Annotated in this window: 53 protein-coding genes, 1 tRNA gene and 1 riboswitch (1 of these 55 running past the window's edge); of the genes, 31 read left to right on the top strand and 23 right to left on the bottom strand. The window is 45.5% G+C overall.

Features of this window, described 5'->3' with window-relative positions; translation table 11 throughout:
• A protein-coding gene (gene adhE / locus VCHENC03_RS05635) for a bifunctional acetaldehyde-CoA/alcohol dehydrogenase (protein ID WP_005439701.1) crosses the window boundary here: on the top strand, window positions 1–1,599 show its 3' portion. Its footprint begins 1,101 nt before the window's first position; only the last 1,599 of its 2,700 coding nucleotides appear in the window; its start codon lies beyond the left edge, outside the window; it ends in the stop codon at window positions 1,597–1,599.
• Between the two features lie 147 nt (window positions 1,600–1,746).
• On the opposite strand, the gene VCHENC03_RS05640 is transcribed toward adhE, so the two are convergent.
• The 3 genes from VCHENC03_RS05640 to sodB all read right to left on the bottom strand — a co-directional run bounded on the left by VCHENC03_RS05640 (window position 1,747) and on the right by sodB (window position 3,869).
• Window positions 1,747–2,490, bottom strand: coding sequence for an SDR family oxidoreductase (locus tag VCHENC03_RS05640; RefSeq protein WP_020196362.1), 744 nt, complete (start codon window positions 2,488–2,490; stop codon window positions 1,747–1,749).
• 134 nt (window positions 2,491–2,624) lie between these two features.
• Entirely contained in the window at window positions 2,625–3,128 is a 504-nt protein-coding gene (locus tag VCHENC03_RS05645) for a VC2046/SO_2500 family protein (protein WP_005439698.1), read from the bottom strand.
• Between the two features lie 156 nt (window positions 3,129–3,284).
• Complete coding sequence (gene sodB, locus VCHENC03_RS05650; RefSeq protein WP_005439697.1) at window positions 3,285–3,869, bottom strand: superoxide dismutase [Fe]; 585 nt, start codon at window positions 3,867–3,869, stop codon at window positions 3,285–3,287.
• Window positions 3,870–4,111: 242 nt separating this feature from the next.
• Between sodB and VCHENC03_RS05655 the strand changes: the two genes are divergently transcribed.
• On the top strand, window positions 4,112–4,447 hold the full coding sequence (locus VCHENC03_RS05655) for a Grx4 family monothiol glutaredoxin (protein ID WP_009707292.1): 336 nt from the start codon (window positions 4,112–4,114) through the stop codon (window positions 4,445–4,447).
• Window positions 4,448–4,522: 75 nt separating this feature from the next.
• Complete coding sequence (locus tag VCHENC03_RS05660; RefSeq protein WP_009707291.1) at window positions 4,523–5,152, top strand: DsbA family protein; 630 nt, start codon at window positions 4,523–4,525, stop codon at window positions 5,150–5,152.
• An 88-nt stretch (window positions 5,153–5,240) separates the two neighbouring features.
• Here VCHENC03_RS05660 and VCHENC03_RS05665 read toward each other — a convergent pair whose 3' ends face one another.
• Entirely contained in the window at window positions 5,241–6,566 is a 1,326-nt protein-coding gene (locus tag VCHENC03_RS05665; protein ID WP_005444668.1) for a Na+/H+ antiporter family protein, read from the bottom strand.
• 28 nt (window positions 6,567–6,594) lie between these two features.
• The gene (rnt, locus tag VCHENC03_RS05670) at window positions 6,595–7,239 is read right to left on the bottom strand and encodes a ribonuclease T (RefSeq protein ID WP_005439693.1); all 645 of its coding nucleotides are present in this window, start codon (window positions 7,237–7,239) and stop codon (window positions 6,595–6,597) included.
• Window positions 7,240–7,546: 307 nt separating this feature from the next.
• Between rnt and motY the strand changes: the two genes are divergently transcribed.
• Window positions 7,547–8,428 (top strand): flagellar protein MotY, encoded by an 882-nt coding sequence (gene motY / locus VCHENC03_RS05675; protein ID WP_009707290.1) that lies wholly within the window; start codon window positions 7,547–7,549, stop codon window positions 8,426–8,428.
• A gap of 103 nt (window positions 8,429–8,531) precedes the next feature.
• On the opposite strand, the gene VCHENC03_RS05680 is transcribed toward motY, so the two are convergent.
• The 11 genes from VCHENC03_RS05680 to VCHENC03_RS05730 all read right to left on the bottom strand — a co-directional run bounded on the left by VCHENC03_RS05680 (window position 8,532) and on the right by VCHENC03_RS05730 (window position 19,755).
• Window positions 8,532–8,966 (bottom strand): DUF2753 domain-containing protein, encoded by a 435-nt coding sequence (locus tag VCHENC03_RS05680; protein WP_009707289.1) that lies wholly within the window; start codon window positions 8,964–8,966, stop codon window positions 8,532–8,534.
• A 150-nt stretch (window positions 8,967–9,116) separates the two neighbouring features.
• Window positions 9,117–9,533, bottom strand: coding sequence for a lactoylglutathione lyase (gloA, locus tag VCHENC03_RS05685; protein WP_009707288.1), 417 nt, complete (start codon window positions 9,531–9,533; stop codon window positions 9,117–9,119).
• A 31-nt stretch (window positions 9,534–9,564) separates the two neighbouring features.
• Window positions 9,565–10,206, bottom strand: a complete 642-nt coding sequence (gene nth, locus VCHENC03_RS05690) for an endonuclease III (RefSeq protein WP_005439684.1) — start codon at window positions 10,204–10,206, stop codon at window positions 9,565–9,567.
• Between the two features lie 79 nt (window positions 10,207–10,285).
• Window positions 10,286–10,978, bottom strand: a complete 693-nt coding sequence (locus tag VCHENC03_RS05695; RefSeq protein ID WP_005439683.1) for an electron transport complex subunit E — start codon at window positions 10,976–10,978, stop codon at window positions 10,286–10,288.
• On the bottom strand, window positions 10,971–11,609 hold the full coding sequence (gene rsxG / locus VCHENC03_RS05700; protein ID WP_005536427.1) for an electron transport complex subunit RsxG: 639 nt from the start codon (window positions 11,607–11,609) through the stop codon (window positions 10,971–10,973). The genes VCHENC03_RS05695 and rsxG overlap by 8 nt, the downstream gene beginning before the upstream one ends.
• Before the next feature lie 7 nt (window positions 11,610–11,616).
• Window positions 11,617–12,663 carry an electron transport complex subunit RsxD gene (gene rsxD, locus VCHENC03_RS05705; protein ID WP_009707287.1) on the bottom strand — a complete coding sequence of 349 codons (1,047 nt, stop codon included), beginning with the start codon at window positions 12,661–12,663 and terminating at the stop codon, window positions 11,617–11,619.
• A complete protein-coding gene (gene rsxC / locus VCHENC03_RS05710; protein WP_009707286.1) occupies window positions 12,663–15,512 on the bottom strand; it encodes an electron transport complex subunit RsxC in 2,850 nt (949 codons plus the stop codon). The genes rsxD and rsxC overlap by 1 nt, the downstream gene beginning before the upstream one ends.
• A gap of 8 nt (window positions 15,513–15,520) precedes the next feature.
• On the bottom strand, window positions 15,521–16,114 hold the full coding sequence (rsxB, locus tag VCHENC03_RS05715; RefSeq protein ID WP_005439677.1) for an electron transport complex subunit RsxB: 594 nt from the start codon (window positions 16,112–16,114) through the stop codon (window positions 15,521–15,523).
• A 3-nt stretch (window positions 16,115–16,117) separates the two neighbouring features.
• Window positions 16,118–16,696: an electron transport complex subunit RsxA gene (rsxA, locus tag VCHENC03_RS05720; protein ID WP_005425202.1), complete on the bottom strand. Its 579-nt coding sequence runs from the start codon at window positions 16,694–16,696 to the stop codon at window positions 16,118–16,120.
• 312 nt (window positions 16,697–17,008) lie between these two features.
• Window positions 17,009–19,306: a formate C-acetyltransferase gene (pflB, locus tag VCHENC03_RS05725; RefSeq protein WP_009707284.1), complete on the bottom strand. Its 2,298-nt coding sequence runs from the start codon at window positions 19,304–19,306 to the stop codon at window positions 17,009–17,011.
• A gap of 373 nt (window positions 19,307–19,679) precedes the next feature.
• Window positions 19,680–19,755: transfer RNA gene (locus VCHENC03_RS05730), tRNA-Asn, on the bottom strand.
• A gap of 560 nt (window positions 19,756–20,315) precedes the next feature.
• Here VCHENC03_RS05730 and uvrB point away from each other — a divergent pair.
• The 3 genes from uvrB to luxU all read left to right on the top strand — a co-directional run bounded on the left by uvrB (window position 20,316) and on the right by luxU (window position 24,417).
• A complete protein-coding gene (uvrB, locus tag VCHENC03_RS05735) occupies window positions 20,316–22,346 on the top strand; it encodes an excinuclease ABC subunit UvrB (protein WP_005439672.1) in 2,031 nt (676 codons plus the stop codon).
• Window positions 22,347–22,672: 326 nt separating this feature from the next.
• Complete coding sequence (gene luxO, locus VCHENC03_RS05740; protein ID WP_005439670.1) at window positions 22,673–24,076, top strand: quorum-sensing sigma-54 dependent transcriptional regulator LuxO; 1,404 nt, start codon at window positions 22,673–22,675, stop codon at window positions 24,074–24,076.
• Window positions 24,073–24,417 (top strand): quorum-sensing phosphorelay protein LuxU, encoded by a 345-nt coding sequence (gene luxU, locus VCHENC03_RS05745; protein WP_009707282.1) that lies wholly within the window; start codon window positions 24,073–24,075, stop codon window positions 24,415–24,417. Before luxO ends, luxU begins: the two co-directional genes overlap by 4 nt.
• Before the next feature lie 97 nt (window positions 24,418–24,514).
• Here luxU and VCHENC03_RS05750 read toward each other — a convergent pair whose 3' ends face one another.
• Window positions 24,515–25,408: a YvcK family protein gene (locus tag VCHENC03_RS05750; protein ID WP_005439666.1), complete on the bottom strand. Its 894-nt coding sequence runs from the start codon at window positions 25,406–25,408 to the stop codon at window positions 24,515–24,517.
• Window positions 25,409–25,583: 175 nt separating this feature from the next.
• Window positions 25,584–25,717, top strand: a riboswitch (molybdenum cofactor riboswitch).
• Here VCHENC03_RS05750 and moaA point away from each other — a divergent pair.
• The 13 genes from moaA to VCHENC03_RS05815 all read left to right on the top strand — a co-directional run bounded on the left by moaA (window position 25,706) and on the right by VCHENC03_RS05815 (window position 37,974).
• A complete protein-coding gene (moaA, locus tag VCHENC03_RS05755) occupies window positions 25,706–26,695 on the top strand; it encodes a GTP 3',8-cyclase MoaA (RefSeq protein ID WP_009707281.1) in 990 nt (329 codons plus the stop codon). Its footprint overlaps the riboswitch before it by 12 nt.
• Before the next feature lie 101 nt (window positions 26,696–26,796).
• Window positions 26,797–27,309: a molybdenum cofactor biosynthesis protein B gene (moaB, locus tag VCHENC03_RS05760; protein ID WP_005433210.1), complete on the top strand. Its 513-nt coding sequence runs from the start codon at window positions 26,797–26,799 to the stop codon at window positions 27,307–27,309.
• Window positions 27,310–27,335: 26 nt separating this feature from the next.
• Entirely contained in the window at window positions 27,336–27,812 is a 477-nt protein-coding gene (moaC, locus tag VCHENC03_RS05765; RefSeq protein WP_005439664.1) for a cyclic pyranopterin monophosphate synthase MoaC, read from the top strand.
• Window positions 27,812–28,069 (top strand): molybdopterin synthase sulfur carrier subunit, encoded by a 258-nt coding sequence (gene moaD, locus VCHENC03_RS05770; RefSeq protein WP_009707280.1) that lies wholly within the window; start codon window positions 27,812–27,814, stop codon window positions 28,067–28,069. The genes moaC and moaD overlap by 1 nt, the downstream gene beginning before the upstream one ends.
• Before the next feature lies 1 nt (window position 28,070).
• Window positions 28,071–28,526: a molybdopterin synthase catalytic subunit MoaE gene (gene moaE, locus VCHENC03_RS05775; protein WP_009707279.1), complete on the top strand. Its 456-nt coding sequence runs from the start codon at window positions 28,071–28,073 to the stop codon at window positions 28,524–28,526.
• 561 nt (window positions 28,527–29,087) lie between these two features.
• Window positions 29,088–30,719 (top strand): ABC transporter substrate-binding protein, encoded by a 1,632-nt coding sequence (locus VCHENC03_RS05780; RefSeq protein ID WP_009707278.1) that lies wholly within the window; start codon window positions 29,088–29,090, stop codon window positions 30,717–30,719.
• A 108-nt stretch (window positions 30,720–30,827) separates the two neighbouring features.
• Entirely contained in the window at window positions 30,828–31,748 is a 921-nt protein-coding gene (oppB, locus tag VCHENC03_RS05785; protein WP_005433208.1) for an oligopeptide ABC transporter permease OppB, read from the top strand.
• A 15-nt stretch (window positions 31,749–31,763) separates the two neighbouring features.
• Window positions 31,764–32,666 carry an oligopeptide ABC transporter permease OppC gene (gene oppC / locus VCHENC03_RS05790; RefSeq protein ID WP_009707276.1) on the top strand — a complete coding sequence of 301 codons (903 nt, stop codon included), beginning with the start codon at window positions 31,764–31,766 and terminating at the stop codon, window positions 32,664–32,666.
• Window positions 32,667–32,696: 30 nt separating this feature from the next.
• The gene (locus VCHENC03_RS05795; RefSeq protein ID WP_009707275.1) at window positions 32,697–33,668 is read left to right on the top strand and encodes an ABC transporter ATP-binding protein; all 972 of its coding nucleotides are present in this window, start codon (window positions 32,697–32,699) and stop codon (window positions 33,666–33,668) included.
• Window positions 33,665–34,657: a murein tripeptide/oligopeptide ABC transporter ATP binding protein OppF gene (gene oppF / locus VCHENC03_RS05800; RefSeq protein WP_005439644.1), complete on the top strand. Its 993-nt coding sequence runs from the start codon at window positions 33,665–33,667 to the stop codon at window positions 34,655–34,657. Before VCHENC03_RS05795 ends, oppF begins: the two co-directional genes overlap by 4 nt.
• Window positions 34,658–34,841: 184 nt before the next feature.
• On the top strand, window positions 34,842–35,786 hold the full coding sequence (locus VCHENC03_RS05805) for a glutathione S-transferase family protein (RefSeq protein ID WP_009707274.1): 945 nt from the start codon (window positions 34,842–34,844) through the stop codon (window positions 35,784–35,786).
• Window positions 35,787–35,921: 135 nt separating this feature from the next.
• On the top strand, window positions 35,922–37,193 hold the full coding sequence (locus VCHENC03_RS05810) for an MgtC/SapB family protein (protein WP_009707273.1): 1,272 nt from the start codon (window positions 35,922–35,924) through the stop codon (window positions 37,191–37,193).
• A gap of 160 nt (window positions 37,194–37,353) precedes the next feature.
• The gene (locus tag VCHENC03_RS05815) at window positions 37,354–37,974 is read left to right on the top strand and encodes a hypothetical protein (protein ID WP_020196378.1); all 621 of its coding nucleotides are present in this window, start codon (window positions 37,354–37,356) and stop codon (window positions 37,972–37,974) included.
• 60 nt (window positions 37,975–38,034) lie between these two features.
• Here the strand turns inward: VCHENC03_RS05815 and pta are convergent, their stop codons facing one another.
• Entirely contained in the window at window positions 38,035–40,200 is a 2,166-nt protein-coding gene (gene pta, locus VCHENC03_RS05820) for a phosphate acetyltransferase (RefSeq protein WP_005439640.1), read from the bottom strand.
• A 138-nt stretch (window positions 40,201–40,338) separates the two neighbouring features.
• Window positions 40,339–41,535 (bottom strand): acetate kinase, encoded by a 1,197-nt coding sequence (locus VCHENC03_RS05825; protein WP_005439639.1) that lies wholly within the window; start codon window positions 41,533–41,535, stop codon window positions 40,339–40,341.
• 345 nt (window positions 41,536–41,880) lie between these two features.
• Here VCHENC03_RS05825 and yfbV point away from each other — a divergent pair, with 345 nt between their 5' ends.
• The 6 genes from yfbV to VCHENC03_RS05855 all read left to right on the top strand — a co-directional run bounded on the left by yfbV (window position 41,881) and on the right by VCHENC03_RS05855 (window position 48,940).
• Complete coding sequence (gene yfbV / locus VCHENC03_RS05830; protein ID WP_005439638.1) at window positions 41,881–42,333, top strand: terminus macrodomain insulation protein YfbV; 453 nt, start codon at window positions 41,881–41,883, stop codon at window positions 42,331–42,333.
• A gap of 316 nt (window positions 42,334–42,649) precedes the next feature.
• Window positions 42,650–43,615 carry an ABC transporter substrate-binding protein gene (locus tag VCHENC03_RS05835; RefSeq protein WP_009707271.1) on the top strand — a complete coding sequence of 322 codons (966 nt, stop codon included), beginning with the start codon at window positions 42,650–42,652 and terminating at the stop codon, window positions 43,613–43,615.
• A 55-nt stretch (window positions 43,616–43,670) separates the two neighbouring features.
• Window positions 43,671–44,606, top strand: coding sequence for an ABC transporter permease (locus VCHENC03_RS05840; protein ID WP_009707270.1), 936 nt, complete (start codon window positions 43,671–43,673; stop codon window positions 44,604–44,606).
• Entirely contained in the window at window positions 44,603–45,397 is a 795-nt protein-coding gene (locus tag VCHENC03_RS05845) for an ABC transporter ATP-binding protein (protein ID WP_009707269.1), read from the top strand. The genes VCHENC03_RS05840 and VCHENC03_RS05845 overlap by 4 nt, the downstream gene beginning before the upstream one ends.
• Window positions 45,398–45,538: 141 nt before the next feature.
• Window positions 45,539–47,365: a maltodextrin glucosidase gene (malZ, locus tag VCHENC03_RS05850; RefSeq protein ID WP_009707268.1), complete on the top strand. Its 1,827-nt coding sequence runs from the start codon at window positions 45,539–45,541 to the stop codon at window positions 47,363–47,365.
• A 114-nt stretch (window positions 47,366–47,479) separates the two neighbouring features.
• The gene (locus VCHENC03_RS05855) at window positions 47,480–48,940 is read left to right on the top strand and encodes a GGDEF domain-containing protein (protein ID WP_009707267.1); all 1,461 of its coding nucleotides are present in this window, start codon (window positions 47,480–47,482) and stop codon (window positions 48,938–48,940) included.
• 65 nt (window positions 48,941–49,005) lie between these two features.
• Here VCHENC03_RS05855 and dusC read toward each other — a convergent pair whose 3' ends face one another.
• Window positions 49,006–49,965, bottom strand: a complete 960-nt coding sequence (gene dusC, locus VCHENC03_RS05860) for a tRNA dihydrouridine(16) synthase DusC (RefSeq protein WP_009707266.1) — start codon at window positions 49,963–49,965, stop codon at window positions 49,006–49,008.
• Window positions 49,966–50,121: 156 nt separating this feature from the next.
• Here dusC and VCHENC03_RS05865 point away from each other — a divergent pair, with 156 nt between their 5' ends.
• Window positions 50,122–50,730: an SEC-C metal-binding domain-containing protein gene (locus VCHENC03_RS05865; RefSeq protein ID WP_009707264.1), complete on the top strand. Its 609-nt coding sequence runs from the start codon at window positions 50,122–50,124 to the stop codon at window positions 50,728–50,730.
• Window positions 50,731–50,813: 83 nt separating this feature from the next.
• Here VCHENC03_RS05865 and dsbB read toward each other — a convergent pair whose 3' ends face one another.
• A complete protein-coding gene (dsbB, locus tag VCHENC03_RS0126160; protein WP_032802976.1) occupies window positions 50,814–51,350 on the bottom strand; it encodes a disulfide bond formation protein DsbB in 537 nt (178 codons plus the stop codon).
• Between the two features lie 86 nt (window positions 51,351–51,436).
• A complete protein-coding gene (gene nhaB, locus VCHENC03_RS05870) occupies window positions 51,437–53,023 on the bottom strand; it encodes a Na(+)/H(+) antiporter NhaB (protein WP_009707262.1) in 1,587 nt (528 codons plus the stop codon).
• 639 nt (window positions 53,024–53,662) lie between these two features.
• On the opposite strand from nhaB, the gene fadR reads away from it, so the two are divergent.
• Entirely contained in the window at window positions 53,663–54,502 is an 840-nt protein-coding gene (gene fadR / locus VCHENC03_RS05875; protein WP_009707261.1) for a fatty acid metabolism transcriptional regulator FadR, read from the top strand.
• A gap of 85 nt (window positions 54,503–54,587) precedes the next feature.
• On the opposite strand, the gene VCHENC03_RS05880 is transcribed toward fadR, so the two are convergent.
• The gene (locus VCHENC03_RS05880) at window positions 54,588–55,394 is read right to left on the bottom strand and encodes a hypothetical protein (RefSeq protein ID WP_009707260.1); all 807 of its coding nucleotides are present in this window, start codon (window positions 55,392–55,394) and stop codon (window positions 54,588–54,590) included.
• A 344-nt stretch (window positions 55,395–55,738) separates the two neighbouring features.
• Here VCHENC03_RS05880 and VCHENC03_RS05885 point away from each other — a divergent pair, with 344 nt between their 5' ends.
• The 3 genes from VCHENC03_RS05885 to VCHENC03_RS28050 all read left to right on the top strand — a co-directional run bounded on the left by VCHENC03_RS05885 (window position 55,739) and on the right by VCHENC03_RS28050 (window position 57,592).
• Window positions 55,739–56,812 (top strand): hypothetical protein, encoded by a 1,074-nt coding sequence (locus VCHENC03_RS05885; RefSeq protein WP_009707259.1) that lies wholly within the window; start codon window positions 55,739–55,741, stop codon window positions 56,810–56,812.
• Between the two features lie 10 nt (window positions 56,813–56,822).
• Window positions 56,823–57,176: a hypothetical protein gene (locus VCHENC03_RS05890; protein ID WP_009707258.1), complete on the top strand. Its 354-nt coding sequence runs from the start codon at window positions 56,823–56,825 to the stop codon at window positions 57,174–57,176.
• 230 nt (window positions 57,177–57,406) lie between these two features.
• The gene (locus tag VCHENC03_RS28050; protein ID WP_009707257.1) at window positions 57,407–57,592 is read left to right on the top strand and encodes a hypothetical protein; all 186 of its coding nucleotides are present in this window, start codon (window positions 57,407–57,409) and stop codon (window positions 57,590–57,592) included.
• Window positions 57,593–57,671: the final 79 nt, after the last annotated feature.

Below are 57,671 nucleotides of genomic sequence, written 5' to 3'. Positions count from 1 at the left end.
CACACATCTGGTCTTTACACTAACCAAGACGTTAACGCAGACCGCATCCGTTACTTCGGTGACAAGATGAAGACTGCACGTATCCTTGTAAACATCCCGACTACTCACGGTGGTATCGGTGACCTTTACAACTTCAACGTAGCACCTTCTCTAACTCTAGGTTGTGGTTCTTGGGGTGGTAACTCTATCTCTGAGAACGTAGGTCCTAAGCACCTTATCAACAAGAAAACTGTAGCTAAGCGAGCTGAAAACATGTTGTGGCACAAACTACCTAAGTCTATCTACTTCCGTCGTGGTAGCCTTCCAATCGCAATGAGCGACCTAGAAGGTAAGAAACGCGCATTCCTAGTAACTGACCGTTTCCTATTCAACAACGGTTACGCTGACGAAGTAGTTAAACTTCTTAAAGAGCAAGGCATCGAAGTTCAAACATTCTTCGACGTAGAAGCGGATCCAACACTATCTGTTGTTGAGAAAGGTGCAGAAGCAATGAAGAGCTTCCAACCTGACGTAATCCTAGCTCTAGGTGGTGGTTCACCAATGGATGCTGCGAAGATCATGTGGGTAATGTACGAGCACCCAGAAACTCACTTCGCTGAACTAGCAATGCGCTTTATGGACATCCGTAAACGTATCTACAAGTTCCCTAAAATGGGTAAGAAAGCTGAGCTTGTATGTATCACTACAACTTCAGGTACTGGTTCAGAAGTTACGCCATTCGCGGTTGTTACAGACGACAAGACTGGTGCTAAGTACCCACTAGCTGACTACGAAATTACGCCAAACATGGCTATCGTTGACGCTAACCTAGTAATGAACATGCCTAAGTCTCTAACAGCATTCGGTGGTTACGATGCAGTAACTCACGCTCTAGAAGCTTACGTATCTGTTCTTGCGAACGAGTACTCAGACGGTCAAGCTCTACAAGCACTTAAGATGCTTAAAGAGTACCTACCTTCAAGCTACGCGAACGGTGCAAACGACCCAATCGCTCGTGAGAAAGTACACAACGCGGCAACTATCGCTGGTATCGCGTTTGCTAACGCATTCCTAGGTGTTTGTCACTCTATGGCGCACAAGATTGGTGCTGAGTTCCACCTACCTCACGGTCTAGCGAACGCACTACTAATCTCGAACGTTGTACGTTACAACGCGAACGACAACCCAACTAAACAAACTGCGTTCTCTCAATACGACCGTCCACAAGCACGTCGTCGTTACGCTGAAGTTGCTGACCACCTAGGCCTAAGCCAAGAAGGTGACCGTACTGCTCAGAAGATTGAACGTCTACTAGCATGGTTGGACGAGCTGAAAGGCGACCTAGACATCCCAATGTCTATCCAAGCTGCAGGTGTTTCTGAAGCTGACTTCGTAGCGAAACTAGACGAGCTAGCTGTTGAAGCGTTCGATGACCAGTGTACAGGTGCTAACCCACGTTACCCTCTAATCACAGAGCTGAAAGAAGTACTAATGGCTTCTTACTACGGTAAAGCATTCGTTGAAGGTGAAACTTTCGAAGGTACTACTGTAATCAAGAAGAAAGCAGACCAAGTAGCTAAGCCAGCAGCGAAAGCAAAGAAAGAAAAAACTAACGCATAAGTAAAACGTTAGTTGTGAGATAGGTTTTCGCTAGCACGAAACCTACAATCGGGAAAAAGCAAAGCCCCAGTCGAGAGACTGGGGCTTTTTTTTATTTCTTAATTTGTCCGCTTTATGGACGAAAGGTGGTCTTAGGTCGAGGGAGGATTAGACTTCGGTAGTGACCACGCGGCCGCTGAAGTACTCATTAGCAACAATGTAAGCTGTGTTTCTAACTAACTCGTCTTGGATCTGTGCCCAGTGCCTTTCGTCTAGATCTTCACTGGTGTGATTAACTGAAGGAATCACACCACCAACGCGAATATTGAATGGTGTCAGTTCTTTTGCCCAACTATGAGTAAAGCCGGATACCAAAGCCGCCATGCTTTCTACGCCCGTCAGATCCTCATGATTATCATGTGAGATAACGTTGACGATAACGCCCTTCTTTTCTCTGGAGCGGAAGCGCTCTGCACTCACTTGTCCGTAGGTATAGAGGAACCGTGCCGCCGAGGAGAGGTGGTCGATGTAGGTGCTCATTGGCTCTGGCGCCATTAAGCTCGGCATTGGTGAGCTCGTCCAGCAATTTACGATAACGTCTGGCGTTGCCCCTAGCTGTGATTCGATTTGGTCAAACAACAGATTGATGGATGTGGTGTTGTCACTGCACACATTCATCGCATAGACCTTGTCGGAGAAGGCACTGATTTGTTCGTAGCTTGCCTTTAAGGCACTAGGGTTCTGATCACAGAGCACCAACGTCGCACCAAGGTGGGCGAAGTGGTTAGAGCAAGTCCTGCCTAAGACAGAGCCTGCAGACGTGACGAGAATGATTGATTCTTTGATATCCATAGCACCTTCACTGTAATTTCTTGTGTTAAAGAATACATCAGTGGTTTGTGCTAATAGCATGGACGAATTTATTTGAGCTCAGTGTGAAAAGCTTCAAACTAACGCTTTCGAGCAACAACAATTGTTTTGGAATTTGTAAGGCGTCACATTTCTGACGTGTCGAGAATGTAAGCCGTTGGAGAAAAAGCTGATCTCTAAGCTTGCGTTTGAATTTGGTACTGACGTTGAGCCGTCACGAGTTGATTGTACAACCCAGCTTCAGGAATCAATTGCTTGTTGCGCTCACCCAAGCTACGGCGTTCATGACCAGATAGGTTGTGGTAAACCTCTTCTGGTAGATTGAAAGTATCTTCAGGAAGGTAAGTCAGCGCATCTGGTTTTAAGTAGTGGCTCAGTTTTGCGGAGGGCAGTCCTGCATCATGGAACTGTTTTGCTTGCTCAGCTGCAAGTTCGTAGCTGCTGCTATCAGAACGAAGTGCTTGAGGTTGAGATAACCCGAACTGTTGGCGAAGAATGTCATCACTCGTGAGTACTTCTTGGACTTCTTCAACCGGAACAACATCACGAACATCATTCGAGAACATAGACAGAATCAGTGAGAAATCAGCGCGACGACCTTCGTGTACGGCATGGTTAATACCATTACCGAACTGAAGTTCGTTGATGATTGCTGCTTTGTCTAAAGTATGGATTTGCATGATGTTCCTCGCTTGATGCACTTTTAACGGCAACAACGGAAAGAACTTTAGGAAAAAGAGGGGATTAATTGAATAAACTGGTTTTAGGAGCAATAAAAAAGCCCGCAATAGTGCGAGCTTTTAAATATGACTAAATTGAACTTAGGGGGAAGTAAATTACTTCGCTAGGTTCTCTGCTACGAAGTCCCAGTTTACAAGAGCCCAGAAGCCGTTCATGTAATCAGGACGTACGTTGCGGTAATCGATGTAGTAAGCGTGTTCCCATAGGTCAACAGTTAGAAGTGGAGTAGTACCTTCTTCTGTTAGAGGAGTCGCTGCGTTAGACGTGTTAACGATCTCTAGAGAACCGTCAGCTTTCTTAACTAGCCAAGTCCATGAAGAACCGAAGTTGTTGATTGCTGAATCAGTGAATTTTGCTTTGAATTCTTCGAAAGAACCGAACGCTGCGTTGATCGCGTCAGCAACTGCACCTGTTGGTTCGCCGCCTGCGTTTGGCGCTAGACAGTGCCAGTAGAACGTGTGGTTCCAGATCTGTGCTGCGTTGTTGAATACGCCACCAGTTGAAGTCTTGATGATCTCTTCTAGTGTTTTGCCTTCAAACTCAGTACCAGGGATAAGACCGTTTAGCTTAACAACGTAAGTGTTGTGGTGCTTACCGTGGTGGAAATCTAGAGTCTCTGCAGAGATATGTGGTTCTAGTGCGTCTTTCGCGTAAGGTAGAGCTGGTAGTTCAAATGCCATTGCTCAATTCTCCATAGATATGAAAGGGTTACCTTTCGATTGCTTCCAGTGTTTTTATTTATATGTAGTCTTTACGACTGACTTGAAAAGTATTTTAGCAAGTTTTTACTTTATTAAAACCCCGATATGAAAATATTTTAAGATAAAACCAATAAAGACTTACTAATTATATGGTTTTTATTCTGTGTTTATTGAGTAAAATGTGGCAATAATTAAAGTTCACATCCATGAATGAGGAAGCGATGGAAACTATCGATAAAATCAAACAGCAGATCTCTGAAAACACAATCTTGCTGTACATGAAAGGATCACCGAAACTGCCTAGCTGTGGTTTCTCTTCTCAAGCAGCACAAGCGCTAATGGCATGTGGCGAGAAGTTCGCTTACGTAGACATTCTACAAAACCCAGACATTCGTGCTGAACTACCTAAATACGCTCAATGGCCTACATTCCCACAACTATGGGTTGAAGGCGAACTGATCGGTGGTTGTGACATCATTTTGGAAATGTTCCAGAAAGGTGAGCTTCAGCCTCTGATCAAAGAAGCGGCAGCACGCGTTGAAGGTGACGCTGAGTAATTCGTAAATACTCACATTTGGCGATAGAATACAAAGGAGCCGCATTGGCTCCTTTTTCTTTTTTAGGTTAGTGGAATGAACTTGAAGCTTTACTACGTACATGATCCTATGTGCAGCTGGTGTTGGGGCTACAAACCAACCATCGAAAAATTGAAGCAGCAACTGCCGGGTGTGATTCAGTTTGAGTATGTTGTGGGTGGGCTCGCGCCAGATACTAATCTGCCTATGCCACCGGAAATGCAGCAGAAAATTGAGCAAATTTGGAAGCAAATCGAAGGTCAGCTTGGTACCAAGTTTAACTACGATTTCTGGACGTTGTGCACACCAGTACGTAGCACTTACCAATCTTGCCGTGCCGTTATCGCTGCAGGCTTCCAAGATTCTTATGAACAGATGCTAGAGGCGATTCAACACGCTTACTATTTACGTGCGATGCCGCCTCATGAAGAAGCAACCCATCTGCAACTTGCTAGAGAGATTGGTTTAAACGTTCAGCAGTTCAAGAACGATATGGATGGCACTTTGCTGGAAGGTGTTTTCCAAGACCAGTTAAGCCTTGCTAAGAGTCTTGGTGTCAATTCTTACCCGAGTTTGGTACTGCAAATTAACGACGCTTACTTCCCGATTGAAGTGGATTATGTGTCTACAGAAAACACGTTGAAGTTTATTCGCGAGCGCATCATCGACAACATGCCAGTGCAATAATCCGAAACCGGTTTTCAAAGCCAAAACAACAAAAAGCCGCTCAATGAGCGGCTTTTTCGTAACGAATTGTATCTATTCAATGACGCGATTACAGCACCATTGCAGCAATCCAACCGAAGATGATCAGAGGGATGTTGTAGTGGATAAATGTCGGTACTACGGTTTCCCAAATGTGCTCGTGCTGACCATCGGCGTTTAGACCCGATGTTGGACCTAACGTTGAGTCAGAAGCAGGAGAGCCCGCGTCACCTAGAGCTGCTGCTGTACCTACTAGTGCGATTGTCGCCATCGGTGAGAAACCAAATGCTAGCGAAAGCGGCACATAGATAGTTGCAAGGATTGGAATCGTAGAGAACGATGAGCCGATGCCCATTGTTACCAACAGACCAACGATAAGCATTAGTAGTGCTGCAAGAGGCTTGTTGTCACCGATGCTGGTTGATAGCGATTGTACAAGCGTCTCAACACCGCCAGTTTGCTTCATTACTGCAGCGAAACCTGCCGCCGCAATCATGATGAAGCCAATCATTGCCATCATGTGTACACCTTTAGTGAACACGTCGTGCGTCTCTTTCCATGCGATAACACCACCGAAAGTGAACACCATGAAGCCAGCTAGTGCACCGATGATCATTGAGCCCGTATATAGCTGTACGCTTAGCGCAGCAAGAATACCTAAGCCTGCAACCACGATATGCTTTTTGTTTAGCTTCTCTTCAGATTCTTGAACAACGGTCAGTTCAGTCTCTTTGTATTCACGAGGTTTACGGTAGCTAAAGAAGATCGCAGTTAGAAGACCAAACAACATACCTGCGCCCGGCAACAGCATTGCTGTCGGTACTTGGCTTGCCACAACGTCTGTTAGACCATTGTCATGCAAGTTCTTCAATAGGATGTTGTTTAGGAAGATGCCACCAAAACCGATTGGTAGAACCATGTATGGCGTGATCAAACCAAAGGTAAGCACACAAGCAACCAAACGACGGTCCAGCTTCAGCTTAGCGAATACGCCCAAAAGAGGTGGAATCAAAATTGGAATGAAGGCGATATGTACCGGAATCACGTTTTGAGATGACATGGTAACAAGTACAAGAGCAACCAATACTGCGTATTTTAGACCTGTAGTCGACGCAGAGCTCTCTTTACCATTTAGGCGTTTGATAACGCTTTTTGCCAGAAGGTCAGTGATGCCAGAACGAGAAATCGCAACAGCGAAAGTACCTAGCATTGCGTAGCTAAGCGCGATAGTCGCACCACCACCCAGACCACTTTCGAATGCAGCAACCGTATCCCCAAGGCTCATGCCTGCAACAAGGCCACCAACGATGGCACTAAACGTGAGGGCAACCACCACGTTTACGCGCATCAATGCTAACACGAGCATGACGCACACAGATATAACGACAGGATTCATACTTTTCCTAATATGTTGTGTTTATTTATTATTCTTCGTCGACAAGCGGCCAACCGCCTAGGGCCTTCCATTTGTTGACGATGCCACAGAATAACTCTGCAGTTTGTTGTGTATCGTAAAGGGCAGAGTGTGCCTCACGATTGTCGAATTCCATCCCTGCAGCTTTACATGCTTTAGCGAGAACAGTTTGACCATAAGCAAGCCCACTTAATGTTGCGGTATCAAAAGTGGCAAATGGATGGAAAGGGACTCTTTTTAGTTTGCAGCGCTCGTTAGCTGCATTAACAAAACTTAAGTCGAAAGCAGCGTTGTGTGCCACCATGATGGCCCGTGAACAATCGGCCGCTTTTTGCTCTTTACGGATCAGCTTGTAGATTTCTTTGAGTGCTTCTTGTTCTGAAACTGCTCCACGTAAAGGGCTGAATGGGTCACGAATACCATTGAATTCAAGGGCTTCTTTTTCTAAGTTCGCGCCTTCGAAAGGTTCGATATGAAAATGAATGGTCGAGGCAGGATGCAAATCGCCATTTTCATCCATGCTAAGGGTAACGGCGCAGATTTCTAAAAGTGCATCAGTTTGAGCATTGAAACCTGCGGTCTCAACATCAACTACCACTGGAAAATAACCACGAAAACGTTTTTTCAGGGTCAGAGCTTCATTTTCTATTGTCATGTTGGCTTATATTTGTGTGACGAAGGCTGCATTATTGCAGATTCTACCGATGAGAAAAACCGCAATTTCGGAGAAATGTAGAATTCTATTCCTCCGTTAACCAGTAAGGGTTATAACCAAAAACAAGGTAGTCGGTCACCTGTTATTCTCGCGATGTTATTTACCATTTTATGCACTTGCCAAAGTGGGGGTTAACTCCTTATAACCCCTTAAAAATTCCATGTTGGCGGGATTTTTGCATTGTTCTGCATGTTTTCAATTGATTCATGTAAGCGGCAATAGACTGCCGTTTGAGAGAAGTACTTAGATGAATAAATGGCTAGTAACCAGTGGTATCGTGATGTCTTTGCTTAGCGCGAACAGTTTTGCGTCGATGGGGAAGCGTTATGTTGCTACACCGCAGCAATCACAATGGGAAATGGTGATGAACACGCCATTAGAATGCCAACTTGTGCATCCTATCCCTGGATTTGGTGACGCGGTATTTTCGTCTCGTGCGAGTAAAAAGATAAACTTGGATTTTGAGCTAAAGATGCGTCGTCCTATGGGTGAAACGCGTAATGTTAGTTTGATTTCTATGCCACCACCTTGGCGTCCGGGTGAGAATGCCGATCGTATTACCAACCTGAAGTTCTTTAAGCAGTTTGATGGTTATGTTGGCGGGCAAACTGCTTGGGGCATTCTGTCTGAGCTAGAAAAAGGGCGCTACCCAACGTTTAGCTACCAAGATTGGCAGAGCCGTGATCAACGCATTGAAGTCGCGTTGTCCTCGGTATTGTTCCAAAGCAAATACAATGCTTTTAGTAACTGTATTGCTAACTTGTTGAAGTACAGTTTTGAAGATATCGCCTTCACGATTCTTCACTATGAACGCCAAGGCGATCAGTTAACTAAAGCCTCGAAGAAACGTTTGTCGCAAATTGCTGATTATGTTCGTCATAATCAAGATATCGATTTGGTGCTGGTGGCGACTTACACCGATTCAACGGATGGTAAGAGCGCAAGTCAAAGCTTATCGGAGCGACGTGCTGAATCATTACGTACTTACTTTGAGTCGCTAGGGCTATCTGGAGATCGCATTCAAGTGCAAGGTTACGGCAAGCGTCGTCCAATTGCAGACAATGGCTCACCAATTGGTAAAGATAAAAACCGTCGTGTAGTAATTTCACTGGGACGTACTCAGGTCTAACTGAAGTTAACCAATAAAAACGCCAGAGTTTGACTCTGGCGTTTTTGTATCCGTTTGACGTTGTTTATTTTGTTCGTTGCCGCTTAGCTTTGTGTCATGTGTTTTAGTTTAGGCGGAACTTAGCGATGATTTCACAATTGGTCGCGGTATCGATTTTCTCGACTTGTTTTGCGATTGCTGAGTTGGGGTGGCGCTTCATGAAATCAATCAGTGCTTTTGTGCAACAGCCAATGGAATCAATAAAGCTTGCACAATCTTTGTTTGGGCATTGAGGAATCTGAGTGAGTACTTTTTCTGAAGCCAGTTGAAGGTATTTGAGTTCATATTCGGTATCACCAGCCCAACGCCAGAATTGGGCGAGGTTATGGCATGAAATCACCGAAATCAATAATCTCTCGTCGGCTTCTATTTCCACGCATTCGCTAATATCTTCACTCAGGCTAAGGGCTTGCTGGTAATGAAGAATGCTGCGAACAGGGTCATCTAGTTGAAGTGCAGTATCGGCTAGAAGTGTGTGTTTTTCCCATTCACTGATCATTATCGTGTCCCACATATCGATGTTGTGGACAAATCTAAACGATAATTATTATCACGTAAAGTAATTTGTTGATAAAAGAAAGGCAGGTCTCAGACCTGCCTGCAAAAACATCGCGTGTTTCAATATAGCGTGTTTCAATAAAAGAGCTAGTTAGCCTTCTAGACCTGCTGACGCTTGTTTGTTTTGAATCAACTCAATCATGTAGCCATCAGGGTCTTTCACGAAAGCGATGTGTGTTGTACCGCCTTTTACTGGACCGGCTTCACGAGTGACATTGCCACCTGCTGCTTTGATTTCATCGCAAGTTGAGTAGATATCGTCTACGCCAATTGCGATATGGCCAAATGCAGAGCCTAAGTCGTACTCGGTTGTACCCCAGTTGTAAGTCAGCTCGATGACGGCACCTTGAGACTCATCACCGTAGCCTAGGAATGCCAGCGTGTACTCGTACTCTTTGTTTTCATTGGTACGAAGTAGCTGCATGCCCATTACTTCAGTGTAGAACTTGATAGATTTGTCTAGATCACCCACGCGTAGCATGGTGTGAAGAATTCGACCGTTTGACATTATTTGCTCCTAGCGATTGTTTCAGACGGGTTTATTCGTCTGGGTACACTTTTTCTTTATATTCACATAGATCTTCAATGATGCAGCTACCACAGCGCGGCTTTCTTGCCACACATGTGTAACGACCATGAAGGATCAGCCAGTGGTGTACATCAAGCTTAAACTCTTTTGGCACCACTTTTAGCAGTTTTTCTTCTACGTCGTCGACGGTTTTACCCATCGCAAACTTTGTACGGTTAGAAACACGATAGATGTGCGTGTCCACTGCAATAGTTGGCCAACCGAAGGCGGTATTCAGTACTACGTTAGCGGTTTTACGACCTACACCCGGCAGAGCTTCTAGTGCTGCACGATCTTCTGGTACTTCGCCGTTGTGCTTCTCTAGTAAGATCTTACAAGTCTTGATGGTGTTTTCGGCTTTTGAATTAAACAGACCGATGGTTTTGATGTATTCCTTTAAACCATCGACACCCAAATCAAGAATGCCTTGTGGCGTGTTCGCAACAGGGTAGAGCTTGTCTGTTGCTTTGTTTACGCTTACGTCCGTCGCCTGCGCAGAAAGCAGTACGGCGATAAGGAGTTCAAACGGTGTGCTCCAATTGAGCTCCGTCTGAGGGTTGGGATTGTTTTCTCGGAGTCGTTCGAGAATTTCAATTCTTTTGACTTTGTTCATTGCTGACTTCCAAACCCGTCTTTGCGGTTTATGAAAAAGGCCCTACGAGTGGTAGAGCCTTGATTTTAGAATTCTTATATTATGCGTTAGTTACGCGGGCGCGCTCAATGGCTGGTTTTTCTTCTTTCGGTTGACGTTCCTGAATTGAGCTGTCGATAACGTTTTTCAACGCAATCAAAAGCCCTACGCCGATAAACGCACCTGGCGGCAACAATGCCAGTAAGAAGCTGCTATCGAAGTGGAAAACTTGAATACGCAGTGCCGCAGCCCAGTCACCCAATAATAGGTCTGCACCATCGAACAAGGTGCCGTTACCGATAAGTTCACGCATAGCGCCAAGTACAACCAATACGGTTGTCATACCAAGCCCCATCCAGAAACCATCCAATGCTGCTGGCAATGGATCATTCTTCGAGGCGTAAGCTTCCGCACGGCCGATGATAATACAGTTGGTTACGATCAGTGGGATGAAGATGCCCAGAGATAGATACAATCCGTAGGCATAAGCGTTCATCAAGAGTTGAACACAAGTTACCAAGGCTGCGATGATCATAACGAAAACCGGAATACGGATTTCTTTTGGTACGTAGTTACGAATCAGTGAAACTGTCAGGTTAGAACCGACAAGCACCAACAACGTCGCAATACCCAAACCAAGGGCGTTGGTAATGGTCGAAGAAACCGCAAGTAGAGGACACAAACCCAGAAGTTGTACTAGGGCAGGGTTGTTGCTCCACATGCCGTTTTTCATTAGCAGTTTATTTTCACTCATGGTTGCCTCCTGCGCAGTCTAGGGGCTGATTCAGAATCTCATCACGAGACTTATTTACGTAGTTTACTGTGTTTCTCACCGCTTTCACTACCGCTCGAGGGGTAATCGTTGCGCCAGTAAACTGATCGAAATCGCCGCCATCTTTACGAACTCGCCAAGAATTCCAGTTACTTTCTGTCACTTGCTTACCAGTGAAGCTCAAGATCCAATCCGTAACGCGTAAATCAATTTTATCACCCAATCCCGGCGTTTCTTGATGGCTTAGGATACGAGTACCAAGGATCTTGCCTTGGTTATCGATGCCGGTGATGATTTTGATTTCACCGTTGTAGCCATCTGGTGCGATGGACTCAATTGCCATTGCCGTTGGTTGACCATCTTTGGTAGCAATGTAAGTTGGCATCGAGCGAACCGTACCTAGATCGGGTGCAGAGACCATAGTACATGCCGCAACAAGGTTGTTGTCATGCATTTCTTCCGGAATCACTTGGTTAAGAACCGACAGCAATTGCTTTTGTTCCTGAAGCTTAATTTGATCTTTTGTTAGGTACTGAGTCAGTGCCACAAGACCGGTTGTTGCACAGGCGAAGATCGCCAATGTCAGACCATTTTTTCTAATAGCGGTTAACATGTTTACCTCAGTGACCGTAAGTTCTTGGTTTGGTGTAGTAGTCGATCAACGGTACACACATATTGGCAAGCAGAACGGCAAACGCAACGCCATCTGGGAAGCCACCCCAACTACGAATAATGAATACCAACGCGCCGATCAGAGCACCGAAAATTAAGCGACCTTTCACGGTCGTTGATGCCGAAACAGGATCGGTTGCGATAAAGAATGCGCCTAACATCGTTGCACCTGAAAGTAGGTGGAAGATTGGTGACGCGGTTTCTCCCGGCATGATCAAGCTAAACACGGTACTAAACAGTGCCAAGCTGCCTAGGAAACCAACTGGAATGTACCATTGGATGATGCGCTTTTTGATCATCACTAGACCACCAACCAAGTAAGCTAGGTTTACCCATTGCCAACCGATACCCGCAAGTCCGCCAAACATTGGTTGTGATAGCACCTCACTTGGCGTTGCACCAGTATGAATACCAGTTTTAAATGCATCTAATGGAGTTGCCATTGTTACGCCATCCACGCCGGCACGAACTTGTTGCAGCGACAAACCATCAAAGTCATAGCCAGTGAAGATCAGAGACAACGCATCTGCAAAAGTCACGTGCTCAGACATCAATGAAACAGGCGCGCTCCAACTTGTCATTTGGACAGGGAAGGAGATGAGCAACACAACGTAAGCGACCATCGCTGGGTTAAATAGGTTTTGGCCAATACCACCGTATAAGTGCTTCGCAATAACGATTGCAAAAATCAAACCGATAACCATGATCCACCAAGGAGACCATGGTGGGATTGCTACGGCTAATAGCCATGCTGTCACGATGGCACTGTTATCACGCAGCGCACGCATTGGAGAACGCTTACGCACAAGCATGACTAATGCTTCAAGTGACACTGCGACGGCAATAGCGAACACAAGTTGAATGATGGTGCCCCAACCAAAGAAGTAGGTTTGAGCCACTAAGCCAGGAATAGCGCACAGAGCTACCCATTTCATCAAATCAGGCGTGCTGCGACGGCTGTGAGCGTGTGGTGAACTGGCAATAAAAAACGACATTACTCGTTCTCCTCAGTATTGTTCTTATTCGCTTCTTGCTGAGCTTTACGTGCTTTGGCGCGCGCAATGGCTGCGGCAACAGCAGCTTTCTTTGGATCCACTTCCGGCTCTTCAGAAGGCGTTTCTTCAACAGATTCTGTTTGTGCTTCTTGCTGAGCTTTACGTGCTTTGGCACGAGCAATGGCTGCGGCAACCGCAGCTTTCTTTGGATCGACTTCTGGTTCTTCAGAAGGCGCTTCCGCTTCAACAGATTCTGTTTGCGATTCTTGCTGCGCTTTACGTGCTTTAGCACGAGCAATCGCTGCGGCAACCGCGGCTTTCTTCGGGTCGACTTCTAGTTCTTCAGAAGGAGCTTTTGCTTCTACAGGTTCTGTTTGCACTTCTTGCTGCGCTTTACGCGCTTTAGCACGAGCAATGGCAGCAGCAACAGCGGCTTTCTTTGGATCTTCAGCTTGATCAGCAGGTGCTTCCGCTTCTACAGATTCTGTAGAACCTTCTTGCTGAGCTTTACGTGCTTTAGCACGAGCAATCGCTGCAGCAACCGCGGCTTTCTTCGGATCCACTTCTGGTTCTTCAGCAGGCGCTTCAGTTTCTACAGATTCAGTAGAACCTTCTTGCTGAGCTTTACGCGCTTTAGCACGAGCAATGGCAGCGGCAACAGCAGCTTTCTTTGGATCTTCTGTTGGTTCAGCAGGCGCATCCGTTTCTGCAGACTCAGTAGAACCTTCTTGCTGAGCTTTACGTGCTTTAGCGCGAGCAATAGCAGCGGCAACTGCAGCTTTCTTTGGATCTTCAGATTGTTCTGCTGGTGTTTCCGCTTCTGCAGATTCCGTAGAGTCTTCTTGCTTAGCTTTGCGTGCCTTAGCGCGAGCAATGGCAGCGGCAACAGCAGCTTTCTTTGGATCTTCAGTTTGTTTAGCAGGTGCTTCTGTTTCTGCAGATTCGGTCGAATCTTCTTGTTGTGCTTTTTTCGCTTTAGCTCTGGCGATAGCTGCCGCGACGGCCGCTTTCTTGTCACCGGCTTCGGCAGGTGTTGATGCGTCTTCTTGTTGAGCTTTCTTCGCCTTAGCACGGGCAATCGCGGCTGCAACCGCTGACTTCTTATCGTCAGCATTATCCGTAGCTGCGTCGCCTTGTTCTTTTTGCGCTTTGCGTTCGCGAGCAAGACGTTTGCGTTCTTCGCGTAGCTTCGCCATTTCTGAGTTATCAGGCTCAGCTGCACCAGATTGAGCCGCTGCAGCTTGTTTCGCTTTTGCTTTGGCAATCGCGGCTGCAACCGCTGGTTTCACTGCTGGCTCGGCTTTCGCTTCGGTATTCTCTTTTTGTGCTTTCACGCGAGCGATGGCTGCGGCAATCGCATCGTCACCGCCAGATGCTTTCATGTCTTTACGACGATCATCCGCGGCTTTCTTAAAGCGATTTTCACGTTCTGCTTTCTCGCGTTCCATACGCGCTTTCTTCTCTTCAAAGCGCAGCTTAGCTCGTTCAGCTGCTGCCGCTTCTTGAGCGCGTGTACGGATTTCAGCTTTCGCTTGACGATAGTATTGAACCAGTGGAATTTCACTTGGGCACACAAACGCGCACGCGCCACATTCAATACAGTCTTTTAAGTTCAGCTCTTCGAGCTTTTCGTATTCTTGGCTTTTCGCATACCACTGAAGCTGCTGTGGCAATAGCGATGCAGGGCACGCTTCCGCACATTGGCTGCAACGGATACATTCCATTTCGTATTGGTCAGAAGCGATCTCTCGACGCTTTGGTGCCAGAATACAGTTTGCTGTTTTAGTGATAGGAACCTGAGCGTGGGGTAGGGTAAAGCCCATCATTGGACCACCCATGATTAGGCGCTGCAGTTTCTTATCTGCTTTATAGCCAAACTCGTCTAACAGTGCTTGTACTGGCGTACCAAGAAGTGTCCAAACGTTACGTGGTTGCTTGAAGGTTTTACCCGTCAGAGTCACGATGCGATTGACTACAGGTTCACCATCGATCACTGCACGTTTAATTGAGTAGAGAGAACCAACGTTTTGAACCAGGATGCCAATATCCGCAGGGATAGCGCCGCTAGGAACTTCTTTGTTGGTCAAAATCTTGATGAGCTGTTTCTCACCACCAGAAGGGTATTTGGTTGGGATAACGCGGATCACGATGTCTTTGTTCATCGCCGCTTGTTCCAGCGCTTTGATTGCTGCTGGCTTGTTATCTTCAATACCAATGATGGTGAGTTTTGGCTTGAGGATATGCTCGACGATCTCGATACCTTGGATCAGTTCGTCTGCATGTTCCTGCATGAGTTTGTCATCGGCGGTGATGTAAGGCTCACATTCTGCCGCGTTAACGATAAGAATTTCGGTACGTGCAATACCCGATTGGATCTTCTTAGCCGTTGGGAAGCCTGCGCCACCCATGCCAGAGATACCAGCAAGACGGATCACATCGATTAACGCATCTGCAGATTCTTGGGTGTAATCGGCAACTGGCGTTTTCTCACACCAAGTATCGTTACCATCTGGCGTAATCACTGCGCACAGTTCGCTTAAACCCGATGGGTGAGCTACGGTTCGTGGCTCAATAGCTGTTACTTGCCCAGAAGTTGGCGCATGAACAGGAACGGTGAAACCACTATCTGACGCCGTTAGCTGTTGACCTTTCAACACTGTGTCGCCAACAGCAATCAATAGATTACCTGCTTTACCGATGTGCTGTTTTAAAGGTAGGACGATTTCCGACGGAATGGCTGCATGAACCAATTCAGTTTTGTTGGATTGCTTTTTGTTTTCTGCCGGATGCACGCCGCCTGGGAAATCCCATAGCGAACCAGTACGAATTTGTTCAATCAAAGACAACATACGAAACCTTATTTAATTGAATCAGTCACGTTCGCTGCGTTGGCAGCATCCGTAATGTTAACCACTGGAATGGCGTTAAGTTTCCATTTCCAGCTCTCTGTGGTGGTTTCCACAGGAATCATTTCAATACAGTCAGTTGGACAAGGCGCAACGCACAAGTCACAACCCGTACATTCGTCTTTGATCACGGTATGAAGGGCTTTAGTACCACCAACAATCGCATCCACAGGACACGCTTGGATACACTTGGTACAACCGATACACATGTCTTCATGGATGAAAGCAACGGTTTTGACTTTGCTGTCGAGATCGTGTGCCGACTCTTCCGCTTCAACGCCCATCAGATCCGCTAGTTTTTCAATGGTCGCTTGACCGCCTGGAGGACACTTATTGATTTTGTCGCCGTTAGCGATCGCTTCGGCGTATGGACGACAACCAGGATAGCCACACTGACCACACTGAGTTTGCGGGAGAATAGAGTCGATTTGATCGACAATTGGATCCGCTTCGACTTTGAAGCGAATCGATGCAAAACCGAGTATTGCCCCGAATACAGCGGCGAGGGCAGCAAGAGCGATGATCGCAATTAAAATCGTACTCATCGTTTACTTCACCAAACCTGTAAAGCCCATAAAGGCAAGAGACATAAGGCCTGCGGTGATCATCGCAATTGACGCGCCTTTAAATGGCACAGGTACATCAGCTGCAGCAATACGTTCACGCATTGACGCAAATAGGATCAGTACCAAAGAGAAGCCAACCGCTGCGCCAAAACCGTAAATGATCGATTCGATAAAGTTGTGGTTCTCGTTGATGTTAAGCAGAGCAACACCCAGAACCGCACAGTTCGTTGTGATCAGAGGTAGAAAGATACCCAACAGACGATACAGCGTCGGGCTGGTTTTGTGCACGACCATTTCGGTGAACTGTACAACAACAGCGATCACCAAAATAAAGCTCATGGTTCGTAGATATTCGATGCCCAGTGGACGTAAAACATAGCTTTCCACCAAGTATGCACACACAGACGCGAGCGTTAGTACAAAAGTTGTAGCTAAGCCCATGCCAATTGCTGTTTCCAGTTTTTTAGACACGCCCATAAAAGGACACAAGCCTAAAAACTTCACCAGTACAAAGTTGTTCACCAGCACAGTGCCGACCAACAACAAAATATATTCGGTCATAGTTATTACGTTCTTAAAATCCGATCCCAATATTATCGTGTTTTGTGACACCAATAACAACCAGAGAACGGTGTGGTTTTATGCACCCGATGGAAAATTATACGTGTATGTGATGTGAGCGGATGAATTAATAAGAAATTGAAAAGTTTGGTGAATGGTTGTTAACAAAGAAAAACGCAATTACCGCCACTGATTTAACGCACGCGTTGTTGATGGTTTTGGTATCACTTCGTATGGTTCGCCAGAAACGACAAAAGCTCATACCCCTAATGAGTTAGAGGCATGAGCTTTGATTATTTTACAATCTCGCGATTACAGTTTTTCTGTAAAAGTTCGGCTGATCACGTCTTGTTGTTGCTCTCGAGTTAGCGAGTTAAAACGTACTGCGTAGCCGGACACTCGAATCGTCAACTGAGGGTATTTCTCTGGATGTTCAACCGCATCCAATAACATCTCTCGGTTAAGAACGTTGACGTTAAGGTGTTGGCCACCTTCAATCGCAATGCCCTCGTTGCTCGCTTCGTGATGGAAGTAACCATCCATTAGCGCGGCTAGGTTTTTCTTCTGACTTAATTCATCTTTACCCAGTGCGTTAGGCACAATTGAGAAGGTGTAAGAAATACCATCTTTCGCGTAAGCAAACGGCAGTTTAGAAACCGATGCCAAAGACGCAACCGCCCCTTTTTCATCACGACCGTGCATTGGGTTTGCACCCGGGCCAAAAGGCATACCTGCGCGACGGCCATCTGGTGTATTACCCGTTTTTTTGCCGTAAACCACGTTAGATGTGATCGTTAGGATCGATTGAGTTGGCACTGCTTCGCGGTAGGTGTGCATCTTCTGAATTTTCTTCATGAAGCGCTCAACCAGATCACAAGCGATGTCATCAACACGGGCATCGTTGTTACCAAATTTTGGATAATCACCTTCGATTTCAAAATCAACGGCGATGCCATCTTCATCACGAACAGGCTTCACGGTCGCGTATTTAATTGCCGCCAAAGAGTCAGCGACAACAGACAGACCTGCAATACCACACGCCATAGTGCGGTGTACGTCGCGATCCATTAATGCCATCAGTGATGCTTCGTAGCTGTAACGGTCATGCGAGTAATGGATGATGTTCAACGCTGTGACGTATTGCGTTGCTAACCATTCCAACATGTTGTCGAAGCGTGGCATCAAAGCGTCAAAGTCGAGAATTTCATCTTGAACTTTGTCCACTACCGGACCCACTTGCGCTTTCGATTTTTCATCGATACCACCATTGATGGTGTAAAGCAGCGCTTTTGCAAGGTTGGCACGTGCACCAAAGAACTGCATGTGCTGACCAACAATCTGCGGGCTCACACAACATGCAATCGCGTAGTCATCATTGTCGAAATCAGGACGCATTAGATCGTCGTTTTCGTATTGAACAGAAGAAGTATCAATCGATACTTTTGCAGCGTATTGTTTGAACGCCTCAGGTAATTGCTCTGACCAAAGAATCGTCATGTTTGGTTCAGGAGCAGGGCCCATAGTATGTAGTGTATGTAAGTATCGGAATGTCGTTTTAGATACTAGCGTACGGCCATCAACCCCCATACCTGCCATCGCTTCTGTTGCCCAGATTGGGTCGCCAGAGAACAATGAATCGTATTCTGGTGTACGAAGGAAGCGAACCATGCGCAGTTTCATGATGAAGTGGTCGATCATCTCTTGCGCTTGTGATTCATCAATCAAGCCATTTGCGATATCACGCTCTAGGTATACGTCTAGGAAAGTTGATGTACGACCTAATGACATTGCTGCGCCATTTTGTGATTTAACGGCCGCCAAGTAACCAAAGTAGGTAAATTGAATCGCTTCTTGCGCTGTTTTTGCAGGTAGCGACATATCAATGCCGTATTTCAAACCCATTTGACGAATGTCTTCAAGTGCTTGAACTTGGTCTGCAATTTCTTCACGTAGACGAAGTGTTTTCTCAAGATCGCCACCGCGCTCTAGGAAAGTCTGTGTCGAATTGTATTGCTCTTTTTTGTCTGCTTTTAAGAAGTCGATACCGTAAAGGGCGATACGACGGTAGTCACCAATGATGCGACCACGGCCATAGGCATCAGGAAGACCAGTGATGATGCCTGATTTACGACACGCTAGGATTTCTTTGGTGTAAAGGTCGAAACACGCTTTGTTGTGAGTTTTACGGTATTCAGTGAAGATCTTTTCAACCGTTGGATCCAATTCGCGGCCATAAACTTCACACGAGTTTTTCACCATGCGAATACCACCATTAGCGATGATTGCACGTTTTAGAGGCTGATCGGTTTGTAAGCCAACTATCTTTTCTAGATCTTTGTTGATGTAACCCGCATCGTGAGAAGTAATCGTTGATGGCAGATCGGTATCGAAATCAACAGGAGCGTGTGTGCGGCTTTCTTGTTTAATGCCTTCAAGCACTTGGTTCCATAATGCTGAAGTAGATGCGCTAACCTCGGCTAAGAAGGACTCGTCTCCCTCATATGGTGTGTAGTTTTTTTGGATGAAGTCACGAGTGTTGACAGAGTTTTGCCATTCACCAGCAGTGAATCCAGCCCATGCTTCTAGCATATCAGTCGTCGGAATAGTCATTAGTAAATCCCTAAGTTATTGATAAATAGAATGGAGGCGACGAGTAGGACGGAACCATTCTTAACCCTGTCAATCGTATGGATTTACTATCTATGAGTAAAATGAATGCTTTTCATTTTTTGAATGATTAATTTGCATTAATCTGAAATTCAATGGCTTATGTATTTAAATTGCCTTGAGATATGCAAATTTATTGTTGATACAGTGAACTTGTGGGCGAATTGATAGTACAAGCTGCTGACGAAAGAGCTTAAGTTAGCCGGACTTACAAAGAGACGTATTGATGAAACGATACAGCGCTATCTTGATGTCAACATTCAAGAAGGGCAGATACGAAAAAAGCCCAGTTTTTCAACTGGGCTTTTCGGGAATTTGGCTCCTCCTGCTGGATTCGAACCAGCGACCTGCGGATTAACAGTCCGTCGCTCTACCGACTGAGCTAAGGAGGAATTGCTTTGCTTGAAAGCGGGTCGAATCTTACCGAGCACCTATATTTCTGTCAACACCAAAAATACACATTTCTAGCAAAAAAATAGTGCTTTTTTTTCTTTACTTTTTTGTATGCCTTATCAGTAAAGGGCTGGAGTTAGTTATCCACCAAAATTGTGGATAAGTATGTTGATGAGATCTGAGTAAAGATCTTTTATATGCAACAGTGCTGGTTTGTTTTGAATTTTTAATCAGAAATATGCACTGAATAATCATATAAAACAGTGATTTATTTAAATCGACGCAAAATTGCTTAAAGTGGATAAGATTTGGTCTTTTGGGGATAAAGGATAATATTGGGTGTTTCTGGGGAAAAGTTGTGGAAACTAAATTGTGATGATTTGGGGACGTTCATCAACTAGGGCGAAAGACTATAACAGAGTCGCCTGAGTAAGGCTAGATCAAAGTAAAGAAAGCGCAAAAATTAATTACAATGAGCTATAAATCTAAAATAGACGTAGATTTCATCTAACAAGGTGTATATATATACAGCCAAAGTGCAGTAAATTTAAGGAAGGGTATGAGTAAAGTTTATGAACTGGTCTCTGAATATCAACCATCCGGTGATCAGCCAACCGCGATTAAGCAGTTGTTAGAAGGGTTAGATGCAGGTCTTGCCCATCAGACATTATTGGGCGTAACTGGCTCTGGTAAAACATTCACATTGGCAAATGTTATCGCAGAAGCACAGCGACCAGCGATTCTTCTTGCCCCTAACAAAACCTTAGCTGCTCAATTGTACGGCGAAATGAAGTCTTTCTTCCCCAATAACGCGGTGGAATACTTTGTGTCGTACTACGACTACTACCAACCAGAAGCGTACGTTCCGACCACGGATACCTTTATAGAGAAAGACGCTTCAGTTAACGCGCATATTGAACAAATGCGTTTGTCCGCTACAAAAGCACTACTAGAACGTAAAGATGCCATTATTGTCGCGTCAGTATCGGCTATATATGGTTTGGGTGACCCTGAATCGTATCTACAAATGATGCTGCACTTACGTCGCGGTGATGTGATTGACCAGCGCGATATGCTACGCCGTCTTGCAGAGCTGCAATACTCACGCAATGACGTTGCATTTGAGCGTGGCCAATTCCGTGTTCGAGGTGAAGTGATAGACATCTTCCCAGCCGAATCAGACCAAGATGCGGTACGCGTAGAGATGTTTGACGATGAAGTCGATTGCATCAGCGTATTCGACCCATTGACTGGTGTGGTCAAGCAGCGCGACCTTCCGCGCTATACCATTTATCCAAAGACGCACTATGTTACGCCACGTGAGCGTATTCTTGATGCCATTGAAAGCATTAAAGACGAGCTTGAAGTGCGTAAGAAGCAGCTTCTGGATAATAACAAGCTTCTAGAAGAGCAACGCATCAGCCAACGAACTCAGTTCGATATTGAGATGATGAACGAGCTGGGCTTCTGTTCAGGTATCGAAAACTACTCTCGTTACTTGAGTGGACGAGCGGAAGGTGAGCCGCCACCGACACTATTTGATTATTTGCCTCACGATGGTTTGCTGATCATCGATGAGTCCCACGTTACGGTTCCGCAAATTGGTGCCATGTATAAAGGTGACCGTTCACGTAAAGAGACGCTGGTGGAGTTTGGTTTCCGCCTGCCTTCTGCATTGGATAACCGTCCGATGAAGTTCGAAGAGTTTGAAGCGATTTCTCCGCAGACGATATTTGTCTCGGCGACACCGGGTAACTACGAGCTTGAAAAATCAGCCGATGAAATTGCTGATCAGGTGGTACGTCCGACAGGTCTGCTTGACCCAGAGTTGGAAGTACGTCCGGTAGCGACTCAGGTTGATGATTTGTTGTCTGAAATTCGAATTCGAGCGGCGAAAGATGAACGCGTTCTGGTGACGACGTTAACCAAGCGTATGGCAGAAGACTTGACCGAATACCTACATGAGCACGATGTGAGAGTTCGTTACCTTCACTCTGATATTGATACGGTAGAACGTGTTGAAATCATTCGCGACCTTCGTTTAGGCGAGTTCGATGTGCTGGTGGGGATCAACTTGTTAAGAGAAGGTTTGGACATGCCAGAAGTTTCACTAGTGGCAATCCTAGATGCGGATAAAGAAGGTTTCTTGCGCTCCGAACGTTCACTGATTCAGACCATTGGTCGTGCTGCTCGTAACATCGAAGGCAAAGCGATTCTGTACGCGGATTCGATCACTAAGTCGATGAAGAAAGCGATGGACGAAACGGATCGTCGTCGTGAGAAGCAAAAAGCGTATAACGCAGAGATGGGTATTGAGCCTCAGGCCTTGAAGCGCAATATTAAAGATATCATGGAATTGGGTGATATCACTAAGTCGAAGCGTCAGCGCAATACTAAGCAAGTGCCGCTATCGAAAGTGGCTGAACCTTCGCAAACCTACGAGATTATGTCTCCGCAGCAGTTGGAGAAAGAGATCAGTCGCTTAGAAGCGGCGATGTACCAACATGCTCAAGATCTTGAGTTTGAGTTGGCAGCCCAAAAACGTGATGAGATAGAGAAGTTGCGCGCTCAGTTCATTGCCAATAGCTAATTCAACGCGCCTTACAATGCCCAAGTGCTTATGTCTACAGACGGTGCTTGGGCATTTTATTATCCCCCTGTTCAACAGACAAAAAAGAAGCCAATAGGCAGTCGGGTCTATTGGCTCGTTTTGTGAACATGTCGTTCACTAACAACGTCAGTTGGCTAGGTGACCCGAGGGGTCATTATTTATACAGCATGGTTTGTGCCACTATTTAACCTGTTGATATTCGGTTTAATTTGGTTAGAATACCCACAATCCAACAAATGATTATTTGCAAAATGCAAAGCGTAATGCGATTATTATTTAAAACACAACAAAAAATCGGCTAGGCTATGCAACAAATAACAGAAGGTCAAAAGTCTCGTTATCTACTAATGGTAGAAGACACCGCATCCGTTGCGGCATTGTACCGTTCTTACCTGACGCCTCTCGGCATCGATATTAATATTGTTGGAACAGGCAGAGACGCCATCGAAAGCCTGAACCATCGAATTCCCGATCTGATTCTGCTCGATCTCCGCTTACCTGATATGACGGGGATGGACGTATTGCACGCGGTGAAGAAAAGCCACCCAGACGTGCCAATCATCTTTATGACTGCACATGGCTCTATCGATACAGCGGTAGAAGCGATGCGTCACGGTTCTCAAGACTTCTTAATCAAACCATGTGAAGCCGACCGTCTTCGTGTCACGGTGAACAACGCAATTCGCAAAGCAACCAAGCTTAAGAATGAAGCGGATAACCCGGGTAACCAAAATTACCAAGGCTTTATCGGCAGTAGCCAAACCATGCAGCAGGTTTACCGCACCATTGACTCCGCTGCGAGCAGTAAAGCGAGTATTTTCATCACAGGTGAAAGTGGTACCGGTAAAGAAGTGTGTGCCGAAGCGATTCACGCAGCAAGCAAACGTGGCGATAAGCCGTTTATCGCTATTAACTGTGCTGCGATCCCGAAAGATCTGATTGAAAGTGAATTGTTTGGTCACGTAAAAGGCGCGTTTACCGGTGCTGCGAATGATCGTCAAGGTGCGGCTGAGCTTGCCGATGGTGGCACGCTGTTCCTTGATGAATTGTGTGAAATGGACTTAGATCTTCAAACTAAGTTATTGCGCTTTATCCAAACGGGTACTTTCCAAAAAGTGGGCTCTTCAAAGATGAAGAGTGTCGACGTGCGATTCGTATGTGCGACCAACCGCGACCCTTGGAAAGAAGTGCAAGAAGGCCGTTTCCGTGAAGACTTGTACTACCGTTTGTACGTGATTCCTTTGCACCTTCCACCGTTGCGTGAGCGCGGCGAAGACGTGATTGAAATTGCGTATTCGCTACTGGGTTATATGTCTCACGAGGAAGGCAAGAGTTTTATCCGTTTTGCACAAGATGTGATTGAACGTTTCAACAGTTACGAATGGCCGGGTAACGTTCGTCAGTTGCAAAACGTACTGCGTAATATTGTGGTACTGAACAACGGCAAAGAAATTACGTTGGACATGCTGCCACCACCACTGAATCAACCGGTGGTTCGTCAATCGATTTCAAAATTTATTGAACCTGAAATCATGACGGTGTCAGACATTATGCCGCTTTGGATGACTGAAAAAATGGCCATCGAGCAGGCGATTCAGGCGTGTGACGGCAACATTCCACGCGCTGCGGGCTACCTAGATGTCAGCCCTTCGACGATTTATCGCAAGTTGCAAGCTTGGAATAGCAAGGACGAAAAACAGAACGTATGAGTACGGACGTATTAAATCAGCAAAAAATTGAAGAACTCTCTGCCGAAATTGGCCGTGATAATGTTCCTGTTTTGCTTGATATTTTTCTTGGGGAAATGGATACCTACATCAGCAACCTATCCACTCTTGTAGGTACTGAGCAGTTGGTTTACTTAAAAGAGATAAGCCACGCGTTGAAGAGCAGCGCAGCGAGTTTTGGTGCTGATCGACTGTGTGAACTGGCTATTGCCATTGATAAGCAAGCCAAAGCAAATCAGTTGGTAGAGCAGGGGAGTGAAGTTGGTGAGATGCTCGATTTATTGCATGTGACTCGCGATACTTACCGCTCTTGGACAAAGTAACCAACTCAGATAACCAAAGAAAGCAATAACAGCTGTACATAAACAAGAAGCCCTTCCGATGTAGAAGGGCTTTTTTATGAACTTTGCTTAATGATAGTTAATCAGTGAGTAACTGGCTCTCAATCGCAAGCTTCAGCTTTTCACGGTCGTGACGCCAATCGCGGTTAGTCGACGCCAATGATTCAGTGACAACGTTCCAGTTATCTAGAACTTCTTGTTCGGTCTCTTCTGCTAATACAACATCTATTTTTCTGCCTTGGCAAGCGCGCTCACACCATTCAAGCTTTTGCTTCATCGTCATTCGACCTGCAGGGCCATATTCCGGGCTTAAGTTCGCCACAAAAATCACTTTTGCTTTTTGGTTAGCGGCAATCGCTTTACCAAGTTCTGGCAACAGCAGTGGCGGCATGATGCTTGTTAAGAAGCTACCAGGGCCAAGAATAATTACGTCTGCTTCTGCCAGTGCAGTAACGGCTTCTTTCGTTGCCGGGACTTCTGGCGACAGATCGAGGCGACGTAAATCGGTGTCCATCTCATCAACGTTGGTTTCACCCGTCACCCACTGCCCATCCACTGACAACGCGGTGAGATCGGAAGGGTGCTCAGACATAGGAAGAATGTGAACGTCCACTTTGAGCATGTTGCGGATAAGGTTGATCGCATCGAGAGGGCGTACCGATAGGTTATCCAGAGCGGTCAGCATTAGGTTACCGAGGTTGTGTCCGTCGAGTTCACCAGTACCTTTAAAGCGGTACTCGAACATCATTGAACTGATCGATGGCTCGGTGATTAACTGATTGATACAGTTGCGCGTGTCACCCCAAGCAATACCCCCCTGACAATGACGGATGCGACCAGTTGAACCGCCGTTATCGGTTGTTGCCACAATGCCTGTTGCATTGCTGCCAAAATCTTTTAACGCCGCCAACATACGGCCCAAACCGTGACCACCGCCAACTGCGACCACTTTCTTATCGGTGTAGATATTCATTACGTTCTTCTAATAATCTTGTAAAAAACGACTACAATTTAACTTAATGAGTGCCAAAGGGGTACTCACTAAGCGGTAAATTGTGTTTCTAGAGAGTTTTTTATCACTCAAGTCTGGATTCCATTACAAATATTAAGTATTTTACACGGCAAAGCTATCAGGGGTTTACCTCCTCTGGTTGCCATAACTCCGAGCTCACTATGCTAAGTCCTAGGATAAGCGTCTTGAGCCAGTGACATACTGTCACAAGGGCATACTTGGAAATGATTATGCCTCCCGTGTTTGGAAAGGTGTTCCGTGGCGCAACAATTCGAAGACAAATTTCATCGTAAGTTCTATTACTTGCGTCTGTCAGTGACTGACGTATGTAATTTTAAATGTACCTATTGCCTTCCTGACGGCTATAAGCCATCGGGCAATAAAAACTCGTCATTTCTTTCTCTCCCAGAGATCAAACGTGTCGTAAAAGCGTTTGCAGATTGTGGTACCTCAAAGGTACGTATCACAGGTGGTGAGCCGAGTTTACGCAAAGACTTTACTGACATTATCCACTCAGTAGCAACCACGCCGGGTATTAAAAAGGTCGCGACAACGACCAATGGCTACCGTATGGCAAAACAAGTTGCTGACTGGCGTGAAGCTGGCTTGACCAACATCAACGTGAGTGTGGATAGCCTTGACCCGCGTATGTTCCATCAAATCACAGGTGAAAATAAGTTCACTGAAGTGATGAATGGTATCGAACGTGCATTTGAAGTGGGTTATGAGCAAGTTAAAGTTAATGTGGTACTAATGAAAGACCTCAACCACAACGAGCTACCTGCTTTCCTCAACTGGATTAAAGACCGTCCTATCCAACTGCGTTTTATCGAGCTAATGCAGACGGGAGAAATGGATGGTCTGTTTGCTAAGCACCATGTTTCTGGTGTCGCTATCCGCAATCAATTAATTGCCAATGGTTGGTTACTCAAAGTACGTTCTCATAATGATGGTCCTGCACAGGTATTTGTTCATCCAGATTATAAGGGTGAAATTGGCCTGATCATGCCATACGAAAAAGACTTCTGTGAGAGCTGTAACCGACTTCGTGTATCCGCTTTGGGTAAACTGCATCTGTGTCTGTTCGGTGACCATGGCGTGGAGCTGCGTGACCTACTAGAGCGTGACGAGCAAGAAAATGAATTGATTGAACGTATTCAAGCGCAGCTGCAAACGAAATCCGTGAGTCACTTCTTGCACGATGGCAACACAGGTATGACGCCACATCTCGCGTCTATCGGCGGTTAATTCCAATCAGATTTCACATCAGGAGCAGACGTGGCTTCTGATGATTTTTCCAGAATCGATACCTTGCGTATCAAAAAGCAAATTAAAGAATAGGTGAACAAATGGGTCACGCTGAAAGCAAATTTCAACCTGCAAACATTGCCGTTCTAACGGTATCTGACACTCGTACTGAAGAAAACGACACCTCTGGTGGTTACCTAGTTGAACACGCGAAGGAAGCAGGTCATAACGTCGTTGATAAGCAAATCGTAATTGACGATATGTACAAGATCCGTGCGATCGTTTCCCAGTGGATTGCGGATGAAAACGTACAAGCAATCATGATCACTGGTGGTACTGGTTTCACTTCACGTGACAGCACTCCAGAAGCACTTAAGCCTCTATTCGATAAAGAAGTAGAAGGCTTTGGTGAGCTGTTCCGTTTGGTTTCTTATGAAGAAATTGGTACTTCAACCATTCAATCTCGTGCGATTGCTGGTTTCGCTAACCACACTGTTATCTTTGCAATGCCAGGTTCTACTGGTGCGTGCCGTACTGGTTGGACGAAGATCATCAAGCAACAGCTAGATGCAAGCCATCGTCCTTGTAACTTCATGCCACACCTATCTGTATAACCTTTCCTAAAAGCGAAGGAAAAACAATGACCCAATTTACACATATCAACGCGTCTGGCGAAGCTAACATGGTGGACGTCTCAGCAAAAGCGGAAACCGTTCGTGAAGCACGCGCTGAAGCGTTCGTGCACATGGCTCCAGAAACACTGCAACTTATTGTTTCAGGCCAACACCACAAAGGTGATGTGTTTGCGACGGCTCGTATTGCTGGTATTCAAGCAGCTAAGAAAACATGGGATTTGATTCCTCTTTGTCACCCTCTGTTGCTTTCTAAGGTTGAAGTTCAACTGGAAGCTATCGAAGCAGAAAACAAAGTACGTATCGAATCTGTATGTAAGCTAGCGGGTAAAACAGGCGTAGAAATGGAAGCGCTGACGGCGGCTTCAGTGGCGGCGTTAACGATTTACGATATGTGTAAAGCGGTGCAGAAAGACATGGTTATTGAACAAGTTCGTCTCCTAGAGAAGACGGGCGGCAAATCTGGACACTTCAAGGCGGAATAATGATTAAAGTACTTTTCTTTGCTCAAACGCGAGAGCTAGTTGGTATGGATGGTCTAGAACTTGAAGGCCAGTTTGATAATGTAGAAGCCATTCGAGCTCACCTTGTTGAGTCAGGTGCTGACAAAGAAGGCAAGTGGGATTTAGCGCTAGAACCAGGTAAGTTACTGGCAGCGGTAAACCAGTCCATCGTACCTCTAGATACAGCAGTGAAAGCGGGTGATGAAGTCGCCTTCTTCCCACCGGTAACAGGGGGCTAATATGGATCCTCGCGTTTCTGTACAAGCTGAAGACTTTTCGGTCGATCAAGAATACCAACGTCTATCAGAAGGCACGTCTTCTGGTGCGGTAGTGACCTTCATCGGTAAAGTTCGTGATATGAACCTTGGCGACAACGTGATTGGTCTTCACCTAGAGCATTATCCGGGTATGACGGAGAAAAGCCTGATCGACATCTGTGATGAGGCGGAATCACGTTGGCCTTTGTTAGGCGTTCGCGTTATTCACCGTATTGGTGATCTCGATACTGGTGACCAAATCGTTTTTGTTGGTGTGTCTAGTGCACATCGTGGTGCGGCATTTGATGCTTGCGAGTTCATTATGGACTTTCTAAAGACTAAAGCACCATTCTGGAAAAAAGAGCGCACCACCAGTGAAAACCGCTGGATTGAGTCTCGCGATACCGATCATCAAGCTGCACAGCGTTGGGAAAAGTAGGGTAGTTTTTTATTCTGCTAGCAAATCGTTTAAAGCCAGATGTTAATAGCGTCTGGCTTTTTGTTTTTTTAGCGTTCAAAGCGAGCTCATTTTCTACTCTCACTTGCGGTCAAAACCACCATTTTTCCTCTCTTTCTCCTCTCGGTGACCTTGTTCACAATAAAAAATATCGAACGAGATATATGCAATTATTAATTAGACTCAATGTGTCATAAATGTTAATTTTTGTACATATATCTAGCATAAGATGCTATCAAAGAGTTTGAATTTAGATTTATCGAAAGTTTTGCCTGTCAAATGACCATGCGAATCTGTATTTCTCTACTCAATACTTTTTGTGCGGTATTTATTGCTAAATATGGGCGCTATTTACAGAATTATTAGTTTTTTTGCTACATTTTTATGGCAAATTACTTCAATGGTTGCTAATGTGTGCCGCAGTCTTTGTAAGGTTTTAGTGTTTTGTGCTCAAAAAGTGCGCTAAAAAATTCTAAAATTCTGACCGTTCCAGTCCCTTACAGAGAAGTCATGGATGCTAATGAAAAACTTGGAGTTTTACGCATGTATAAGAACAAAATCACCCAAGCCCTTCTTCTAGGTGCTGGTCTGGCAGTGGCTGCCTCTTCTACTACCGCTTTCGCTGCTGACGTTCCAGCAGGCACTAAACTTGCTGAGAAACAAGAAATCGTTCGCGGTAACGGTACCGAAGTTGCAACAATTGACCCGCACAAATCTCAAGGTGTTCCAGAGTCGCATGTGATTCGTGATCTCCTTGAAGGCTTAGTGAACCAAAATGCAGACGGCGACACTATCCCTGGTGTAGCTGAGAGCTGGGAAACCTCAGACAACAAAACTTTCACTTTCCACCTACGTAAAGACGCTAAATGGTCTAACGGCGATCCTGTAACAGCACAAGATTTCGTATACAGCTGGCAGCGTGCAGTCGATCCTGCAACCGCTTCGCCATACTCTTGGTACATGGAATACACCAAGATGAAAAACGCGAAAGACATCGTTGCAGGCAAAAAAGACAAGAGCGAGCTAGGTGTTAAAGCGACAGACGACCACACACTTGTGGTTGAGCTAGACACAGCGGTTCCTTACTTTGTAATGATGGCTGGTCACACAACAATGAAACCAGTACACAAAGCGACAGTTGAGAAGTTTGGTGATCAATGGACGAAACCAGAAAACTTCGTAGGTAACGGCGCTTATGTAGTAAACAACTGGGTTGTGAACGAGCGTCTAGAGCTTGTTCGTAACGAACAGTACTGGGATAACGACAAAACTGTTATCAACAAAGTAACGTACCTTCCAATCGAAAACGGCGTTGCTGAAATGAACCGTTTCCTATCTGGTGAAATCGACTTCACGTCTAAACTGCCGACTGAGCACTTTAAGCGTCTGAAGAAAGAGCACCCAGAGTCAGTATCGGTTGAGGGCAGCCTGTGTACTTACTACTACTCATTCAACACTAAGAAAGAGCCTTTCAATGACGTTCGCGTTCGTAAAGCGATTTCTTACGCAATTGACCGTAACATCGTAGCAAACGCGATTCTTGGCCAAGGTCAGAAGCCTGCTTACTTCCTAACGCCTGAAATCACTGCGCACTTCAACCCTGAGCTACCAGCTTACGGCAAGATGACGCAAAAAGAGCGTAACGAAGAAGCGGCACGCCTATTGGCAGAAGCGGGTTACGGCAAAGACAACCCTCTTAAGTTCTCTCTTCTATACAACACCGATGAGAACCACAAGAAACTGGCAGTAGCGCTTGGTTCTATGTGGAAGAAAACTCTAGGTCTAGACGTAACGCTAGAAAACCAAGAGTGGAAAACTTACCTATCTACGAAAGACCAAGGTGATTTCGAAGTAGCACGCGCTGGTTGGTGTGGTGACTACAACGAAGCATCTTCATTCCTAACCCTTATGGTTAGCTCGAACACAACTGGTGGTCAGCACTGGGGTAACAAAGAGTACGATGCTCTGATCGACAAAGCGATCAAGTCGACTTCAGAAGAAGAGCGTACCAAGATCTACCTAGAAGCTGAGCAACTGATGGCTCAAGATATGCCTATCGCGCCTATCTACCAGTACGTTCGTTCTCGTCTACTAAACCCGCACGTTGGTGGTTTCCCTGCTAACAACGCGGAAGAAAAGATCTACACCAAAGATCTTTACATCAAAGCAGACTAATTAAAGTCGCTTCAAGACTATAAGAATAAGGCCCACACGTCCCAAAAACGGGACGTGCGGTGCCTATCATCAATTTTTTTAACTGTCACAGACTGAAAGAGTGAGTTTATGCTTAAATTCATCGCAAAAAGGATATTTGAGGCGATCCCAACAATGTTGGTTTTGATCACCGTATCTTTCTTTCTTATGCGTTTCGCACCGGGTAACCCATTCTCGAGCGAGCGTCCATTACCGCCAGAAGTTATGGCGAACATTGAAGCCAAATACGGCCTAGATAAGCCAGTATTTGAGCAGTACACCACGTACTTGACTAACGTTGTCCAAGGCGACTTTGGTCCTTCATTCAAATACTTAGATTACACAGTAAACGAGCTAATCTCGGTAGCACTACCAGTATCGGCGAAGGTAGGTTTCATTGCCTTTATCTTCACGGTCATTCTGGGGGTGACGATCGGGACCATAGCCGCGCTCAAACAAAACTCGTGGCTTGACTACACTATTATGTCTACGGCGATGCTTGGGGTAGTAATGCCATCCTTCGTGTTGGCGCCAGCTTTGATTTACTTGTTCTCGCTCCACTGGAATTTATTCCCTGCAGGCGGTTGGCATGATGGCTCATGGCAATATTTGGTGCTGCCAGTGATTGCAATGTCACTGCTTTATGTCGCCACGTTTGCTCGTATCACTCGTGGTTCAATGATCGAGACATTGAACAGTAACTTTATCCGAACTGCCCGTGCGAAAGGTCTAAGCTACCGTTACATCATCTTGAAACACGCATTAAAACCAGCCCTGCTTCCTGTAGTGTCTTACATGGGACCTGCGTTTGTCGGCATTATCACCGGCTCGGTAGTTGTTGAGACCATCTTTGGTCTGCCAGGTATTGGTAAGCTGTTTGTAAACGCAGCCTTCAACCGTGACTACTCGCTAGTAATGGGTGTAACCATTTTGATTGGTTTCCTATTCATCTTGTTCAACGCTATCGTTGATATTCTGCTAGCAATGATTGACCCGAAAATTCGCTACTAACAGGGAAGTATGGTTATGTTAACGAAAAAAGAGAATCTTGAAGCGGTCGAGAAATTTGCAGAGAACCTGGAAGTTGAAGGCCGTAGTTTGTGGCAAGACGCCCGCATCCGCTTTATGCGTAACAAAGCGGCGATGGTGAGCTTGTTCATTCTTGCATTGATGACCCTTGCGGTAATCTTCCTGCCAATGCTGGCACCTTACACATTTGACGATACAGACTGGTACGCAATGCACGTTGGTCCAAGTGCTGAGCACTGGTTCGGTACTGACAGCTTAGGTCGTGACCTTTACGTACGTACGCTGATTGGCGGTCGTATCTCTCTAATGGTTGGTGTTCTAGGTGCATTGGTTGCGGTTGTGATTGGTACGCTTTACGGTGCGGCTTCTGGCTTCATCGGCGGTAAAGTTGACCGTATCATGATGCGTATTCTTGAAATCCTATACGCGGTTCCGTTCATGTTCCTAGTTATCGTACTAGTAACATTCTTCGGCCGTAACATCGTTCTTATCTTCGTCGCTATCGGTGCTATTGCGTGGCTAGATATGGCTCGTATCGTACGTGGCCAAACGCTAAGTCTACGTAGTAAAGAATTTATTGAAGCGGCACACGTTTGTGGTGTGAGCAAGTGGAAGATCATCACTCGCCACATCGTTCCAAACGTACTGGGTATCGTAGCGGTTTACTCAACACTACTTATCCCAAGCATGATTCTGACTGAATCATTCCTTTCATTCCTTGGTCTTGGTGTACAGGAACCAATGACAAGTTGGGGCGCACTTCTACAAGAAGGTTCGCAAACAATGGAAGTGGCAATCTGGCAGCTGGCGTTCCCAGCAGTATTCATGGTTGTGACTCTATTCTGCTTCAACTACGTTGGTGACGGTCTGCGCGATGCGCTGGATCCAAAAGACAGATAATTAAAAATAGAAAGAATAAAGGAAGCAATGATGAGTTTATTAGATGTCAAAGATCTGCGCGTCGAATTTACCACGCAAGATGGTATCGTAACCGCAGTAAACGATTTGAACTTCTCCCTAAACCAAGGTGAAACCCTAGGTATCGTAGGTGAGTCGGGTTCAGGTAAATCACAAACCGTATTCGCTATCATGGGTTTGCTAGCGAAGAACGGTATCATTTCTGGTAGCGCGAAGTTTGAAGGAAACGAGATCCTTAATCTGCCAGAAAAAGCGCTGAACAAGGTTCGTGCAGAACAGATCGCGATGATCTTCCAAGACCCAATGACGTCTCTTAACCCATACATGAAAGTTAGTGACCAGCTGATGGAAGTTCTGATGCTGCACAAAGGTATGGGTAAAGCAGAAGCGTTCGAAGAGTCGGTTCGCATGCTTGAAGCGGTTAAAATCCCAGAAGCTCGTAAGCGTATCACCATGTACCCACACGAGTTCTCAGGCGGTATGCGTCAGCGTGTAATGATCGCAATGGCGCTACTGTGTCGTCCAAAACTGCTTATTGCGGATGAGCCAACGACGGCATTGGACGTTACGGTTCAAGCGCAGATCATGGATCTGCTGAACGAACTGAAATCTGAGTTCAACACTGCAATCATCATGATCACGCACGACCTTGGTGTTGTTGCTGGTTCATGTGACAAAGTACTGGTGATGTACGCAGGTCGTACCATGGAGTACGGCACTGTGAACGAAATCTTCTACAACCCAAGCCACCCTTACGCGGAAGGTCTATTGAAGGCGATCCCTCGTTTGGATACAGAAGGCGAGATTCTACCAACGATTCCTGGCAACCCGCCTAACTTGCTTCGTCTACCACCTGGCTGTCCTTACCAAGATCGCTGCCACCGTGTGATGGATCGTTGTAAGCGTGAAGCACCAATTCTGACGCCGTTTGGTGATGGCCGTCAGCGTGCATGTTTTTCTGAATGGGAGGCTTGGAGCAAATGAGTACAGACAAAAAACTAATTCTGGATGTATCTGATCTGAAAGTTCACTTCAGCATTGCATCAAAATCTGCATGGCCTTGGGCAAAACCTTCAAGCCTAAAAGCGGTAGACGGCGTAAACGTTCGTCTATACGAAGGTGAGACTCTTGGGGTAGTAGGTGAGTCTGGTTGTGGTAAATCGACGTTTGCTCGCGCGATCATTGGTTTGGTTGAAGCAACAGATGGCGAAGTAGTTTGGTTAGGCCAAGACCTAACGAAGATGAAAGACGTCCAACGCCGTGAAACGCGCAAAGAAATTCAAATGATTTTCCAAGATCCCTTGGCTTCTTTGAACCCGCGTATGACAGTGGGCGACATCATCGCTGAGCCGCTAGAGACGTTCTACCCAGAACTGACTAAGCAAGAAGTGAAAGACCGCGTTAAAGAGATGATGGCGAAGGTAGGTCTACTGCCAAACGTTATCAACCGTTACCCACACGAGTTCTCAGGTGGTCAGTGTCAACGTATTGGTATCGCTCGTGCGCTTATTCTAAAACCGAAGATGATCATCTGTGACGAACCGGTATCAGCATTGGACGTATCGATTCAAGCTCAGGTTGTTAACCTATTGAAAGAGTTGCAAAAAGAGCTTGGTCTTTCATTGGTATTCATCGCGCACGATTTGTCAGTGGTGAAACACATCTCTGACCGCGTATTGGTTATGTACCTAGGTAACGCTGTTGAACTGGGTGAAGCGGAAGCATTGTTTGCCGATCCAAAACACCCATACACACGTGCGTTGATGTCAGCGGTTCCAATTCCGGATCCGGAAATTGAACGCAGCAAGAAGATTCAGATGTTAGAAGGTGATCTACCATCACCAATTAATCCTCCTTCTGGTTGTGTGTTCCGTACTCGTTGTCCTCAAGCGACGGATGAGTGTGCGAAGACCAGACCACACATCGAAGGTTCAGACGTTCACGCAGTATCTTGTCTACACGTAGCAGTGTAATTAAATTCAGCCTGTGACGGGCTTAAGCGCGGCTCCTTTTATAGGGTCGCGCTTTTTTTATGCCTACGATATTGGCCGGAATTAGTTCATTCGAAATTCTTGAACAAGATGGACTAAGTGGCCGGATTATAAGCTTTGCGTGATTCGCTAATATAGTGGAAAACAAATTAAGAGGAGAGCAGTCATGGGTAAGTTAGTTGAGGGCGTTTGGCATGATGTATGGTACGAGACTAAATCTAATGGCGGTAAGTTCGTTCGAGAAGATGCGGGCTTTCGTAATTGGATAAAGAACAAACCCGATGCGACATTCCAACCTGAAACGGGCCGTTACCACCTTTACGTTTCTCTTGCTTGTCCGTGGGCGCACCGCACGCTGATCTTCCGCAAACTCAAAGGGTTGGAAAAGCACATCGATGTCACGGTTGTTTGCCCAGACATGCTCAGCGAAGGTTGGCAGATGGGTTTACCTGAGCCACTATTTGGCCATACTCGTATGCACCAAATCTACACTCAAGCTAAGCCCGATTACACTGGTCGCGTTACTGTTCCGGTTTTGTGGGACAAAAAGACCAACACCATCGTGTCGAATGAGTCTTCTGAAATCATCCGTATGTTCAACTCCGAGTTCAATGAGTTAACGGGCAATCATGATGATTATTACCCAGAGCAACTTCAAAGCGTGATTGATGAGTGGAATGACTACATTTATCCGAACGTGAACAATGGCGTATACCGTTGTGGTTTTGCGACAACGCAAGAAGCTTACGAAGAAGCGTTTGATTCACTGTTTGCTGCACTGGATAAAATCGACGCTCACCTTGCAACGCATCGTTATCTAGCGGGCAATAAAATCACCGAAGCAGATTGGCGCTTGTTTACGACCCTTGTTCGCTTTGATGCGGTATACGTAGGTCATTTCAAATGTAATAAACAACGCATTGCCGATTACGCAAACATTCAAGGCTATTTGAAAGAGCTATACCAAGTAGAAGGCGTTGCAGAAACCACAGACTTCTACCACATTAAGCGTCACTACTATTTCAGTCATACCGGTATCAACCCAACACAAGTGGTACCCAAAGGCCCTGAATTAGATTTGGATTCGCCTCATGGTCGAGAATCTATCTAAGTTTAAAACTTCAAAGAAAAGCGCCATTTGATGTGGCCCTTTTCTTTTTTCTCAATATCTTCTCACCATCACAGCTTCTTCCTACCGATCACATAAACTGATGATATAACAACCGATCTTTGACTGAGGTGGGGTATGGATATCAATGAGTTTGTCAGTGGCGAGCATCTAATTTGGAATCTGTTTGTTGCTCTGCTTTTGGGAGCGATTGTGGGAACCCAACGTGGCTGGGTGATGCGCAACAGCGTCGAAGGTAGTCGCGTTGCAGGTATCCGCACTTTCTCTTTAGTCGGTTTGCTTGGTGGCTTGGTTGGGATTCTTGCCAATCTGTATACGCCTTTGCTACTCGGCTTTGCTCTTATTGCTTTGGTGATTCTTGCTTGCATTGCGTTTGTTATTCAGCAAAAAAAGAGCGAGGACATCAGCATCACCGGCGTGGTCAGTTTGGTGATCACCTTTGTACTTGGCAGTCTGGCTGTTTCAGGTGAAGCGGTGCTGGCTGCTGCGGCGGCAGTCATCACAGCAGTTGTGCTGGATAACAAGAAAGAGCTTCATCAGGCTTTGCAGCGCCTTCAAGAGTACGAGCTTGATGCGGCTTTGCGTCTTCTGCTTATTTCCATCGTTTTATTGCCTCTTTTACCTAACCAAGCGTATGGTCCTTGGAAGGCTCTGAACCCTTATGAGATCTGGTGGATGGTGGTGTTGATCGCCAGTATTTCATTTGTCGGTTATTTCGCGATTAAGATCGGCGGAGCGAAGCGGGGCATATTGTTTACGTCTGTCTTCGCTGGCTTAAGTTCTTCTACCGCACTGACGTTGCAGTTCTCTCATCTTTCACGTGAGCAGGAAGGTATCAGCCCTCTGCTCGCAAGCGGAATCTTGTTGAGTTGCGGCACTATGTTTCCTCGCTTGTTGATTGTCCTATCTGTTCTCAATCCTCAATTAGTGAGTTTGTTATGGCCGATTGTCTTAGTCATGATGATTGCACTTTATTTGCCGGCTTGGTGGATATGGCGTCGAAGTGAAGTCGAGAAGATAGAGCAATCAAACAAACAGACTAACCCGTTGGCGCTTCAATCAGCACTGTTCTTTGGTGTTGTGTTGGCGATCATTATGTTGTTATCTCATGCCCTTTCAGATTGGTTTGGCAGTGCAGGTATCTTAGTTCTATCTGCGGTGTCGGGGATTGCGGATGTTGATGCTATTTCACTGACTTTAGGACGACAAAGTACTCAGTCTTTGGCGATAGATGTTGCTGTGCTCGGGATATTTATCGCGGCGTCAGTGAATACCATTGTTAAGATGGGGATGGTACTTATGATAGGGGCTCGTCAACTGTGGGCTAAGGTTGTTCCACCTATGTTGAGTGCGGTTTGTTTGGGTGGGCTTGTCTATTTGGCGCTTTAGAACAAATAACAGTCTGATGCAAAAACAATTTATTAGGTCGCGAGCTAGGTTCCAATCTGTAATTATCAATCAAGTAAAACTCATTCCTTTTTCTATACTGATTCACCAAGTGCTGAGCTTTCGTGCTAAGCACCAGGAATCTGAACAAGGAAGAAACGATATGATTACTGTATTTCCAGGAGTGGTCGAAGGTACGGGCTTTAAATGGAAAACCGTGGAACAACCTATCACTAAATATAACGACGCGGTGGCCTATTTACGCCAATCTAGCGCGGCCGCAGCACTATTAGATTTCCTCTCGGGAGGTGAAGAGGTCACGTTACTTTGTACAACTGACACAACTAGCAGCTTTTTTCCTGCAGAAATCGTAAAACAAGCAGGCTGCAATGTTCGCGGCAGTTTAGTGACTTGGAATCCTTTTGATAGCTTGAATGTAAACGACATTAAGCGCAACAAACCCGTCGGGCGCAGTCGTGTGCCAAACAAAAATGTATCTAGAGGGACGCAGTCACCAGCAGTTGGACTTATTCATGAGTTTGGTCACGCGCGTCAATACATGTTGAAACGAGATTGGTTCATGACGCACTATCGCGCAGCCTCAAGTGGTAGTGATAGCGATAGGCTCATCATAGAAAATGATAACTTGCTTACCGTAGAGTCCGTCGTTGCTCGCCAGCTCAATGAAGGTGTTCGTTGGAAGTATAGGGATATTGGATCGAGTAATACGAATTTGAACGTGCAGTATCAATTAAACCGTCCAATGGACCCGATTCTTGTCTAGCAACAAGAAATAAAAAACCTCGCCGTGGCGAGGTTTTTTCATTCAGAAAGATGCGGTTAATTAGTTAACAGCTTTTTCTTTTGCTTGGTCAGCTTGATCTGCCTGAATCGCAGTTAGAGCAACTGTGTACACGATATCGTCTACTAGTGCACCGCGAGATAGATCGTTTACAGGCTTGCGCATACCTTGCAGCATTGGACCGATAGATACTAGGTCTGCTGAACGTTGTACCGCTTTGTAAGTCGTGTTACCAGTGTTTAGGTCTGGGAATACGAATACTGTTGCTTTACCTGCTACTGGAGAGTTAGGCGCTTTAGAAGCTGCCACGTTTTCCATGATCGCTGCATCGTACTGTAGAGGACCGTCGATCACTAGATCTGGACGTTTCTCTTGAGCAATCTTAGTTGCTTCACGTACTTTATCTACGTCTGCACCCTTACCAGATTCACCAGTAGAGTAAGAGATCATAGCAACGCGAGGGTCGATACCGAATGCCGCTGCAGAATCAGCAGATTGGATAGCGATTTCAGCAAGCTGTTCCGCTGTTGGATCTGGGTTAATCGCACAGTCACCGTAAACCAATACTTGGTCAGGTAGTAGCATGAAGAATACAGAAGATACGATAGACGCATCAGGTGCAGTCTTGATGATTTGGAACGGAGGAACGATAGTGTTTGCTGTGGTATGAACCGCACCAGAAACTAGACCGTCTACTTCGTCGTTCTCAAGCATCATTGTGCCTAGGAATACTGAATCTTGTAGCTTCTCACGAGCAACAACTTCAGTCATACCTTTAGCGCCACGTAGCTCAACTAGACGAGCAACGTAGTTTTCACGAACTTCATCAGAGTTGATGATAGTTACGCCAGCACCTAGCTCAACGCCTTGTTGTGCAGCAACGCGACGGATTTCGTCTGGGTTACCTAGAAGCACACATTCAGCGATGCCGCGCTCAGCACAGATAGCCGCAGCTTTAACTGTACGTGGCTCGTCACCTTCAGGAAGAACGATACGTTTGCCAGCTTTACGAGCGAACTCAGTTAGCTGGTAACGGAATGCTGGTGGGCTCAGACGACGAGACTTCTGAGTGCCTTCGGTCATAGACTCGATCCAGTTACCGTCGATGTGACCAGCAACGTGCTCGTTGATGAACTCGATACGCTCTTTATCGTCTGCAGGAACTTCGATAGAGAAGCTCTGTAGGTTTAGAGAAGTCTGCCAAGTGTTACCTTGTGCTTTGAAGATCGGTAGACCAGTTTCGAACGCTGGCTTACAAAGACCAGTGATCTCTTCAGGGATGTCGTAACCGCCAGTCAATAGAACTGCACCGATATCAACACCGTTCATTGCTGCAAGTGCTGCTGCAACGATTACGTCTGGACGGTCTGCTGAAGTAACAAGTAGAGAACCTGGTTTGAAGTGCTCAATCATGTTTGGCAGAGAACGTGCACAGAAAGTGATGCTCTTGATACGACGAGTCGCAATGTCACCTTCGTTGATGATGTCAGCGTTTAGGTGCTGAGCCATATCGATTGCACGAGTAGCGATAAGATCGATGCTCCATGGCACGCAACCTAGTACACGAATTGGAGAAGTGTTGAAGATTTCCATCACTTTCATTTCGTTTTGCTTCGCGCTGTCTGCATCGTCAAAGATTTCAGATAGGTCAGGGCGAGTACGGCCAGCTTCGTCAACAGGTGCGTTTAGCTTGTTGATGATTACGCCAGAGATGTTCTTGTTCTTAGTACCACCGAAGTTAGAACATGCTACTTCGATGCGCTCTTTAAGTTGAGCTGGGTTATCGGTACCAGGAGTAGCAACAAGAACGATTTCCGCACCTAGAGTTGCTGCGATTTCCGCGTTCACTTGGTTAGCGAATGGGTGCTTACGAGTTGGTACTAGACCTTCGATAAGCGTTACGTCTGCATCTTTGTTGATTTGGTTGTAACGCTCAACAACAGTTTCTAGCAGCTCGTCCATGTTGTCGTTACCGATTAGGCTTTCAGCAACAGACATCGCTAGTGGTTGACCGATCTTCATATCGCTGTTGTAACCAACGATAGTTGAAGTTAGATCAGGTTGATCACCGCCAGAACGTGGCTGTGAAATTGGTTTGTAGAAAGAAACCTTAACGCCTTTGCGCTCCATTGCGCGAAGAACACCCATGCTTACGCTAGTTAGACCAACACCAGCACTTGCAGGGATAAGCATAATAGTACGAGACATTCGTAGAGTACCTTTAGCTATTGGGGGATAAAAGCTCAACTCTTATTCCATGAATAATTCAGAGAATAGGAGTTAAGCCCCTAAGAAATTCTTTTGGAAGAAAAACTGGCTAGCCGAGTGGCTAGCCAGTTAAATCTATTAAAGACCTGCTAGGCGTGCAGTGTCTTCAGCAATTACTAGCTCTTCGTTAGTAGAGATAACCATTGCTGGGATACGGCTGTTAGCTGTAGTGATAGTACCTTCGCCGCCGAAACGTGCTTTAAGGTTAGCTTCACCATCAACTTCGATACCGAAGATACCTAGACGGTTTAGAACCATTTCACGGATAGGACCAGAGTTCTCGCCGATACCGCCAGTGAAAGTGATTGCGTCTAGACGACCTTCCATAGAAGCAGTGTAACCAGCTACGTACTTAGCTAGACGGTGACAGAACACGTCCATTGCGCGAGTTGCTTCTTCTTTCTCACCGTAGTTGTCTTCAACGAAACGACAGTCAGAAGTCACTTCAGTTAGACCAGCAAGACCAGACTCTTTAGTTAGCATGTTGTTGATTTCTTCAACAGAGTAACCTAGAGCGTCGTGTAGGTGGAATACGATAGCTGGGTCGATATCACCACAACGAGTACCCATTACTAGACCTTCAAGAGGAGTAAGACCCATAGAAGTGTCTACAGATTTACCGTTCTTGATTGCACAAACAGAAGCACCGTTACCTAGGTGACAGTTGATGATGTTTACTTCTTCAACTGGCTTGTTTAGTAGGCCTGCAACTTCACGAGTGATGAATAGGTGTGAAGTACCGTGCATGCCGTAACGACGGATACCGTGCTCTTTGTATAGTTTGTATGGAAGAGCGTATAGGAAAGACTCTTCAGGCATAGTTTGGTGGAACGCAGTGTCGAATACAGCAACGTTTTGAAGCTCAGGGAAGTTGTGCTTAGCAGCTTCGATACCGATGATGTGCGCTGGGTTGTGAAGCGGTGCGAAAGTCGCAGCGTCTTGAATACCTTTTAGTACGTCATCAGTGATTAGTGCAGATTGAGTGAACTGCTCACCACCGTGTACGATACGGTGACCGATAGCGCCTAGGTTAGCTTTAAGCTCTGGCTTAGAAGCAAGAATAGTTTCAACCATGAACGCTAGTGCTTCTTCGTGTGCTGCACCGTTACCTAGTTGAGCTTCGTGTTTACCGTCAAGTTTCCACTTGATACGTGCTTCAGGAAGGTGAAGACATTCAGCAAGACCTGATAGGTGCTCTGCACCTGTTTCTGCATCAACAACAGCAAATTTAAGAGAAGAACTACCGCAGTTTAAAACTAAAACTAGCTTAGACATGTGTGACTACCTGTTATTCGTCTGATCAAAATCAGTTAAAGGATGAAAAATTAATCACAAGAATAGACGATACCGCCAAGGGTGCGCACTAATCTTGGTCAAAAATTGTTCTAATTCCGTATAAATGAATAGTGATGAACCCATCCACCACTATGAAGCGATCCGTGCAGAATAAAATCTCGGAGTTGCTTAAATTGTAAATAACAGCAACAATGAGATTGAGGGTCTGCAAAGGATAGCGATAATAGGTAATGATAACAAAAAAATTTTGAAAGAATATTAACTTTCATCAATTTTTTGCGCCTTCAGTTGAAATGTTCAACTATTTTTTAGTGAGAGAGCGGTATGAGCAAACAAGTCGGATTGATCCATAGCCTGAAAGACGGCCAAAGTTACATGGAGATCTGGCCGGTTCGTAAAGAGCTGAACGCCATTTTTCCCGAACAACGCATTATTAAAGCAACGCGCTTTGGCATTAAAGTGATGCCAGCGGTCGCCGCGATCGGTGTGCTCACTCAAATGGCATTTAATAACTACGACGCACTTCCTCAAGCGATCGTAGTTGCGCTGTTCGCAATCAGCATGCCGCTGCAAGGTATGTGGTGGTTAGGCAGTCGCTCCAACACCAAATTGCCGCCAGCGCTGGCCTCTTGGTATCGCGAGCTGCACCAAAAAATCACAGAGTCAGGATTTGCACTTGAGCCAGCAAAAGCTCGTCCAAGATACAAAGAACTTGCGGTGATCCTAAACCGAGCGTTCCGTCAGTTGGATAAGACTGCATTAGAGCGTTGGTTCTAACTCCTCAAATCTACAATTAACTCATTGAAATGGAGTGTGCTTTCTAGCCACTCCATTTTTTATGCCCGCAACATGACTTTTCGCCCTTATCTTAGTTTGCAATAACCGCCTCTCGTACCGATTGCGAGATCACAAATGTTACTTTGTTGTTAAATCTTGCTTTTCTTTCCCAACACTTAGCGTTAATAATGACAATTAGATGCACAAAAAGTGCGCAGCAATAAACACAACATCCCATCTTCCGCATTATTTCTGTTGAGCATTCATTTTCGATGAGGCTTTCAGTTCAAGGACGAAGATACATCAAGGAGTCATGATGAAAACGAAACGTTTACTCGCCACTGCTATTCTTGCCGCGACCACGGTTTTTTCCTCAGCTAATGTGCTTGCTAACACTGCGACGGTTGCTGTTTCACAAATCGTGGAGCACCCAGCGCTCGACGCGACTCGCCAAGGCTTATTAGATGGCTTGAAAGCGAAAGGATATGAGCAAGGGAAGAACCTAGAATTTGACTACAAAACCGCACAAGGTAACCCAGCTATAGCAGTACAGATTGCGCGTCAGTATGTGGGGGAGAGTCCTGATGTGCTAGTGGGTATTGCCACACCATCGGCTCAAGCTTTGGTGTCCGCAACGCGTTCTATTCCAGTGGTGTTTACTGCGGTAACGGATCCGGTGGGCGCAAAGCTTGTGAAATCCATGCATCAGCCAGGCAAAAATGTGACGGGTCTTTCTGATTTGTCTCCGGTTGCTCAACATGTTGCTTTGATTCAAGAGATTTTGCCAGAAGCGAAATCCATTGGCGTGGTCTACAACCCTGGTGAAGCCAATGCAGTGACTTTGGTGCAACTGTTAAAAGAGAGTGCAGAAGCAAATGGACTTAAAGTGGTTGAAGCGACGGCTCTGAAAAGCGCTGATGTTCAATCCGCGACCCAAGCCATTGCTGCTAAATCAGATGTGATTTACGCACCGACAGACAACACGGTAGCCAGTGCGATAGAGGGTATGATCGTGGCTGCAAACCAAGCTAAGAAACCAGTATTTGGTGGCGCGACGTCTTATGTAGAAAAAGGCGCGATAGCGAGCTTGGGCTTTGACTACTACCAAGTCGGTGTTCAGACCGCTGAGTATGTTGCGGCTATTTTGGAAGGACAAGAGCCGGGCAAGCTAGACGTAAAAGTCGCAACGGGCTCAGACCTTGTTGTGAATGAAGGAGCGGCCACTAAGCTTGGTATCCAGTTACCAAGTTCAGTTGTAAAACGTGCGACCAGCATGCAGTAAGAGTGACGTTCAGGTCGGAGTAATGCCGACCTGATTTGTGCAGAAAGGAGCAGTTATGTCTGCATTTGCTTTTTTTGGTGCGCTCGAAATTGGCCTCATTTACGGCTTAGTGGCTTTGGGCGTTTACCTTACGTTTCGTGTTCTTGATTTTCCTGACTTAAGTGTTGACGGCAGTTTCCCTATGGGAGCCGCTGTTGCTGCGACTGCAATCGTCGCCGGCATCAACCCTTGGATCGCAACCGGAATGGCTGTGATTGCTGGTGGGATGACTGGGTGGGTGACCGCTTTTCTTGCGGTTCGATGCGGCATTCTCCACCTATTGGCTTCTATTCTCACCATGATTGCGGCGTTCTCTATCAATATTCGCATCATGGGTAAGCCCAATATGGCTCTTCTAGGGGAAGACACCATTCTTACTCCGTTTGAAGCCATGGGAGATTCTATGTACATCCGGCCGCTGGTTGTCGGTGTACTAGTATTGCTCTCTGCTTTGTTTGTCGTACGTCTCCTCAACAGTGACTTTGGTTTAGGGCTAAGAGCGACAGGGGTGAACGCTCGAATGGTGGCGGCACAAGGAGCAAGTACGGCTTTTTACACCTACTTTGGCCTCGCGCTTTCTAATGGTTTTGTTGGTTTTGCTGGCGCTCTATTTGCTCAAACCAACAGCTTTGCTGATGTCACTTCTGGTGTGGGTACGATCGTAGTTGGTTTAGCTGCAGTTATCCTCGGCCAAACTCTGATACCAGGGCGTAAAATCTGGGTTGCGGTTTGTGCGGTAATTATCGGCTCAGTGCTTTACCGTCTGGCTGTTGCCTTTGCGTTGAGCTCCGGCATGTTTGGTCTACAAGCATCGGATTTAAACTTAGTGACGGCTGTGCTCGTTGCTGTGGCGTTGATAGCGCCAAAACTGAAACAGAGCATGAAAGCGAAGCAACGCGCGACCAGTGCGAAACAAGCCGCATCAAAAAATGGTTCAGGGGAGGCGCTATGATTGAATTAAACAACATCCAAGTGACCTTTAATCCCGGAACCATTTTGGAAAACAGAGCCTTGAAAGGTGTCTCGTTAGAAGTTCCTGAACATCAGTTTCTCACCGTTATTGGCTCCAATGGCGCAGGGAAATCGACCTTGCTCGGGGCGGTGACAGGGGAAACCCCGATGATTGGTGGTCAGGTGATCATTGATGGGCAAGACGTAACCCGGAAAACCGTGGCGCAACGAGCGACTCAATGTGCTCGTGTATTCCAAGACCCGTTAGCGGGCACTTGTGGGGATTTGTCTATCGAAGAAAACATGGCGTTAGCTTACATGCGAGGTAAGCGTCGTGGTTGGGGAATGGCGCTCTCTTCTCAACGTCGTAAGCTTTTCCAAGAGCGCATTAGCATTCTTGGGTTAGGGCTTGAGGATCGCCTTGGGGACAGTATTGGGTTGCTCTCCGGCGGACAACGACAAGCGGTGAGTTTGGTCATGGCAACACTATCAGACAGTAAGCTGTTGTTGTTAGATGAGCACACCGCTGCGTTAGATCCGCGCATGGCGGCTTTTGTTATCGATCTAACCAAACGTATCGTCAGCGAGTTCAACCTCACAGTGATGATGGTGACGCACTCAATGAAAGACGCGCTGGCTTGCGGTGACAGAACGGTCATGCTGCACCAAGGTGAGATTGTTCTTGATGTCGCAGGTGAGCAGCGTGCCAATATGCAAGTCCCGGACTTACTAGAAATGTTCTCTAAAGTGCGTGGTGAAGAGTTGGCAGATGACAGCTTGTTGCTGAGCTAACTTAAAGAAAGAGCAAAACTACGCCTACCAAACGTGATCCTCCTTGAGAAAATTGCATCTAAGGCAATGTCGAAAGGAGGATTTTTCGGTAAATACTCTTTATTAAAATAGCGGAATATTTCAATACTAAGAGCACTTACCATGACCCTTCCATTTATCTTCCATAGCCAGACCGAAGATGGCCTTGTATTTGATGGTGAACTGCTAACCGTCACTCTGAAAACTGAAAACGTTAAGTTTGATAGCGTGCATGTACGCTGTGAGCCTGACAACGAAGAATATCTGATTGAGATGCTACCTCGCGGCAAGGCTGGTGAACTTCAACTATGGCAAGCGCAGTTCGCGGCGAACCGAGATCGTGATGTCACTCATTATGTATTCAAGCTCATCAAAGGCAATCAGCAATTTTGGTTAGATGACAGAGGTGTACATAAACGTATGCCACCGAAAGAATTCCACTTTAAGCTGAACACGCAGTCTCAACCACCGAGCTGGTTGCAAGAACAAGTCTTCTATCAAATCTTCCCAGACCGTTTTGCAGCTAGCCAAGATGAGCAAGCAATTCGAAATGCTTACGCGCAATACGACCCAGATACCGTGGTCAAATCTTGGGGAGAGGCAGTAGGTTCTCATCAAAATACGGGCGCACGCGAGTTCTTCGGCGGCGATTTAAAAGGCGTTGAAGAGAAACTCGATTACTTAGATGACTTAGGCGTGACGGCGTTGTATTTCAATCCTATCTTCACGGCGCCAAGCAACCATAAGTACGATACGAAAGACTACCTTAATATTGATCCTATGTTTGGCACTAATGAACAGTTTGCGCAGCTGTGTGCGCAAATTCATGGCAAACAGATGAAGATTGTCTTGGATGCCGTATTTAACCACACGTCCGTTCATCATCCATGGTTCGATATTAAACAAGAAGGTCAGGGGGCTTATGGCAATCCGGACTCGGACTTCCGCGACTATTACTTCTTCGAGGGACAAACCAACAATTACATTGGCTGGAAAGGCATTGGCAATTTACCGGTTCTGAACTTTGAGAACGAGCGAGTTCGCGATCACATCTACCAAGGTGAAGAGGCGGTGATTAAACACTGGCTCAAACCACCATATTCTGTCGATGGTTGGCGCTTTGACGTTATTCATATGTTGGGTGAAGGCGATGGCGCAAAAAACAATGCGCACTATGTGGAAGCGTTCCGTAAAGCAACCAAGGCGGTCAACCCTAATGCTTATGTGTTAGGTGAGCATTTCTTTGAGGCAACACAATGGTTACAAGGTGGGCAAGAAGATGGCGCAATGAACTATTACGGTTTTGCTCATCCAGTCCGTGCTCTGATTGCTAAGAAAGACATCATGTATGACCCAATTGACATCGATGCGTTAGATTTTAAAGAGTGGATGGATGAGGCGCGAGCCAAAGTCCCATTTGCAAACCAATTGTCTCAGCTTAATCAGTTAGATAGTCATGATACCGCCCGTTTTCTGACGCTTTTAGACGGCGATAACGAAAAAATGCGAATCGCACTGGCTTTACTCATGACTTACATAGGTACGCCTTGCCTCTATTACGGGAGTGAAGTGGGATTAGAAGGTGGGCTTGATCCTGACAACCGCCGTTGCTTCCCGTGGGAGCAGGTTGCTGAGTCTGATTGGCTGCCTTTATATCGTGACTGGATAAGAATTCGCAAGCAATACAAGGCGCTACAGTCCGGTAGTCTGCAATGGCTCCACTGTGATGAGCAGGCCATGGTATACGCTCGACAATGGAAAGAAGAAACAATAGTTGTGGCATTTAACCTAAGTAAATACGAACAAAATGTTAACCTGCCTTTATGGCAACTTGGCTTAAATGCAACACACTTGCATCAAATATTAGACAAAGGTGAAGTCGAGGTGGCTGAACGTCATTTTTCTGTCAATATCCCAGCATTGAACTGCAAAATATGGCAAGTGAAGTGACACCTGATGCCTTATTTATTAAAATTTATGAATACATAAGTGAAAAACTATAAATAGCCCTTCGATAATCAGTACTTTCGAAGGGTTGAAATTATTAAAAGCCAATGGTGTTCAATGGGTAATAAAAGGCGATTTAGCCTCAAGTTTGTCATCTTCTTCCCTCTATTTTTGTTTGTCGCAGTTATGATCGTGACTGCGAAGAACTATTACGATGCGATGAATCGTTACATCACGTTGGAGTATGCGCAGATTGATCGTGCGTTGAACCGAGCGATTAAAGTGCTTACCGCTTTAGACTACAGCTTTGTTAATTATTCAAATCCAGCCCATCCTTTGTTTCAAGAACACAACCATATGATAAGAAATGGCATGTGTTACGTATGGCCCATTGACGTATTGCTTTTAGAAAACAAACATTCGGGAGGTTTACCTGCGGTCGAACTGGATTACATGATTGTTGGTCAAAAAGAATTATGTGAGCAAGGCTCCGCTCTGTTTAATTTGGCAGAAAAGAAAGCGGGTTTTGCGCCGTCATTGTCGTTTTTGCACGATATTGAATCGCACATTATAGGTATCCACTATATCGACCAGCGTGGCTACGTTATCTCATCGCCAGATACCTATGCTGAAAACTTTTCCCAAGAGCTATGGAATACGCTAAAAGCGCGACCATTTTGGCAAAAAACAGCTCAAGAAACCGTAAAAGTCACCATGTCAGGTCCTGCGCCAATGCTGGCTCGTCGTGATGGTCAAGTCATCAGCTTGACAGTACCTATTTATGAGAAGGCTGTTCATCAAGGGGTTCTATCCATTGATTTTGATGTTGATGAACTACTTAAGACCAATGAGAATCTCGCGGGTAAGCTGCATATCATTTCTAACGTCACGCCGATACCTCAAAACGCAATGCGAATTCAACCTGTGGAGCACGACCGTTTAAGTGCTGACCACAGCATTTATTACGAATACAACCTGTGGAGCGAGTTCAAGAATCTGTTGGCGTTCGAGAAATACAGCGTTGCGGTTGCATTCTTTATCTATGTATTAAGTACCGTTGCTCTGTTCTTGGTCAATACTCAAACAGAGCGCCGTTACTTCAAAGAGTTGGCGGCGAAAGATCCGATGACGGGTTTACTCAACCGACGTGGCATGCAAGCGGTATGGCGCAACAAAATGACCAAGAAGCACGTCGCGCTTGCCGTTTTTGATATCGATGATTTTAAAGCGATCAACGATACCTATGGGCATGATGTCGGTGATGATGCCATTCGTCTTGTGGCTAAGTGTATTCGTGACAATATTCGTCATTCGGATGTGGCATCGCGTTTTGGTGGTGAAGAGTTTGTTCTTGCCATCTACGATGAAGATTTCGATAGCATGCTGCGTATATTGGAGCGAGTAAGAAATGCGATTAGTAAAAGCTCGAAAAGGGTGGTTGCTGGTGGTTTTACAGTATCAGGCGGTGTCGAGTTCAAGTCTTCTTCTCAATTAGAAAGCTTTGACGAACTGTTCAAAGTAGCCGATGAAAAGCTCTATGAAGCAAAGAGCACCGGTAAGAACAAGATTTGCTACTAAGTAGTAGATCAAAAAAGGGCGAATTCATCGCCCTTTTTTGATCTTTAAAACTGCTTTAACTTGCTTTACGCGACGCGAGACTGCAATTCATCACGATAACGCTGAATGTGCTCAACGATTGGTGCCGCTTTGTTGAACGTGCGGATCTCACGGAACAGGTCATTTGCTTCTGGGTAAGCTTGGCGTAAGTAAGAGAACCACTGTTTTACGCGGTTCGGATAGTACAAACCTTTGTCACCTTTCATTTCAAACTGAGAGTAGTAAATCAGTAGTTCGACGACTTCTGCCCAAACCATTGGCTTATGATTGTATTTCACCATATTACCCAGATTTGGAATATTGAATGCACCGCGACACACCATCAGGGAATCAACGCCTGTGGTTTCGATACAACGTTGACCATCTTCGTAGTTCCAAATTTCGCCATTCGCGATTAATGGAATGTCAAAACGTTCACGGATTTGGGTGATGTATTCCCACTTGATTTCAGAGGCTTTGTAGCCGCCTTGTTTTGTACGGGCATGAACCGTCAGTTCGTTTGCGCCAGCAGATTGAATGGCATCAACAATCTCAAAGCAGTCTTCAGGGTTTTCCCATCCAAGACGAATTTTAGCGCTCACAGGAATATCGTTTGGAACAGCGTCACGACACGCTTTTACCACGTTATGAATCAGTTCTGGATGCTGAAGAAGTGCCGCGCCACCTTTACTCTTGTTCACCAAGCGAGCCGGGCAGCCGAAGTTAAGGTCGATACCGCGCGCACCAAGCTCAGCGGCTTTGATTGCGTTTTCTGCCATCCAATTTGGTTCTTGACCAAGTAACTGTACGTGAACAGGTACGCCAGATGCAGTTTGTGAGCCTTGAAGAAGCTCAGGACACAGACGATGGAATACGTGATCAGGTAACAGCTGATCGATGACTCGAACAAACTCTGTCACACACAGATCATAGTCGTTTATCTCGGTCAGGATTTGGCGCATCAAATGGTCCAAAACGCCTTCCATCGGGCCTAATACAACTCGCATAGCTTGCCTAATACAGTTTGGTGGTAAAAAGGAGGGCGATTGTAGCGATGTGAGTGAAGTTTGTCATTAAAAGACTCATCAGCATCGAGCGACATCAACTAGCATCTTATTAGCTCTAGGGTATAATGCCGCCAAATTCATGGGAAACCAGATGTCATGCAATACACATTAATTGAGAAAGGTGAAGTTCAGCTAGACGAATCTTCACTGTTTTTGGAAGGTGCAGTATTTGCTGCAAACCTGATGACAAAACCGCTAACACCAGAAAGCTGGCTAGAGCCACTACTTGGTGAAGGTTTTAAAGCCATTCAGCCAGCCGTTGAAGAGCAGATTCACAAACAGCATAACTACATTCTGCGTAATGAGTACTCGATTCTTGCGCTGACTAATAGTGATGCAGAGCAACTAGCAGACTTTGCTGAAGGCTTTATGTCTGTGTGGCCAATGATTGAAGAGCAATGGCACGATGTTGTGCTCAACGACGGCCTAGAGCGTATGTTGCAAGCATTATTGACCACCATGATGTTGGCGATTGATGAAGAGCAAACGCAACAGCAAATGCGTGATGCAGGTATTGAGAACCCGCCAGCATTAGCCGATTTGGTGGATCAACTTGATCTCATGATCAACGAAGTAGCGCTTGGTGCTGATGAATTGATGGTAGGTAAAAAATCTAAGAGCTTGAACCCGTTTAAAGACGTTGGCCGTAACGACCCTTGTCCTTGTGAAAGTGGTAAGAAGTTCAAACAGTGTTGCGGTAAGTAATTGCAATATAAATAAAAAGCCGACCTTGTGGTCGGCTTTTTTGATCTACTTGATCGGTATTCAGCGTGAAAAGTTATTACCGATTACTGAATTGGATTTTTACGCTTACCACTAAAGAACTGAGCAATCACGATGAATGCAAGTGCAACCAAGTTACCTGCGAAGATGACAACCAACCACTGAGGCATTGAAAGGCCAAAGAATTGCCAAACAATCTTCGCACAGTCGCCATACGCTTCGAACATCCAAGGCGCCCATTGGTTAAGTGGTGCCCAGCTTGGGAAAGTCACGAATAAATCACACGTTGCGAACGGTGATGGGTTGAACTGATAGTCGACGTGCTGCATCGCCAGCATCAAACCTTTATAAGCACTTGCTCCCCATGCAGCTAACGCTATCCAGCGCACGAGAGGGTTGTTTGGTGCAACAAGACCAATCATTGCCGCGACACCAATTCCCATCATAGCGACACGTTCATAGATACACATAACACACGGTGCTAGCATCATGACGTGTTGAAAGAATAGGGCACAAGCTTCAAAAAAGACGATGGCCAAAAGGAGTAGGAGCCAAGATAAGCGTCCCTTCGAAAACTGGTTAAGTGATGCAAAAATACTCACGGTTACAATCCTGTCTGAAAATATAAAAAAGCTCTGATTACTCAGAGCTTTTTAACTTGGATAAGTTTCCTAATCAACTCAAATTTTTAGTGTCCACCTGACACAACTGGAGTTAGATCACCACTACTTGGCACAATCCAGCCCGCATCGTAGAAGAATGCTGTTGCTGGTTCTAGGAAGAACATGATGCCCATCAAGCCAACAAGCGCTAATACAACCGTGTAAGGAAGCGCCATGATAACCATGCGACCGTATGATAGACGAATCAAAGGTGCTAGTGCTGATGTCAGTAGGAATAGGAACGCAGCTTGGCCGTTTGGCGTTGCAACTGAAGGTAGGTTAGTACCTGTGTTGATTGCAACGGCTAGTAGGTCGAACTGTTCACGAGTGATAAGGCCTTCAATAAGCGCTGTCTTCACTTCGTTAATGTAAACTGTGCCCACGAATACGTTATCCGAAACCATCGAAAGCAGACCATTAGCAACATAGAACAGAGCAAGTTGAGCGCCCTTATCTTCAACAGCAAGTACTGCATCGATAACAGGTTTGAATAGCTCTTGGTCGATGATAACGGCAACCACTGCGAAGAACACAGCAAGTAGTGCTGTAAATGGCAGAGCCTCTTCAAACGCTTTACCCATCGAGTGCTCTTCGATAACACCAGTAAACGAAGTCGCTAGGATAATTACAGAAAGACCAATCAGGCCAACAGCTGCTAAGTGAAGTGCAAGTGCGGCAATCAACCAAACAGCGATAAGGCTTTGAACCCAAAGTTTCGCTACGTCTTGGTTAGTACGAGTCTTGCGTTCTTCACGGTCGAAATCGACTAGGATTTGGCGCACGTTGTCAGGCAGTTGAGCGCCGTAGCCAAACACTTTTAGCTTCTCTACAACCACACAAGTGATCAAGCCACAGATGAATACTGGCAAAGTTACTGGAGACATACGAATTAAGAACTCACCGAAGAACCAGCCCGCTTGGTCAGCGATGATCAAGTTCTGCGGTTCACCAACCATGGTAGTGACGCCACCTAGTGCTGTACCAACACCTGCGTGCATTAACAATGAACGTAGGAATGCGCGGTAGTTCTCTAGGTCATCACGCGTTAGCTCAGTGATGGTGTCATCTTGAGTGTGGTCGTGGTCACCGATAGGGTTTCCAGAAGCCACTTTGTGGTAAATCGAGTAGAAACCAACTGCAACACTGATTACAACGGCAATAACGGTCAGCGCGTCCAAGAATGCTGACAAAAACGCCGCTGCGAAACAGAATGCGAGTGAAAGTAACGTTTTCGAACGAATACCAAGCAGGATCTTTGTAAAAATGAACAGCAGAAGCTGTTTCATAAAGTAGATACCCGCAACCATGAATACCAACAGTAGAAGTACTTCGATATTCGCTACCAGCTCGTGCTTCACCTGTGCAGGGCTAGTCATACCGATAGCAACCGCTTCAATTGCAAGCAAACCGCCGGGTTGAAGTGGGTAACACTTCAGCGCCATTGCTAGCGTGAAAATAAATTCCGCTACTAGCAACCAACCTGCAACAAATGGGTCAATTAGGAAGAATACAATCGGGTTAATAATTAGGAAGGCTATAATGGCAACTTTGTACCAATCAGGCGCTTTACCAAGGAAGTTCTTGATAAAGGCATTTCCGAGCGACATCGGCATGATAATTCTCTTTATAACAAAATTATGAATAGACACTACAATAGTGCTTAAGTATCTGTTTGTTAGACTTATTATCTAGTCTTTTAAAACAATAACTTAGAAAAACAACAATCCATTGTTTTACTGTAGTCTTGCCAAGTTACTTCCCCTGAACTTAAGCACCGCTCACTTTCGACCGCAACTCTACACCTCGGCATTTTATAGTCAATAACAAAACGTGATGCTGCCGACTAAAACTGCTTTTTATTTGTAATAACGCGATCAAAACGGCGTTACTATACCACGAAAAGATTAAAAAAAATCACCTTGGAATTTAAAACAAAGTCAATTACGAGAAAAGATAAATTAAGAAAGAATATTAATCGTAAAACACAAATTTATTTTGCATATTTTGAGCAGAAAAATGTGACGGGGTAGGCTTTATTTTCCGTGAGTTTGTGGCTGTTCCAATTTTTGCAAAATATAAATTTTGCGCGTTTGGTTCCAAGTGATTAGGGTTTTAAATTAAGGATATATGTAGAGTATTAACTCTATATTGAGATTTCGTTTCATTTGTTGATCGTTAATTTTCGCAAATCGTTAAGTAGTGGTATGATGAGTCGCATCGACCCTTAGAAATCAATATTGGATAAAAACAGAATGGTCATTAAGGCTAAAAGCCCTGCGGGTTTCGCAGAAAAATACATAATCGAGAGCATTTGGAACGGCCGTTTTCCACCTGGCTCAATATTACCCGCTGAACGTGAGCTATCTGAACTTATTGGTGTTACCCGTACGACTTTACGTGAAGTGCTTCAGCGCCTTGCGCGCGACGGTTGGTTGACCATCCAGCACGGTAAGCCAACTAAAGTGAACCAATTCATGGAGACATCAGGTCTGCATATTTTGGATACACTGATGACACTTGATGTTGATAACGCAACGAACATTGTGGAAGACTTGCTTGCTGCACGTACTAACATCAGCCCAATCTTTATGCGTTACGCGTTTAAAGCGAATAAAGAGGCGTCTGAGCGTACTATTCAAAATGTTATCGACTCATGTGAAGCGCTAGTGAAAGCACCTTCATGGGATGACTTTATTGCAGCATCTCCATACGCAGACAAAATTCTGCAAAGTGTGAAAGAAGACAACGAGAAGGATGAAGCCAAGCGTCACGAAATTCTGATTGCTAAGACGTTCAACTTCTACGACTACATGCTGTTCCAACGTTTGGCGTTCCACTCAGGCAACCAGATCTACGGTTTGATTTTTAACGGCTTGAGAAAGCTATACGACCGTGTAGGTAGTTACTACTTCTCGAACCCTGCATCGCGTGATTTAGCACTGCGCTTTTACCGCCAGCTTCTCGAAACCTGTGAAACAGGCCAGCGTGAGCAACTTCCCGTTGTGATTCGTCATTACGGTATGGAAAGTGCACAAATCTGGAATGAGATGAAACAACAGCTGCCAACGAACTTCACAGAAGACGACAGCTAATCGATTGTTGAAGTCCAACGATTTCATATAAAAACCGCAGGTATCACCCTGCGGTTTTTTTGTGTTTGCTTTTCCGAAGCTCGGTTTAGGCTAAGGACAGTCTGGGTAACGGTAGGTAAAGGGTTTCTATGATGTCTGAGAGCATTTGATCATAGGTATTGAACACAGTAAGGGACAAGTCGGAGGTAATGTCGTATAACTCCTCTTCACTCAGTGACAATACTTCACCTTCTATATATTCATTTAGAGATTGAATCGACCTAGCAGACATCGGAGAGGCAACGCTCAAGGGGCTAATTACTGCCAATTGATTAAGCCTCCTAATCATTACCGATGCGTAATTTCTCATCCGTTCAGGCCCACCTCTGTCTTGCATGTCTTGAATGCTGATACGGAGCTGTGTCAGCGTTTCTAAGCTATCAATCACGGTTTGCCAGTTCATATGGTATTCGTCATGCAACTCATCTCTCTGGGCAATAGCGAGCCATGCGATGGTAACTTCATCCATTAAGAACAAACTATGACGGATCAGTTTGCCATGCTCCATCTGATTCCGCGCTACCGTGTTGTCCTGCCATTGTTCCATCAACTTATCGATTTTGATTTGCAGCACGCGATACATGGGTTTGTTCTCAAAGCGGGAAGTTTCCACGAGCTGATGCAGTTTATAACCTAACTCCTGATGAATTTGCTCTATCTCTTTTTCATGATGTTGTTGGTATTGGATAGAGTAGTGGGTCACCGCTCGGTGACGGCGCAGTAGGTGAACCACATCGCGTAATAAGGTGAGTAATTGATATTTGCGAGCATGTTGCTTTTCTCGCTTCGCAGCCAAGTGATAGATCCCTGCCAGAATGGCAATCGAGATCAAAGTAGAAATCAAAACAAACATAACCAACTCCTTGTTAGTGCTTTTGACCTAGCAACGATGAAAGAGCAGTTTTGATGCCAATAGTTAAAGTTAATAAAAACAATGGCTTATATTTGTAGTGAAAAAGGAGCTGTACGAATTTGGTGCGTAATCTCCCCAAAAGTGTGAATTTGGTCAAATTACATCGCAGTTGTGTATACCTTTCCGGATTGGATGAAATTAGTGCTAGTTCTAAAGTCGCAAAGTTTTCTATTTGCATTTAATTGCTCAGGAACCCTCGATTCAAGTCACAATGCCGATAGGCTAAATGATGATCTATTTGTATATGCTATGGGTTGTTTATGTGAATAACAGAGGGAATTACTTTGTCCAACGCGCTTGAAATTTGCTTTAGTACAACACCAAAGTCAAAGTTACCTGTAGATGTCAAAAACAAAACAGCCTACAGCCAGTTCAGAAAAGATAATCCGCATATACTCGGCACCTTTATCCCTGCAGGGACTCCGTTCATTCTAAGTAATAATTCGTCTAATTCCGTAGAGAAAATTAGGAATGATAGGCCAGATATTGCATGCGCTCTTGACACAGTGAAGAGTTGGTCTCAAGAAACGAAAAGAAATGTGGCCCACCTTTCTAGCGAATTTGGCGATGAAAACTTACAGGCAATAGCATACATCTATGAAAAAGAAATTAAGCCGTTCTTAGATGCAACTAATACCGTTATGGGCGGAAAGTTGGATGAATACACCGCCGCTGGAGCTGCGGCAACCGCGATCAATGAAAAACAGGCTAGGATGAGTAAGTTTGGTAAAGCGTTGCTCAGCTATCAGAATGCCCTGATCAATGTACGACTTGCTGCTAAAAGTGGAGCCAAGAAAACTGAACTTCTGAAGCTAGGCAACAAAGTTAAGTTCGCACATGACTCTTTAAACAAGCAGTTTCTAAAAGAACTGACTCATTACTCGGGTCGAGTTAAAAGTAGTAAAGGCAATATCTGGAGTAACCCTGAACGAGGAATAAACATAGCTAAAAGCGGCAGGAACTCAAGTAAGCTTCAACTCACATCTCTTGCCAATATACGTTCTGTTAGAGCACTAGAGGTTGGCTCTGATGTTATTGGAAAAAAGATTATTGCCATAGATGCAGGTGTCAGATTCAACAACGTTCGCAATGCGAAGAGTAATGGTAAAGATTGGCAAAAAAAAGCGGTGATGGAAGTCGCAGGCTTCGGAGCGAGTAATGCTGCAGGGGCTTGGACGACCGCAAAAGTTGTAACGGCAGGTATGGGGATTGCGTTAGCAGCGGGGCCACTGGGTATTGTAGTACTTATTGGTGTTGGGTTAGGGGCTGGCTATGCGGCTGCAAAAATGGGTGATTGGTTTGGGCAAGGTTTAGCAGAAAAAACCTATGAAACTAGCTCTAAAGTAAATTGGTTTTAAAGGAGTAATTGTGTTTTATTTCGATCTTATAGTGATGATTGTTGGTTGGACATGGTTACTGAGCACATTGGTTTTTATTCGTGTATCAGCAAAGCGGATTGAGGCAAAAATATTGCAGGATGGTCACGATCCAATTGGCTGGGACAGAAATGGGTGGGGTTTTAGATTTCCTATGTACGCCTCAGTGTTGATGCGAGGTAAACCAGCGAAAGTGTCGCTGGTAGAAGACAAACTTATTCTAAAGTATGCGACAGTCTTTGACCGAGTGCTTGCGTATATTGTCACAATAAGCTTCGTGATGGCACTTGCTTTGGGAGCAGTAATGGGGTTGGGGCCTGAAGAGTACAGAGTGAAAACCAGTTAAGCGCAGGGCTCTGTAGAACGGTGAGTACAAGCCTAATTGAAAGGCCAAATCCTGCTCTAGGGAGCAAAGTGTTTTATTTTGATATTGTAAACATGATTATTGGATGCACTTGGCTAGTGAGTACCTTGCTTTTTATTCGTATATCGGTAGAGCGGATTGAGAAAAAAATGTTGCGAGATGGTCATGACCCTTTTGGTTGGGACAGAAATGGGTGGGGGTTTAGATTTCCCATGTACACATCGGTATTGATGCGAGGAAAGCCAGCTAAAGTATCACTTGTGGATGACCAACTAATACTAAAATACGCAACAACGTTTGATAGAGTACTTGCGTATGTTGTAAGCATCAGCTTTATGCTTTTCCTTGTGTGTGGTGCGATCATTACTTGGGGACCGGAAGAGTATAGGTTGCACTAAGTAATTTTCTCTCTGTCTCGTCCTAAAATACGTTGACAGTTTTTCACTAAGCCAACTGCCCCAGCAGTTGGCTTTTTTC

It is taken from the genome of Vibrio sp. HENC-03 (assembly GCF_000305755.2).
Lineage (GTDB): Bacteria > Pseudomonadota > Gammaproteobacteria > Enterobacterales > Vibrionaceae > Vibrio > Vibrio owensii.
The sequence above is the reverse complement of the archived record's forward strand: the minus strand, read 5'-3'. Positions and strand labels throughout refer to the sequence as shown.

Bases quoted from the DNA above. Each gene is read 5' to 3' on its own strand.
- VCHENC03_RS05855 (WP_009707267.1), top strand. From the start codon at position 47,480: ATGGGTAATAAAAGGCGATTTAGCCTCAAGTTTGTCATCTTCTTCCCT.
- VCHENC03_RS05750 (WP_005439666.1), bottom strand. From the start codon at position 25,408: ATGAATATCTACACCGATAAGAAAGTGGTCGCAGTTGGCGGTGGTCAC.
- rsxB (WP_005439677.1), bottom strand. From the start codon at position 16,114: ATGAGTACGATTTTAATTGCGATCATCGCTCTTGCTGCCCTCGCCGCT.
- moaE (WP_009707279.1), top strand. From the start codon at position 28,071: ATGGATCCTCGCGTTTCTGTACAAGCTGAAGACTTTTCGGTCGATCAA.
- VCHENC03_RS05810 (WP_009707273.1), top strand. From the start codon at position 35,922: ATGGATATCAATGAGTTTGTCAGTGGCGAGCATCTAATTTGGAATCTG.
- fadR (WP_009707261.1), top strand. From the start codon at position 53,663: ATGGTCATTAAGGCTAAAAGCCCTGCGGGTTTCGCAGAAAAATACATA.
- VCHENC03_RS28050 (WP_009707257.1), top strand. From the start codon at position 57,407: ATGTACACATCGGTATTGATGCGAGGAAAGCCAGCTAAAGTATCACTT.
- VCHENC03_RS05655 (WP_009707292.1), top strand. From the start codon at position 4,112: ATGGAAACTATCGATAAAATCAAACAGCAGATCTCTGAAAACACAATC.
- rsxG (WP_005536427.1), bottom strand. From the start codon at position 11,609: ATGTTAACCGCTATTAGAAAAAATGGTCTGACATTGGCGATCTTCGCC.
- uvrB (WP_005439672.1), top strand. From the start codon at position 20,316: ATGAGTAAAGTTTATGAACTGGTCTCTGAATATCAACCATCCGGTGAT.
- VCHENC03_RS05805 (WP_009707274.1), top strand. From the start codon at position 34,842: ATGGGTAAGTTAGTTGAGGGCGTTTGGCATGATGTATGGTACGAGACT.
- VCHENC03_RS05835 (WP_009707271.1), top strand. From the start codon at position 42,650: ATGAAAACGAAACGTTTACTCGCCACTGCTATTCTTGCCGCGACCACG.
- pflB (WP_009707284.1), bottom strand. From the start codon at position 19,306: ATGACTATTCCGACGACTGATATGCTAGAAGCATGGGCTGGATTCACT.
- VCHENC03_RS05845 (WP_009707269.1), top strand. From the start codon at position 44,603: ATGATTGAATTAAACAACATCCAAGTGACCTTTAATCCCGGAACCATT.
- VCHENC03_RS05665 (WP_005444668.1), bottom strand. From the start codon at position 6,566: ATGAATCCTGTCGTTATATCTGTGTGCGTCATGCTCGTGTTAGCATTG.
- nhaB (WP_009707262.1), bottom strand. From the start codon at position 53,023: ATGCCGATGTCGCTCGGAAATGCCTTTATCAAGAACTTCCTTGGTAAA.
- rsxC (WP_009707286.1), bottom strand. From the start codon at position 15,512: ATGTTGTCTTTGATTGAACAAATTCGTACTGGTTCGCTATGGGATTTC.
- VCHENC03_RS05880 (WP_009707260.1), bottom strand. From the start codon at position 55,394: ATGTTTGTTTTGATTTCTACTTTGATCTCGATTGCCATTCTGGCAGGG.
- moaB (WP_005433210.1), top strand. From the start codon at position 26,797: ATGGGTCACGCTGAAAGCAAATTTCAACCTGCAAACATTGCCGTTCTA.
- VCHENC03_RS05795 (WP_009707275.1), top strand. From the start codon at position 32,697: ATGAGTTTATTAGATGTCAAAGATCTGCGCGTCGAATTTACCACGCAA.
- VCHENC03_RS05780 (WP_009707278.1), top strand. From the start codon at position 29,088: ATGTATAAGAACAAAATCACCCAAGCCCTTCTTCTAGGTGCTGGTCTG.
- VCHENC03_RS05645 (WP_005439698.1), bottom strand. From the start codon at position 3,128: ATGCAAATCCATACTTTAGACAAAGCAGCAATCATCAACGAACTTCAG.
- nth (WP_005439684.1), bottom strand. From the start codon at position 10,206: ATGAACAAAGTCAAAAGAATTGAAATTCTCGAACGACTCCGAGAAAAC.
- luxO (WP_005439670.1), top strand. From the start codon at position 22,673: ATGCAACAAATAACAGAAGGTCAAAAGTCTCGTTATCTACTAATGGTA.
- moaC (WP_005439664.1), top strand. From the start codon at position 27,336: ATGACCCAATTTACACATATCAACGCGTCTGGCGAAGCTAACATGGTG.
- rsxD (WP_009707287.1), bottom strand. From the start codon at position 12,663: ATGTCGTTTTTTATTGCCAGTTCACCACACGCTCACAGCCGTCGCAGC.
- luxU (WP_009707282.1), top strand. From the start codon at position 24,073: ATGAGTACGGACGTATTAAATCAGCAAAAAATTGAAGAACTCTCTGCC.
- oppB (WP_005433208.1), top strand. From the start codon at position 30,828: ATGCTTAAATTCATCGCAAAAAGGATATTTGAGGCGATCCCAACAATG.
- VCHENC03_RS05815 (WP_020196378.1), top strand. From the start codon at position 37,354: ATGATTACTGTATTTCCAGGAGTGGTCGAAGGTACGGGCTTTAAATGG.
- VCHENC03_RS05865 (WP_009707264.1), top strand. From the start codon at position 50,122: ATGCAATACACATTAATTGAGAAAGGTGAAGTTCAGCTAGACGAATCT.
- VCHENC03_RS05660 (WP_009707291.1), top strand. From the start codon at position 4,523: ATGAACTTGAAGCTTTACTACGTACATGATCCTATGTGCAGCTGGTGT.
- VCHENC03_RS05825 (WP_005439639.1), bottom strand. From the start codon at position 41,535: ATGTCTAAGCTAGTTTTAGTTTTAAACTGCGGTAGTTCTTCTCTTAAA.
- dusC (WP_009707266.1), bottom strand. From the start codon at position 49,965: ATGCGAGTTGTATTAGGCCCGATGGAAGGCGTTTTGGACCATTTGATG.
- oppF (WP_005439644.1), top strand. From the start codon at position 33,665: ATGAGTACAGACAAAAAACTAATTCTGGATGTATCTGATCTGAAAGTT.
- yfbV (WP_005439638.1), top strand. From the start codon at position 41,881: ATGAGCAAACAAGTCGGATTGATCCATAGCCTGAAAGACGGCCAAAGT.
- VCHENC03_RS05640 (WP_020196362.1), bottom strand. From the start codon at position 2,490: ATGCTATTAGCACAAACCACTGATGTATTCTTTAACACAAGAAATTAC.
- pta (WP_005439640.1), bottom strand. From the start codon at position 40,200: ATGTCTCGTACTATTATGCTTATCCCTGCAAGTGCTGGTGTTGGTCTA.
- VCHENC03_RS05680 (WP_009707289.1), bottom strand. From the start codon at position 8,966: ATGATCAGTGAATGGGAAAAACACACACTTCTAGCCGATACTGCACTT.
- gloA (WP_009707288.1), bottom strand. From the start codon at position 9,533: ATGTCAAACGGTCGAATTCTTCACACCATGCTACGCGTGGGTGATCTA.
- malZ (WP_009707268.1), top strand. From the start codon at position 45,539: ATGACCCTTCCATTTATCTTCCATAGCCAGACCGAAGATGGCCTTGTA.
- oppC (WP_009707276.1), top strand. From the start codon at position 31,764: ATGTTAACGAAAAAAGAGAATCTTGAAGCGGTCGAGAAATTTGCAGAG.
- VCHENC03_RS05695 (WP_005439683.1), bottom strand. From the start codon at position 10,978: ATGAGTGAAAATAAACTGCTAATGAAAAACGGCATGTGGAGCAACAAC.
- moaD (WP_009707280.1), top strand. From the start codon at position 27,812: ATGATTAAAGTACTTTTCTTTGCTCAAACGCGAGAGCTAGTTGGTATG.
- motY (WP_009707290.1), top strand. From the start codon at position 7,547: ATGAATAAATGGCTAGTAACCAGTGGTATCGTGATGTCTTTGCTTAGC.
- sodB (WP_005439697.1), bottom strand. From the start codon at position 3,869: ATGGCATTTGAACTACCAGCTCTACCTTACGCGAAAGACGCACTAGAA.
- VCHENC03_RS05840 (WP_009707270.1), top strand. From the start codon at position 43,671: ATGTCTGCATTTGCTTTTTTTGGTGCGCTCGAAATTGGCCTCATTTAC.
- rsxA (WP_005425202.1), bottom strand. From the start codon at position 16,696: ATGACCGAATATATTTTGTTGTTGGTCGGCACTGTGCTGGTGAACAAC.
- rnt (WP_005439693.1), bottom strand. From the start codon at position 7,239: ATGACAATAGAAAATGAAGCTCTGACCCTGAAAAAACGTTTTCGTGGT.